Raw genomic sequence first — 55,285 nt, 5'->3', positions numbered from 1 at the left:
CCACCTCGGCGAGGGCACGGCTCCCGGCGGCCGCGACATGGGACCGGTCGGCGGCACGGCCCCGGCGCCCGGCGGCGGCCGGCGCTTGGAGCGCCGCGCGCTGGAGGCCGTCTGCGACTGGGCGGCGCGGGCCGTGACCGAGCCGCTGCTCGCCCACCTGCGCGCCCAGGGCGCCACCCTGCCGCCCAAGGTGGTGCTGGTCCCCATGGGCAACCTCGCCGCCGTACCCTGGCACGCCGCCCGCACCCGCGCGCCGGGCGGCACGTACCGGTACGCCGTCCAGGACGCCGTCCTCTCCTACGCCGCCTCGGCGCGGCTGTTCTGCGAGGTCATGGGCCGCGAGCCGGTTCCCCTCGACGGACCGGGACTGGTCGTCGGGAACCCGACCGGGGACCTGCCCCACGCGGGCCGGGAGGCCGCCGCCCTGCACACCGCGTTCTACCGCACCGCCCCCTACCTCGGGCGCCACACCACGGGCGCGGCCACCGGCAGCGGCACTCCCGCGGAACTCCTCGGCTGGCTGCGGCTGCGCTCCCTGTCCCCGGGCGGCGTACTGCACCTGGCCTGCCACGCCGAGGTGCTCCCGAGCTCCGCCGCCCGCACCTCACAGCTCCACCTCGCGGACGGCACGCTCGCCGCCGAGCAGCTCACCGAGCACGCCCAGCACCGCGACCGGCCCGCCCGGCTGGGCCTGGTGTCGCTGGCCGCCTGCACCACCCATGTCTCCGGACGCGGCTACGACGAGGCGTTCTCGCTGTCCACGGCGTTCCTCGTGGACGGGGCCAGGTCCGTGCTGGGCTCGCTGTGGCCGGTGCCGGACGAGGCCACCTCGTACCTGATGTTCATGGTTCACCACTATCTGCACGCCGAGGGCGCCCGGCCCGCCGAGGCGCTGCGCCTGGCCCAGTTGTGGATGCTCGACCCCGACCGGCGCCCCCCGCGGACCATGCCGCCCGAACTCGCCGCCCAGGTCCGCTCCGTGGACCCCGACGACCTGCGGGGGTGGGCGGGCTTCACCCACCTCGGCCAGTGACGCCCGCGCCCCGAACTCGCCCCGGAGAAGGCCGGGTTGTGCCCGGAAGCGGGCGCCGCCACCTGCGAGACTTCCGGCATGGGGACTGTGTACGCGCTGTTCGTGGGGATCGATGACTATCCGCTGCCGCACCGGAGTCTGCGGGGTGCCGTCAACGACGTCGAGGCGGCCGCGCGCCTGCTGGGCATGCTGGGCGAGGGAGCCTTCGAGACCCGCTTCCTGAGGAACGCGGAGGCCACGACGGACGCCGTCGTCGCCGCCGTCCGTGACCATCTGGGCGCCGCCGGGCCTGGCGACACGGCACTGTTCTGGTTCTCCGGGCACGGCACCGACTACGCGGCCGTCCTGCCCCTGCATCTGCGCACCGAGGCCACCGGCCGCTACCAGGCGCTGGTCTGCGCCGACAGCCCGCGGCAGGGCGGCCGCCCGCTCGTCGACAAGGAACTGGGCGCGCTGCTGGACGCGGTCGCCGCGCGGGGCGCGCACGTCGCGGCCGTCCTCGACTGCTGCTTCTCGGGCGGGGCCACCCGCAGGCTCGCCCAGGCGGGCCTCACCGCCCGCTACGCGCCTCCCGCCCCCTGGTGGGGCGAGCCGCTCGACGGGCGCGGGCCGACCGCGGGATCCGGAACGACGTCCGCCGCCCGTCATGTGCTGCTCGCCGCCGGCCGGCTCAACGAGCTGTCGTACGAGAGGGACTTCGACGGAGTGCCGCACGGCGTGTTCACCCACGCGCTGCTGGACGCGCTGCGGGCGGCGGGGCCGGGCGCGACCTACCGCGATCTGCTGGCCGCCGCCCACTGCCAGGTCCGGACCGAGCGCGCCGACCAGCACCCGGTCCTGTTCCCGCCCGAGCCCGGGGGCGTCGCCGACCAGCCCTTCCTCGGGGGCGCGGTGACCCGGGCCCGCGGCCCGCACCTGCTGCGCAACGGCCCGCACGGCTGGGAGGTCGACTGCGGCCGTGTCCACGGTCTGCGCTCCGACGACCCCGACGGCACCGAGTTCACCGTCACCGAGCCCGGCGCCGCACCCCGCCTCGTGCGCGCCCGGTCCGTCCACACCGACCGCACCGAGGTCGACCCGGCCGGCTGGGAGCCGGACCGCCGCCGGGTCTATCCGGTGGCCCTGTCGGCGCTCGCGCTGCCACCGACCCGCGTGGCCGTCGAGACGCCGGACGGTTCCGCCGCCGCCCGCGGCGCCGCCCGGTCGATCCGGGAGGCCGTCGGCTCGGCGGGTCCCGGCGGCGGACCGACGCCGCTGCTGCGGCTGGTGGACGGGGCGGGCTCCGCCCCCGGCCATCTGCTGCGGGTCGTCGTGTCCGCGGAGTCCGGCACCGGCCTCGCGGCGCACCTCCTGCGGCGCGACGGTTCGGCCGCCGTGCCGCCGCTGCCGCTCGGTGGGCCGCAGGACGCCCGACGGGTCGCCGGATGTCTGGCCCATCTCACCCGCTGGCACCAGCTGCTCACCCTGGACAACCCGTCCTCACCCCTCGCGGACCTGGTCCGCGTCGAGATCCGCCCCTGGACCTACGACGGACCCTGGAGCTCCGACGGCCCGAGCCCTCTCCTGCCCGACGGCGGCGGCGAGATCGTCTGCCGCTACGGACGCTCACCGTCCGGCGGCCCGCAGGAGCCCTGGCTGTCCGTCCGCCTCCACAACCGCTCCGCCACGCGGACGCTGTGGTGCGTGCTGCTGAACCTCACCGACGGCTACGCCGGTCACACCGGCCTGTACCCGGGCCACTTCATCGGGCCCGGCCGCACGGGCTTCGCGCTCGACGACCGGCCGGTGGTGCTGACCGTCCCCGCGCACCGCGCCCGCCCCGGAGCGCAGGTGCGGGACTGGCTCAAACTCATCGTGGCCGAGCGCGAGTTGAACACCGTGCCGTTCCATCTGCCGCCCTGGGACCCCGAGAACGACGGCTTCCGCCTCTCCCGGCTCGCCGGCGCGGACGGCATGCTGCGTCTCACCTCGCCCGCTGGCAGCGACCGCGACATGGGACCGGCCCACGCGTGGGGGCCGGGCCAGTGGACGACCCGGACGATCCCGCTGCGCACGGTCATCCCGTCCACCGGCTGACCGGCGTCGGGGGCGCAGGCGGCCCTGGTCGGCCTCGTACGGCGCTCAGGGTGGACGCGCGGGGTCGGCCCCGTACGTCGCTCAGGGCGCGCAGCGCGGGGTCGGCCTCGTACGTCGCTCAGGGCGCGACGCGCGCGTGATACGGCGCGAGCACGGAGTTCAGCCAGTCCTCGCCGTCCGGGGTGGCGAAGTCGACGGCGGACGTCTCGGACTCGGCCACCGCGTCCCTCGCACAGCGGTCGCCGAAAAGGATCACCGCCCGGTCGGCGGGTTCCCGCTTGGACGGCCACACGAAGCCCTGCGCCCACGGCTCGGTCCTGTCGCGGATCCAGTGCCCCCAGTTCCGCGTCCACGGGTACTCGGCGGCCTCGGCCTGCACCAGCCAGGCGTCCTGCCCCACCGACGCGAGATCGGCACCGGACATCAGCGACACCACCGTGACGTCGGCCGCGAGCCTCAGGAACGAGAAGCTCCTGCGGACGACGCCCGCACGCGGCAGCAGCCGGGGACCCCCGTCCGCGGCGAACGGCACCGACCGCAGCAGCACCTCGCACACCGCCCCCGCGGGTTCGAGTCCGGCGTACAGACAGGAGTAGGGCCGGCCATCCGTGCCGTCGAAGCGCCCGCCGCCGTAGAGCCGGTCGGCCGGGGCCGGGTTGAACGCGGTCGCGGACCGGGCGGAGCTGTGCACCCGGAACAGGGGAGTGCCCTCGGGGAGGGTGACCTTCGTGGGCGTGCCGGGCAGCGCGGCCGGCGGAGGCACGTTGGGCACCTCAGTCCCCCTCCAGCAACGACCGTGCGGCGCCGACCAGTTCCTCGTCCCGGGCCGCGCCCAGCAGTGCCGCGGGCACGGAGCGCAGCCAGGCGTTGTCCGACAGCCACCAGTCGGCCGCCCCCCACGGGTCCCGGCCCGCGTCGAGGAGCGTGTTCACCTCCAGCACGACCTGCCACGGCAACGCGTCCGCACGGAACTGGAAGCTCGGCAGCAGCGCGCGTCCCCCGGGCCCGGACAGCCGGATCAGACCCGACGACGTCGGATCGCCGCCCCGGACGCGCAGCTCCGCGTCCTCCAGCGCCGGCTCCGCGAGCAGGCGCGTGCGCACGGGTCCGAGCACGGGGCCCACCATGGGGCTGCCGTCGAGCAGCAGCACGGCGAGGTCGGCGGCCACGAAACCGTCGACGGAGACGTTCCCGGTGCCGTCGGCGTACCGGACGCCGTCCCCGGCTTCCAGCCGGCTGCTCTCCTGGGGCGGCAGACTGTCGAGGACCAGCCGCGCGGCGGTCTCCGCGGGGCCACGCGGCGCGTCGGGACCGTCCGCCGCGCGCACCTCCTCCAGGGCCGAGGCCAACCGCTCCCCGGCCTCTGCCGACAGGTCCGTCAGATACGGCCCCAGCCGTTCCCACGAGGCCGCCACCGCGGCCAGCACCCGCAACGGATCCACCTGCTGCCCCTCCCGGCTCCACCTGCATCTCGCATGCCCAGGCCGACCGTACCGCCTACGTCCCATTCAACACCCGTTCTCCTCAGGGGTGTTGGAGGCGATCAGTCGACGGGCCAGGTGTGGACGGGCGCGTTGAGGTGCATGTAGTCGATGTAGAGGCCGGTCATGCGGCGCAGGGCCTCGTGACGGCTGACGTGGTCGTGGTCCTCGATGCGGTGGACCATCTCCTTCTGCCAGACGGCGCCGTTGCGCGCGGTCACACACCGCTGCTCGATGATGCCGAGCAGCGGCTCCCGCCAGGACGCGTCCATGCCGGAGTGCTCCAGGCCCCGGTGCGCGAGGGGCAGCAGGCGCCGCAGGACGAGTTCCGGCACGGGGACCTCGCCCGCCCCGGGCCAGTACAGGCTCGCCTCGATGCCGTCGCGCGCCGCCGCGTGCAGGTTGTCCTCGGCGGCGGCGAAGGACATGCGCGACCACACCGGCCGGTCCTCCTCCACGAGCGCCCGGGTCAGGCCGTAGTAGAACGCCCCGTTGGCGAGTGTGTCGGCCACCGTGGGGCCGGCGGGCAGGACCCGGTTCTCCACGCGCACATGCGGCCGGCCCTGCGCGACGGCGTAGACGGGCCGGTTCCATCGGTAGATCGTGCCGTTGTGGAGGGTGAGTTCGGGCAGCTCCGGGGTGTCACCGCGGCTCAGGGTCTCCTGGGGGTCCTCCTCGTCGCTCAGCGGCAGCAGCGCCGGGAAGTAGCGCATGTTCTCCTCGAAGAGGTCGAAGACGCTGTTGATCCACCGCTCGCCGAACCATACCCGGGGCCGTACGCCCTGCACCTTGATCTCCTGCGGGCGGGTGTCGGTGGCCTGCTCGAACAGCGGGATACGGGTCTCGTGCCACAGCTCCCGGCCGAAGAGGAACGGACCGTTCGCGGCCAGCGCGATCTGCACCCCGGCGATGGCCTGCGCCGCGTTCCAGTAGGCGGCGAACTGGCCGGGGGAGACCTGGAGATGGAACTGCGTGCTGGTGCACGCCGCCTCCGGAGTGATCGTGTCCGCGTACGTCCGCAGCCGGTCGACGCCGCTCACCTCGATCAGCAGGTCCTCGCCGCGGGCCGCGAAGATCTGGTCGTTGAGCAGGCGGTAGCGCGCGTTGTCGGACAGTGCCCCCTCGCCCACGTCCTCCTGCCGCAGCGTGGGCAGAAGGCCGATCATGACCAGCTGGACTCCGATCTCCCGGGCCCGTTCGTCCGCGTGGTTGAGCGCGTCGCGGATCTCCGACTCCCAGGCGTCGGGACCGCCGGCGGTCAGACCGCGGGGCGGGATGTTGATCTCCAGGTTGAACCTGCCCAGCTCGGTGGACCAGGCGGGATCGGCGATGGACTCCAGGACGTCGCTGTTGCGCATGGCCGGCTCCGCCGCGTCGTCGACCAGGTTCAGCTCGATCTCCAGCCCCACCTGGGGCCGCTCGGTCTCGAACCGTTCCTCGCGCAGCATCTGCGCGAACGCGTCCAGGCACGCCTGCATCTTGATCCGGTACCGGCGGCGGTCCTCACGTGTGAAGACCATCGCCGGGACGTCTCGGCCCATCGGTCCTCCAGGGTCGTCCTGCCTCGGACCCCCTCACTTCTTAGAGTCGCACCACCGCGAGGCTCCGACCAGACAGCGGGCCGGCGCTCCCCGGGGGGCGGGTTCGTGCCCGGTACGGTGTCGGCCCGTGCAGAGTGTCGAACTGGCGGAAGCCGTCGAGGAGTTCGGGCGTCCGGTCGCCCTGGTGGAGGCGACCGGCGAGCGGGTGACCCTCGTCGAGGAGGGCGAGGCGGCGGCGGTGCTCCTCCCGGCGGCGGAGCCGGCCGGACGGGAGCACTTCGCGCAGCGCCACCGCAGGGCGTCGACGCCGTTGCCGGAAGCCGCCGAGGAGCGGCTGCCCGGCCCGGAGCGGCACGGTCCGTACACGCGGTACGTGCACGCGGACGGGCAGTGCGCGACGTTCACCCGCGAACGGGTGATCGTGGCCGAGCTGCGGCCTGCCGCGTGGCTGGACCAGCTGGAGCAATGGGCGCTCCACGGCAGGCAGCGGTACATGGATCCCAGGCGTGCGGCGGCTTTCGAGGAGTTCCTCGCACGCCAGGAGCGGGTCGGCGAGGGGTGACGGGCGGGTGCGGGGCCGTTCCGGCCGGGAGGGCCGTGGGATCTGCCCGGCACGACCACCGAGAAGGCCCGCACCCTCCTCGGCCGGCAGCCGAGGCCCGCCCGCCGGACGGTGCTCGACCGCGCCGAGAACCTGATCGCGCAGGTCGCGGGAACGTCCGGGCCGCTTTCGCCGCGAGGGCTGCGGGAAGGCCCAGGCCGAGGGCACGCAGGCGTCGCCGGCCAGGGCGCATGCCGAGCCGCGGCATACACGCCGGAGGCCGGGGTACGCCGACTCGCGGCCTCCGATGTGCCGCAGAGGTGCGGTGGGGCGGGATGTGCCAGAGTTGAAGTGGAGGCCCGGGTCCGCCTCACTGGCGGAGATCGCCCGGCAGGGCCGACGTGGGCATCGGCACGCTCCGCGGCCATTGCCCGACGGTGACGACGAGCACCGCGAGCCGTTCGTCCGGGCCGTCTCGCTCCTGCCCCAGGCCGGTGGCGCGGACCGCACTCTCAGACCCGGCCCGGACCCGGAGGACGTCCTGCCCCGGCTCAGCGTCCGCCGGCGGATCGACCCGTCCGGCGACGGAGAACCCCGCGACGGAGAACGACGGAGAACCCCGCGACGGAGAACCCCGCGACGGAGAAGATCGGGCGGCCCGCGCCCTCCCCCTGACCGTGGACAGCCTGCGGCGCAAGTCCCCGAGAGGCCGTGGACCGGGTGCGCCTCAAGGAGCTCACCCCGCCTGATCCGCTCCTGCGAGGAAAGTCGGAAAGAAGACCGGGCGGTGATGTCGAGAACCCGTGACCGGCTCCGTCCCAGGGGTGAGCGCGACCAGAACGGGTCGCACAGCACCGAGGAGAGAGACGATGGCGAAGTACCTGCTGCTGAAGCACTACCGAGGCGCTCCGGCCGCGGTCAACGACGTGCCCATGGACCAGTGGACGCCGGAGGAGATCTCGGCCCACATGCGGTACATGAACGACTTCGCGGCCCGGCTGGAGAAGACCGGCGAGTTCGTCGACGGTCAGGCGCTCGCCCCCGAGGGGAAGTGGGTCCGGTACGACGGCGAGGGCCGCCCGCCGGTCACCGACGGCCCGTTCGCCGAGACCAAGGACCTCATCGCCGGCTGGATGGTGATCGACGTCGACAGCTACGAGCGGGCTGTGGAACTGGCCGGTGAACTGTCGGCCGCCCCCGGCGCGGGCGGCAAGCCGATCCACGAGTGGCTGGAGGTGCGCCCGTTCCTGACCGCGCCGCCCACCATCACGGAGTGACCCAACCCATGGACGAGGCACTGCTGCGCGGCCTCACCCCGGGCGTCCTCGCCGTCCTCGTCCGCCGCGGAGCCGACTTCGCGGCGGCCGAGGACGCCGTGCAGGACGCCCTGACCGAGGCGGTCCGCACCTGGCCGGCCGACCGGCCGCGCGATCCGAAGGGCTGGCTGATCACCGTCGCCTGGCGCAGGTTCCTCGACGCGCGGCGGGCGGACACCGCCCGCCGCCGGCGCGAGGACCTGGTCGACGAGGAGCCGGAGCCCGGCCCCGTGCCCGCGGTCGACGACACGCTCCAGCTCTACTTCCTGTGCGCGCACCCGTCGTTGACACCGTCGTCGGCGGTCGCGCTCACGCTGCGCGCCGTCGGCGGGCTGACCACCCGCCAGATCGCCCAGGCATACCTGGTGCCCGAGGCGACCATGGCGCAGCGCATCAGCCGGGCCAAACGCACCGTCTCCGGCGTACGGTTCGACCGGCCCGGCGATGTCGCCACGGTGCTGCGGGTTCTCTACCTGGTCTTCAACGAGGGCTACTCCGGCGACGTCGACCTCGCCGCCGAGGCCATCCGGCTCACCCGGCAGCTCGCGGCCCACATCGACCACCCCGAGGTGGCGGGGCTGCTCGCCCTCATGCTGCTGCACCACGCCCGGCGCGCCGCCCGGACCGCGCGCGACGGCAGTCTGGTGCCGCTCGCCGAGCAGGACCGCACCCGCTGGGACACGGCCTCGATCGCCGAAGGCGTGCGGATCCTGCAGACGGCCCTCGCCCGCGACCGGCTCGGCGAGTACCAGGCCCAGGCCGCGATCGCCGCCCTGCACGCCGACGCGCCCACCGCCGAGGAGACCGACTGGGTGCAGATCGTCGAGTGGTACGACGAGCTCGCCCGTCTCACCGACAGCCCGGTCGTCCGGCTCAACCGCGCGGTCGCCGTCGGCGAGGCCGACGGACCACGGGCCGGGCTGGCGGCGCTCGCCGAACTGGACGACTCCCTGCCCCGGCACACGGCGGTGGCGGCCCATCTCCATGAGCGCGACGGCGACTTGGCGACGGCGTCCCGGCTGTACGCCGAAGCGGCCCGTCAGGCTCCCAACCTCGCCGAACGCGAACACCTGACGCGTCAGGCGGCGCGGCTCAACGCCCTCCGGCGAGGCTGAGAGCGGCCCGCGCCCCGGTGCCGCGGGACGCACTGGTCGACACCCCCGCACGCCGCGGCGCTCAACGCCTACGACGGGCACGTCATGCCGGGCGACACCCCGGCGGCAGTTCGCCCGCGTGATGCTCCCGTCCGTGTCCGGGCCCACCCGCCCCAGGAGGGAGATGGTCCGGTCCGTCGGCGCGCACGTCATCGACCACTCCCTGATCACCGTGGGAGGCCACCCGAGGGCGGTTGCTCGTGGCGTAGCACGCCTTGCCTCCTCGGTCCGGATCGAGATGCCTGATAAAAGGGGCATTGTGTCGCCGAATCGGACCAAAAGGACAGTTCAGCCTGGGAGTGGCTGCTGCCCTGCTCGGAGTGCGAGGAAGCCGGACGTGGTGAAGCGGGCCGGCGCCGAGCGGCGACAACGCGGTCGCCCACGGCAAGACCTGCCCGATCGCCCGGGACGCCGTCGACTTCCGACGTCCGCACCGCACACCACGTCCTGACCCGGCGTCACCAGCAGTCCCACCCGCCCCGGCCTGGGAGCAACAGCACATGCACACAGAACCCACCGACTCCGCGCCCTCCGCCGAGCCCGTCCTCAGCGTCGGCGCGACCCCGTCCGACCCACGGCGCTGGTGGATCCTCGCCACCATCGGCGTGGCCCAGCTGATGGTGGTACTGGACGCCACCATCGTGAACATCGCGCTGCCCTCGGCGCAGACGGACCTCGGGTTCTCCGACAGCGGGCGGCAGTGGGTGGTGACCGCCTACGCGATGGCGTTCGGCAGCCTGTTGCTGCTCGGTGGCCGGCTGGGGGACATGTTCGGGCGCCGGCGCACCTTCCTCACCGGGCTCGTCGGCTTCGCCCTCTCCTCCGCGCTCGGCGGTGCAGCGGTCACCTTCGGCGTGCTCGTCACCGGCCGCGTGCTCCAGGGCCTGTTCGCCGCCCTGCTCGCACCCTCCGCGCTGGCCCTGCTCAGCACGACGTTCACCGATCCCGCTGAGCGGGGCAAGGCGTTCGGCGTCTTCGGCGCCATCGCCGGCTCCGGTGGCGGCGTGGGGCTGCTCCTCGGCGGGATCCTGACGGACGGGCTGAACTGGCGCTGGACGATGTACGTCAACCTGGTCTTCGCCACGGTCGCCGGCCTGGGCGCCGTCGCGCTGATCAAACCGCGCCCCTCCGGACGCAGACCCGAGCTGGACCTGCCGGGTGCGGCCCTCGCCTCGTCGGGCCTGTTCTGTGTCGTCTACGGCCTGTCCGGCGCCGGTTCCGCCAGCTGGGGCTCGCCCCGCACCTGGGGCTTCCTCGCCGTCGGGGCCGCGCTCATCGCGGCCTTCGTCTGGTGGCAGACCCGGACGCCCCACCCGCTGCTGCCGCTGCGCATCGTCCTCGACCGGGTGCGCGGTACGGCCTTCCTCGCTCTGCTCATCGGGGGCGCGGGCATCTTCGGGGTCCTGCTGTTCCTCACGTACTACTTCCAGCACACACTCGGCTATCGCCCCGTCATGACCGGCCTGGCCTTTCTGCCGATGGCCCTGTCCATCACGACCACCTCGATGGTCAGCAACATCGTCCTGCTGCCCAAGGCGGGTTTCCGGGTACTGGTGTCCACCGGCATGGTGCTGGCCGCCTGCGGCATGACCGGACTGACCCGGCTGTCCGAGACCAGTTCCTACGCCACATACGTGCTGCCCGCGCTGATCGTCTTCGGGGTCGGGATGGGTCTCATCATGTCCCCTTCCATCAACCTGGGGACGGCCGGGATCGATCCGGCCGACATCGGCGTCGGCTCGTCACTGATCAAAACCATGCAACAGGTCGGCGGCTCACTGGGAACCGCCCTCCTCAGCACGATCGCGGCCGGCACGGTCGCGGACCGACTCGCCGGAAAGACACCCACACCCCAGCTCATGGCCGAGGCGACGCTGAAGAGTTACCACGCGGCCTTCGCGACCTCGGCCGGTATCTATGCCCTCGGCGCGGTGGTGACGCTGACGATCCTGCCACGCAAGCTGCCGGAACCGGTCGCGCGAGGCGCGGCCCCCTCGGGCCGCCGCTGACGGCTGCCCGCCGCCGACCCCCCTTCACCGTGCGGCGGATGCCTGCCGCCCGCCGCAGGCCCCCCGTCTGAGCCCGGCGAACGCCGGCCGTCTCCGCCATGCCGCCGACACAGCGAATCCGGCGAGTTGAGCGGGTGAAGCGGCCGCCGCCGCCGGTCGGGCGGGGGATGAATGAGGTCCGGCCGGACCCGGCCGGCAACCGCGACTCGACCCGCCGGAGGCGAGAGATGACCGCGCAAGACGACCCAACCGCCCCTACAACAGACCGTGTCCCCGTCCTGATCGTGGGCGGCTCCCTGGTCGGCCTGTCGACCTCGTTGTTCCTGGGCCGACTCGGAGTGCCCCACATGCTGGTGGAGCGTCACGCCGCCACCTCGATCCACCCCCGAGGCCGCGGCAACAACGTCCGCACGATGGAACTGTTCCGCGTTGCGGGCACCGAGACGGCCATCCGCGACGCCGCCGCCACCCTCGCCGACAACCACGGCATCCTGCAGACCCCCAGCCTGGTGGGCGACGAGGGCGACTGGCTGTTCCGGGAGATCGACCCCGGCGGCGGACTGGCCCGCTTCAGCCCGAGCTCCTGGTGCCTGTGCAGCCAGAACGACCTGGAGCCGGTCCTGCTCGACCACGCCCGCGAGCTCGGCGGCGACCTGCGCTACAACACCGAACTGATGTCCTTCGACACCGACGCCGACGGTGTCACCGCCGTGGTCAAGAGCCGGGAGACCGGCGAGCACACCACCATCCGCGCGGACTACCTGGTCGCGGCCGACGGTCCGCGCAGCCCCGTGCGCGAACAGCTCGGCATCGGGCAGAGCGGCCCCGGCGACCTGTTCCACAACATCAGCATCACCTTCCGCTCCCGCGCGCTCGCCGACGTCGTCGGAGACCGCCGCTTCATCGTCTGCTACCTCACCGGCGAGGACGGCGACGGCGCCCTGCTGCCGGTGGACAACCGTGAGAACTGGGTGTTCCACGCCCCCTGGCACCCCGAACGCGGCGAGACCATGGAGGAGTTCACCGACGAGCGGTGCGTCGAGCACATCCGTCGCGCGGTCGGTGACCCGGACCTGGACGTGGAGATCACCGGCAAGGCGTCCTGGCACGCCGCGCAGCGTGTCGCCCGCAGCTACCGGTCAGGGCGTGTCCTGCTGGCCGGCGACTCGGCCCACGAGATGTCGCCCACCGGGGCCTTCGGCTCCAACACGGGTATCCAGGACGCGCACAACCTCGCGTGGAAACTGGCGGCCGTGCTCGGCGGCTGGGCCGGGGAGGGGCTGCTGGACACCTACGACGCCGAGCGCCGCCCGGTGGCGGAGGCGACCAGCGCCCGCGCCGCCGTGCGGTCGGTCGAGCACAGCCACCCCGGTTTCGCGCCTCCACCCGTGGCGGGCGGAGGCGGTGCCCCGCAGCGCGGCATCCTCAACGTCGCACTGGGCTACCGCTATCGCGAGGGAGCCGTGGTCGGCGGCGCCCCCGACGCACCCGTCGTCCCCGAGGGTCTGGACCTGACCGGTGAACCCGGAAGCAGGGCACCGCACATGTGGCTGCGGCGCCGAGGCGAGCGCGTCTCCACGCTCGACCTCTACGAGAAGTCGCTCGTGCTGCTCAGCGACGCCGGCGACCCGGGCGGCTGGCACGCGAGCGCCGTACGCCTCGCCGGCGAGCTGGCGGTTCCGCTGACGTCCTGCCAGGTCGGCCCCGGTGCCGAGCTGACCTGCGAGGACGACGCGGACTGGGCGGACCGGCACGGAGTCGCAGCCGGGGGAGCCGTGCTCGTGCGGCCCGACGGGTTCGTCGCCTGGCGGTCGCCGGGCCCGGTCCCGGACCCCGAATCGACACTCCGTCAAGTCCTGCACTCGGTCCTCGCCATGGGCTGAGGGACCCGTACGGAGGACGGCCGTCACTCGCCTGATCGTCCCGAGTGGCGGCCGACCCGATCCGGGCTGACGGTGGATCACGTCAGGGCGGAATTCATCCCGGCTGATACAGCGTCAGCCACCCCCGCCCTCGACGGAAAGGAAGTCAGATGCGTTCCGCATGCACGCTGCTGGCCACTGCGGCGGCCTCCGCCGTCCTCGTGCTCGGTGCCCCCGGCGCCTACGCGGCCGACACCGACGAGGGCTCCTCCTACAGCAAGGAGGAGAGCAAGGAGAGCGGCAAGGAGTGGAGCAAGGAGAGCGGCAAGGAGAGCGGCAAGGACTGGAGCAAGGGCGACTGGAGCAAGGGCGACTCGCCCCGCGGTGGCGTGCACACCGGTGGCGGCGCGCTCTCCGCGGTGACCGCGGACGACGGCCGTGAGAAGCCGGAGTCCTGGACCGAGGAGAAGAAGGCGGAGCGCCCCTGGGTCAAGGGCGACTCGCCCCGCGGTGGCATGCACACCGGTGGCGGCGCGCTGACCGCGGTGACCGCGGACGACGGCCGTGAGAAGCCGGAGTCCTGGACCGAGGAGAAGAAGGCGGAGCGCCCGTGGGTCAAGGGCGAGGAGAGCACCGAGAGCACCGAGAGCACCGAGAGCACGTGGGGCGGTGACCACGAGAAGCCTCGCGGTGGCATGCACACCGGCGGCGGCGCGCTCGCCGCGCCTTCGGTGACCGCGGGCGGGCTGGCCGTCCTGGCAGTCGCCGGAACCGGACTGTACGCGGTCCGCCGTCGCAAGACGGCCGGAAGCATCGCCTGACCATGCCGGACGCGATAGCCGCGGCGGCCGCCACGCGTCAGCCGCGTGGCGGCCCTGCCGCACTTTCAGACAGACCGGTCAGCTGCGCTGCCGTGTCCAGATGAGGTGGTGACCTAATGGCAGCTCGTCCCCCTTCCCGCACCGATGGCGACAGGGACCCGCAGAAGCCGGGATCCCGAGCCACAGCGCTGGTCATGTCGGCCGTGGCCTGTGTCGTCCTGGCCATGAGCGTGTTCGGCGGCGAGGACGAGCCCCCCGCCGACGCCGCGCCACCGGCCCCCCTGCTGGTGACCGCGCCCGCCCTCCCCGCGCCCGCCCTCCCCGCGCCGACCGCCCCACCGGCGACCAGCACACCGCCGACCGCGCCGGCCCGGCACACGGGACAGCCGACGGCGAAGGGCCTGCCCCGGTCGAAGCCCGTGCGCCTGCGCATCCCGAAGATCGCGGTGAACGCCCCCTTCACGGACCTGTCCATCGGCGCCACGGGACAGCTCGAACCCCCGCCCGCCGCCGACATCAACCTCGTCGGCTGGTACGCCCAGGGCCCCTCGCCCGGGGAGCCCGGTACCTCGGTGATCGCCGGACACGTCGACACGGCGACCTCGCCGGCCGTGTTCGTGCGCCTCGGGGAGCTGAAGAAGGGCGACACCTTCCAGGTGGAACGGGCCGACGGGCGCCGCGCGAGCTTCGTCGTCGACAGCGCGGAGACGTTCGCCAAGAACGACTTTCCCGACGAGCGCGTGTACGGCGACACCGCCCAGCCGCAGGTACGGCTGATCACCTGTGCGGGTGATTACGACCGCAAGGTCCGGGACTACACGGAGAACCTGGTGGTCTTCGCGCATCTCGCCTGAGCGGACTTTCCCGGCGGCGCGCCCCCCTCCACTGACGGAGTACACACAAGTCGCACTCTTCGGGGGGCGGGCACAGGATCAAGGCACGGTGCCGTCGATCTCGCGGCGGCGTCGGTCTCTGTCCCGCGAAGGAGATGTGCCCGGATGACCACAACCTCCGAACGTCGTGCGGAATCACGGACGCGACAGGTGTCGCAGTCGATCTCGCAGTCCGTGTTCGACGGCTCCCCGCTCCGTGTCGTGCTGCTGGTCGATGTCCACGACGGCGCCCAGCAGCAGTTCCTGGAGGCCTACGAGCAGATGTGCAACCAGATCGCCTCGGTTCCCGGACACGTGAGCGACCAGCTGTGCCAGTCCATCGAGAACCCCTCGCAGTGGCTCATCACCAGCGAGTGGGAGAGCGCCCCGCCGTTCCTCACCTGGGTCAACAGCGAGGAACACGTACAGATGGTGCGGCCGCTGCACAACTGCGTGCGGGACACCAGGTCGCTGCGCTTCCACATCGTCCGCGAGACCGGCGCCGCGACGGCGAAGACCGACCCCGCCGGCCGCCGCCTGCAGGCCGCGCCCCGCATCGGTGACGGCGTGATCCGCCACGCCCTGACCTTCACCGTCAAGCCGGGCAGCGAGGAGACCGTGGCGAAGATCCTCGCCGACTACGCCTCCCCGCAGCCGCGCGTCGACGACACCACCCGGCTGTGCCGCACCTCGCTGTTCATGCACGGCAACCGGGTGGTGCGCGCCGTCGAGGTTCGGGGTGACCTGCTCGCCGCGCTGCGGCACGTGGCCCGGCAGCCCGAGGTGCGGGCCGTCGAGGAGGCCATCAACCCCTACCTGGAGCAGGACCGGGACCTTGAGGACCCGGAGTCCGCCCGGGTCTTCTTCACCCGGGCGGCCCTGCCCGCCGTCCACCATGTGACGAACGGCCAGGACACCCCGGACACCGAGCGGCACGCCCTGTACTACCCGGCCCGCGAGGGTCGCGGCATGCGGCTGGCCGAACTGCTGGCGGAGCTGGACGCGGCCGCCGCAGACGATCCGGACAGCCCGGTGGTGCGCAGCACGATCTTCCAGCGCGACGACGTGGTGGTCCGGCTGATCGACCTGCGCGGGGGGCTCGACGCCGACCCCGCCCCGGTGTTCGGACTGCACGACCGCACTCGCGCGGCCGAGCTGCCGGAGCTCCTCGACGCCGACGCGCTCGGTGCCGACGTCTCCGCGCTGAAGAAGGGCGCCGCGGCGCGTCTGCTCATGCTCGCCCGTATGGACCTCATCACCGACCGCAGCGCGTCCGACGCCTGACACGTCGACGCCTGACCCACCGGCGGCTGACGCACCGGCGGCAGACCGCGGCGACGGGTCGTCGCCGAACCTGATCGGAGAATTGTCGTGACCAAACCCTCTCCCCGGCTCGTCGACCTCAGCGAGATCGAGCCCAACACCCGGCGCGGCGGTGACCTGCGCGCCATGCTCACCCCCACCACCGTGGGCGCCACCAGCGGCTTCATGGGCGTGGCGACCATCCAGCCCGGCGACCGCATCGCGGAGCACTACCACCCGTACTCCGAGGAGTTCATCTACGCGGTGTGCGGGCAGCTGGAGGTGGACCTGGACGGCGAACCCCACCCGCTGCGGGCCGAGCAGGGTCTGATGATCCCGGCCCATGTGCGGCACCGTTTCCGCAACGTCGGGAACGTGGAGGCGCGCATCGTCTTCCACCTCGGCCCGCTGGCGCCCAGCCCGCCGCTCGGCCATGTCGACACCGAGGAGACCGACGCCGCCGGGGTGGACCCGGTGCCCGAACGCAATCGCGTCCGTTCATGACCAGGCGCGTCGCGGTCACCGGCATAGGTGTCGTCGCCCCCGGTGGTATCGGAGCCCCGGCGTTCTGGCAGCTCTTGGCCGACGGACGCACGGCGACGCGGGGCATCACGTTCTTCGACCCGGCGGGCCTGCGGTCGCGGATCGCCGCCGAGTGCGACTTCGATCCGGCGGCCCACGGGCTCACGGCGGAGGAGATCGCGCGCAGCGACCGGTACATCCAGTTCGCGCTGGTGGCCGGCGCCGAGGCGGTCGCGGACTCCGGGCTCGACCTCGCCCGGGAGGACCCCTGGCGGGTCGGCGTCAGTCTGGGCACCGCGGTCGGCGGCACCACCCGGCTGGAGCACGACTACGTCCTGGTGAGCCGTCACGGGAAGCACTGGGACGTCGACCACCAGGAGGCGGGCCAGCATCTGCACCGCGCGTTCACGCCGAGCACGCTGGCCGCCGCGGTGGCCGAGCGGTTCGAGGCGCGCGGGCCGGTGCAGACGGTCTCCACCGGCTGCACGTCCGGGCTCGACGCCGTCGGATACGCCTTCCACACGATCGAGGAGGGCAGGGCCGACGTCTGCATAGCCGGCGCGTCGGATTCCCCGATCTCACCGATCACCATGGCCTGTTTCGACGCCATCAAGGCCACGTCGCCGAACAACGACGACCCCGCGCACGCCTCGCGTCCCTTCGACGCGGACCGCAACGGGTTCGTGATGGGCGAGGGCGGCGCGGTGCTGGTCCTGGAGGAACTGGAGCACGCGCGGGCCCGCGGGGCACGCGTGTACTGCGAGCTCTCCGGATACGCCACGTTCGGCAACGCCTACCACATGACGGGCCTGACCAAGGAGGGCCTTGAGATGGCCCGTGCCATCGAGCACGCCCTCGACCACGCCCGGCTCGATCCCAAGGCCATCGGCTACGTCAACGCGCACGGGTCGGGCACTCAGCAGAACGACCGGCACGAGACGGCCGCCGTGAAGCGGGCGCTGGGCGAGCACGCCTACGACACGCCGATGAGCTCCATCAAGTCCATGGTGGGTCACTCGCTCGGCGCCATCGGCTCGATCGAGCTCGTCGCCTGTGTGCTGGCGCTGGCCCACCAGGTGGTGCCGCCCACGGCGAACTACGAGACGCCGGACCCCGAGTGCGATCTGGACTACGTCCCGCGGGAGGCCCGCGAGCGGAAGCTGGACAGCGTGCTCTCCGTGGGCAGCGGGTTCGGCGGTTTCCAGTCCGCTGTCGTACTGAACCGTCCGAGGGAGGGCAGACGATGAGTCCAGCACGTCCCCGACGCGCGGCCGTCACCGGCATCGGCGTGGTCGCGCCCAACGGAACCTCCACCGAGACCTTCTGGAAGGCCACCAAGGAGGGCATCAGCGCCCTCGGCCCGGTGACCCGGCAGGGGTGCGAGCATCTGCCGCTGCGGGTGGCCGGGGAGATCCGTGCCTTCGATCCGGAAGCGGCGATCGAGGAGCGCTACCTCGTCCAGACCGACCGGTTCACCCACTACGCGCTGGCCGCGGCGGACCTCGCCCTGGAGGACGCCCGGCTCGGCCGTGTCGACACCGACGCGGCGCCGTACTCGGTCGGCGTGGTCACCGCGGCCGGTTCGGGTGGCGGCGAGTTCGGCCAGCGCGAGCTCCAGCAGCTGTGGAGCAAGGGCAGCCGGTTCGTCGGGCCGTACCAGTCCATCGCCTGGTTCTACGCGGCCAGCACCGGCCAGATCTCCATCCGGCGCGGGTTCAAGGGCCCGTGCGGGGTCGTCGCCTCCGACGAGGCCGGCGGTCTGGACGCGCTGGCGCACGCGGCGAGGGCCGTCCGGCGCGGCACCGATGTGCTGGTGGCCGGCGCGACCGAGGCGCCGCTCGCGCCGTACTCGGTGGTCTGCCAGCTCGGTTACGAGGAGCTGAGCACCGTCGAGGACCCCGACCGGGCCTACCGGCCGTTCACCTCGGCGGCCTGCGGTTTCGTGCCCGCCGAGGGTGGCGCGATGCTCGTCGTGGAGGACGAGGCCACGGCCCTTGAGCGGGGGGCGCGGGTCAGGGCCCATGTCGCCGGACACGCGGCCACGTTCACCGGCGCCTCCCGCTGGGCCGACTCCCGTGAGGGCCTGGCCCGGGCGATCAGGGGTGCCCTGGAGGAGGCCGAGTGCGCTCCGGAGGAGGTCGACGTGGTCTTCGCCGACGCGCTCGGTGTCCCCGAGGCGGACCGCGCCGAGGCACTGGCGATCGCCGACGCGCTCGGCGCGCACGGCACGCGGGTGCCCGTCACGGCACCGAAGACCGGTTTCGGCCGGGGCTGGGGTGCCGCGCCCGTGCTGGACACCGCCGCGGCCGTCCTCGCGATGGAGGACGGTCTGATCCCGCCCACGCCTCATGTCTTCGACATCTGCCACGACCTGGACCTCGTGACCGGCCGAGCGCGCTCCGCCGAGCTGGGCACGGCACTGGTCCTCAGCCGCGGCCTCATGGGGTCGAACTCGGCGCTGCTGCTGCGGCGCCGGACACACAGCGAAGGAGCAACCGTATGAGTGAGCGCATCACCGTGGAGGAACTCTCCACGCTCATGAAGAAGTCCGCGGGAGTCACCGTGCCACCGGCGGAACTGGAGCGGAGCTACGACTCCGGCTTCGACACGCTGGGCATCGACTCGCTGGGTCTGCTCGGCATCGTCGGCGAGCTGGAGAACCGCTACGGGGCGCCGATGCCACCCGACGCGGAGCGGTCCAAGACCCCCAGGGAGTTCCTGGACCTGGTCAACGGCGCGCTTCCGGCGGGGGCGTGACATGGCCGCCCACACCGAGAACGAGATCACCATCGCCGCGCCGGTCGACCTGGTCTGGGACATGACCAACGACCTGGACAACTGGCCGCAGCTGTTCAGCGAGTACGCCTCCGTCGAGATCGTGTCGCGGGAGGGGAACCGGACCACGTTCCGGCTGACCATGCACCCCGACGAGAACGGCACCGTGTGGAGCTGGGTCTCGCAGCGGGAGACGGACCGCGACGCCCTCACCGTCAAGGCCCACCGCGTCGAAACCGGCCCCTTCGCGTACATGAACATCCGGTGGCAGTACGAGAAGACGCCGGAAGGCACCCGGATGGTGTGGACGCAGGACTTCGAGATGAAGCCCGACGCACCGGTCGACGACGCCTGGATGACCGACAACATCAACCGGAACTCGAAGGTCCAGCTGGCCCTGATCCGGGACCGCATCGAGAAGGCGGCGGCCGGTGCCCGGCCCGTGCCGTCCCTGGCCGACTGAGCCGGACGGAGGACAGGACAGGATGCACCAGGCCCTGATCGTCGCCCGGATGGCCCCGGGGTCGGCCCCGGACATCGCCAAGGTGTTCGCGGAGTCCGACCGCGGGGAACTGCCCCACCTCGTGGGGGTGTCCCGGCGCAGCCTCTTCCAGTTCGGTGATGTGTATCTGCACCTCATCGAGTCCGAACGGGACCCGGGCCCCGCCATCGCCAAGGTGACCGGGCACCCCGAGTTCCGCACCGTCAGCGACCAGTTGTCGGCGTACGTCAGCGCGTACGACCCGGAGACCTGGCGATCCCCCAAGGACGCCATGGCCCAGCGCTTCTACCTGTGGGAGCGCGACCCGGCCGGCTGACGGGGACGCACGAACGGTGGCCGGGCCCGCAGCACCGCGGGCCCGGCCACCGTCCTGTGCCCCGGTCAGCCGGGGACGTGGCAGTCGAAGGCGTGCAGATAGGGGTTGACCGGGCTGACGCCGTCGACGACGAGACCGGCGCCGGTCAGCCGGCTCAGCATGCTCTCGGTGGTGTGCTTGGCCCCGCCGACGTTGAGGAGCAGCAGCAGGTCCATGGCCGTGCTGAAGCGCATCGAGGGCGAGTCGTCGACGAGGTTCTCGATGACGACGACCCGGGCGCCGGGCCCGCCGGCGGCGATGACGTTGGCCAGCAGCCTGGCCGTGCTGTCGTCGTCCCATTCCAGGATGTTCTTGATGACGTAGACGTCGGCCTGGACGGGCACGGCCGCGCGGACGTCACCGGGGACGATCCGGGTCCGGTCGGCGAGGTCGCCGCCCGCCCGCAGGCGGGGGACGGCGTTCTCCACGACACGCGGCAGGTCGAGCAGGGAGCCGTGCATCGTGGGGTACTTGTCCAGCAGGCTCGCCACCACGTGTCCCTGGCCGCCGCCGATGTCCGCGACCGAGGTGGCGCCCGAGAGGTCGAGCAGGGCCGCCACGTCCCGCGCCGACTGCTCGCTGGAGGTGGTCATGGCCCGGTTGAAGACCTCGGCCGACTCGGGGGCGTCCTCGTTGAGGTAGGTGAAGAACTCCTTGCCGTAGAGGTCCTCCACCACGTTGCGGCCGGTGCGTACCGCCTCGTCCAGCTTGGGCCAGGCGTCCCAGGTCCAGGGTTCGGTGCACCACAGGGCGATGTTGCGCAGGCTGTGCGGATCGTCCTCGCGCAGCAGCCGGGACATCTCGGTGTGGGCGATCCTGCCGTCGGGCCGTTCGGCGAAGACGCCGTAGCAGGACAGGGCGCGCACCAGCCGGAGCAGCGGACGGGGTTCGGTCTTCACCGCGGCGGCGAGGTCCTCAAGCGCCATGGGCTCCTCGCCGAGGGCGTCGGCGACGCCGAGCCGGGCGGACGCGCGCAACGCGGCGGCGCACGCGGCGCCGAACACGAGTTCCCGCAGCCGCATGGGCGGCGGGGGAGCGGCCTGAGCGGTCGTCATGTGCCGCTCTCCTTCCTGTTGCTTCCGGGTGGACGGGGTCAGCACAGGCCGGCCGGCTTCGACGCCCGGCACTGGTTGCCCTCGAAGGTGTTGCTGGTGGCGGTGGTGTCCGTGTTGACCAGGTCGGCGGGGGAGTTGCCGGCCAGCACGTTGCCGGTGATCCGGTTCCGCTCGTTGGCGCTGCCCACGAAGCTCTTGAACAGCACGATGCCGCCGGACAGGGAGGAGTTGCCGACGTTGTCGCGGACCAGGTTCCGCGTCACCAGCGTGTCCTCGGCGCCGGTCACCACGATGCCGGAGCCCTGGAGGGCCTCCAGCCGGGAGTTCGCAGGGCAGGACTTGTTGTTGCTCACGACATGGTTGTCGCGGATCGTCAGGGCGCCGGCCTTCGGCTTGTTCTCGTCGCCGACGACGAACACGCCCGCGCAGTTGCCACTGATGTGGTTGCCGGCGACGGTGAGGTTGCGCAGCCGCCGGACGGTGACACCGATCCGGTTGCCCTCCAGGCGGTTGCGGGCGACGACGGCGCCCTGGGCGTCCGCGGCACCCTGCTCGGCCTTCACGGCGTTGGCGAGGAAGATGCCCGCGTCACCGTTGTCGCGCGCGATGTTCTCCTTGAACACGCCGCGTACCGAGTGCTCCTGGGCGATGCCCCACACGCCGTTCTGCACCGCGGTGACCTTGCGTACGGTCAGCCGGTCGGTGCCCATGGAGAACACGCCGGTCTTGGCGAACCCGGTCACGGTGAGGGAGGCGACCGTGACGTTCTCGACGTTGCGGTCCTTCGTGCCGATCACACAGATGCCGTTGCCGTTCTCGGCGCAGGCGTTGGCGGCCTGCGTGGTCGCGGGACGGATCACGGTGTGGCGCCCCAGGCCCCGCAGGGTCAGTCCGGGGGTGGTCACCTTGACGCTCTCGTAGAAGGTTCCGGCCGTCAGCAGAACGGTGTCGCCGGGTGAGGCGGCGTCCACCGCCTTCTGGATCGACTGGCCGGGTCGGACGACATGGACTCCGCGGGCGGCGGCCGACGGAGCGGCCCCGAGGGCCGACCCGGCGAGCACTGCCGTGCACGCCAGGTATGCGATATTACGTTTGTTCATATTTGTCACGTTATGGCCGCCACGGGGCATGGCCATGCCGGATAGGCCGTCCGGCGGCGTGTCTTACGTCCGGAAGGTGGCAGTCGCGACGCTCAGCGGGCCGCCGGGGAAACGCCGTCGGTGCGGGACTCCAGGGCGCGCAGTACGGCCACCATGTCCTGGCCGCCGTGGCCCTGCGCGACGGTCTCGCCGTACAGGGCGTGACAGACGTCGAGCAGCGGGGAGGACACCCCGGCGCCGCGGGCGGCCTCGGCGATCAGGCGGTTGTTCTTCAGCACGTCCGCGGCCGCCGCCTGCACCGCGAAGTCACGGGCCAGCAGCTTCGGCGCCTTCGTCCGGGACACGGCGCTGGCCATCGGCCCCGCGTCGAGTACGTCCCGCAGCAGGCGTTGGTCGAGCCCGTGCCGGTCGGCGAAGTGGAACGCCTCGCTCAGCCCGGTGACCAGGGTGATCAGGAAGAGGTTCACCGAGAACTTCATCAGCAGCGCGCCCGGTACCGCGCCGCAGGCGAACAGCTCGCGGCACAGGGGGGCGAGCAGGGTGCGTACGGTCGCCACGGCCCGCTCGTCGCCCGCCAGCATGGCCACCAGCTCCCCCTGCTCGGCGGGGATGCGGGACCCGGAGACGGGAGCTTCGACGTACCGGGCGCCGGCCGCGCGGAGGTCCTGCTCCAGGCCGGCCGAGTAGTCGGCCGAGGTCGTGCCCATGTGGACGAGGGTGTGTCCGGCGACGCGGGCGGCGAAGCCGGGCGTGCCGCGTTCCAGCACCGCGTCCATGGCCTCCTCGTCGGCGAGCATGAGGATCACCGTGCCGGCCCGGTCGAACACCTCGCCGGGACCGGCCGCGACCTCGGCTCCGGCGGTGCGCAGCGGCTCGCACCTGGCGCGGGTGCGGTTCCAGACGATCAGGGGTGTCCCGGCGCGTGCCAGGTTGAGGGCCATGGGCTGCCCCATGACACCGAGGCCGATGAAACCGACGTACACGACGCACCGCCTTCCCGGCTCGCGCGGCAGGCTCGTCGCCACGCGTCGTCTGGGCTATGACAGCCGTCATAGTAGCGCGCTCTATGACAGCGGTCATAGGGTGGGCCGGAGCACGGACGGCAGCGACGAGGGAGGCCGGGCCATGGCGGTGTCCGAACGGGGACCGCGCGAACGGATGGTCTTCAGCGCGGCCCAGCTCATCCGGCGCGGCGGAGTCGCCTCGGCCGGGATGCGGGAGGTCGCCGCGCACGCCGACGCGCCCCGCGGGTCCCTCCAGCACTACTTCCCCGACGGCAAGGACCAGCTGGTCAACGAGGCCGTGGCCTGGGCGGGCCGCTACGCGGGAGGCCGCGTCGCCCGCTTCATGGACGCCCTGGACGAACCGACGCCCAGCGGTCTGTTCGCCCGGATGGTGGGCCAGTGGACCGACGAGTACCGGACCGAGGGCTTCGCGGGCGGTTGTCCCGTCGCCGCCGCCACCGTGGACCGGGCGCAGTCCGCCGAGTCCACACGCGAGGCCGCCGCCGCCGCGTTCGCCGCCTGGACCGCGCCGGTGGCCCGGGCCCTCGCCGGGATGGGCGTGCCCGGGCCCCGCACCGAGGCGCTCGCCACGCTCATGATCAGCGCGCTGGAAGGGGCCGTCCTCATCGCGCGGGCCGAGCGGGACGTCCGCGCCCTGACGGCCGTGGCCCGCGAGCTGGGGCCGCTGCTCGACGCGGCGGTGGGTGACGACGGCTGAGCGGACGTCGTGGCTCCCGCGGCCCTGGCTGACGGGGTATCCCGGCGCGCCCCTGAGGGTTCCGGGCCGGCAGTGCGCCGGAGTGCGGGCACGCCCGCCGCGGATCACCGTCCGCGACGGGCGCGGGGTTCCGACGGAACCCGCAGGGGCTGCGTTCCCAACCCCTCACTGCCCGTGTAGCCACGCCGGTCCGGCTCACACGGCCGTCGCAGGGCCGGCTCAGGCCCGCGCGTCCTCGCGGGTGACGGCCACGACGGTCCCGCCGGGGTGCGGAGCGGGGCGTGGATCGGGGGCGCCGTCCCCGGCGGAGGCGGCGATCACCGCCGACAGCAGGCCGGGGAACCGCGCCTCCATCTCGTCCGCGCGCAGCGTGTTCATCTTCGCGGTGCCCTTGTAGTGCTGCCGGATCAGACCTGCCTCGCGCAGCACGCTGAAGTGGTGGGTGAGGGTCGACGCCGACACCGAAGCGTCGAAGGTGCCGCAGCTCTTGTCCTCGCCCTCCCGGGCCAGCTGGGCGACCACCCCGCGGCGCACCGGATCCACCAGCGCCTCCAGGACCTGCTGGAGCGAGACCTCCGACAGGTCGGGGTGCTCCACGGTCCGGGCCGCGGTACGGGGGCGGGTCACGACGACTCCTCGGGGTGACGGCGGGGCGACCGGGCCATCGTACGACCGCTGTCGAAGTCGGGGCGGCCCGTGATGAGGCCGGCGGCGCGTTCCAGATAGTCGCGCTGAACTCGACGAGCTGGAGGCCTTCCTGCCGGCCGACGGGGCCACGGCCGAGGCCCTCGCGGCGGCGTCCCCGCGGACGGCGCGCTGACGCGGCGGCTTCACTGGACCGTCTCCGGGCCGCGGAACCCGGTCCCGCCGACCCCGCCCGCGCGCCGGCCGGCGCGGCCGGGCGCACCCTCCGGGCCCCGGGCGCCGTCGCGACGCGGAGTGCCTGCGCGGTCCGTTCGTTCCACCCGTCGGACACCCGCGACCCCGACCTGCGGTGGGCGTCGTACCTTGCCGTACCGAACGGCAGCACAGTGGGCGGCGGTGACAGGCCGCAGGGGAGGGGCGGACGGGGCGACCGAACTCGTCCGACGAGCCTCGGCAGCCGACTCCCGGCGGGATCGCGTACGAATTGCCGGGACCGGTGCGGGCGGTGCGGGACGGCGAGGCTCTGCCGGTCCGGGCGGCCGGGCAACTCACGCTGCCGGCCGTGCTGTTGCCGCACCGCGGGGAACTGGCCTGCCGGGCCGAACTGGTCGACGCGCCCTGGGGTGAGGCCCCGCCCCGGGGAGCGGACGGACCGGTGGCCACCCACGCGGCCCGGCTGCGGCGGGTGCCGGAGCCCGAGCGGATCCGGCGTACCGCCCCGCGCGTGCTGGTCAGCGGCCGGGACCTCGTACGGCCCTGCGGATCGGACGGGACGACCTGGACCTGTGGCGGTTCGGGGGACGCGCTGGTCCTGGCCGACTTCAGAACGATCGACGCGATGAGCGCGCTCGTCGACCGTGTCGCGGCTCAGGCGGCTCAGGCGGCACGGGTCCGAACGAGCCGGTGCGACGGGGACGGCAGTGCGAGGGGGTTGCGGCGCACCGCCGTCCCCGTCCCGTGACCGGACCTCTACCGGCCGGGGGAGGCGAACACCACCCCGGTCAGCGTCTGGTTGACGTGGCTCAGCCAGCTCTCCGCGTAGGTGTGGAAGTGAGAGGTTCTTCGCGTCCATCTCCAGGCGTCGGAAGCCGCAGTTGAACAGCACCGCCCCGGCGGCTCCGCCCAGGTTCAGGCGCGCCCGGCGCAGCACGGCGTGGGTGTCCGGCAGGAGCGCGCCCGAGCGCATCACCTCCACCTCCATGCCGGGCAGGATCTGCGCCCAGAAGCGCAGGGCGCCGCCGGGAGCGACGACCCGCTGCGCTGGTGTGCCGCCACCCTCGCCGACGACCTGGCCTACGGCGCGGGCGTCTGGCGCGGCACCCTGCGCGAACGCACGGCGCTTCCCCTGCTGCCGGCCTTCACCGACCCGACGCGGGGACGCGGACCGGGCGGTGACCGGGGCGGCCGGGTCGCGGGCGGGAGACCGGGCGGTCCCCCGTAGGACGCCCCGCCCTCCGTGAGCGCGGCCGCCCCGCGGGGTACTCGAACGGCGTGGCCGGGACGGTGCCCGGGACCCGGGTGTCCCAGGTCCCGGCCGGCTTATCGCCTGTCGCCGTCCGTGACCGGGCGAGGAGAGGCACCAGCGCTCTGGTGCCTTTGGAGGACGAGGACGAATGACTTTCGCGCATCCCGCCGACCGGGGCGGCGACCGCCGCAGGAGGTTCGAGCGGTTCTCGGAGGCCGCGTCGAAGTTCACCAGCTCCACCCTGTTCTTCCTGCTGTGTCTGGCCCTGGTCGCGTGGGTGGTGATCGTCCATGTGGCCGGGCTGGGCACCCACTGGCAGGTGCTGGCCGGTGACTGCATGACGGCCGTCACCCTGATCCTGCTCGCCCTGCTGAAGAACTCGGAGCTCAGGGCCGAGCGCGCCGTCCAGCGCAAGCTGGACGCCATCGCCGCCGCGCTGCTCGAAGCGCAGGAAGGCGCGTCCGGCCGGGCGCACGAGGATCTGCGGGCCGCCATCCGCATGGAGGAGGAGATCTGACGGAGGCGGGCCGTCGCGGGAGTGCGGCTCAGGCGCTCCGGGGGACCCACCCCCTCACGAGGCGTCGGAGGTGCCCTGTGCCGCGGGGTGCCGGGCGGCGTCCGCGGACAGCACCCGGCCGACCCAGTCCGTGCGGGTGCGCCGGGCCGAGACCGAGATCCGGGCCTGCGGGTACAGCGTGTCGAAGCCGTGGAAGCCGCCCGCCCAGACATGGAGTTCGGCCTGGCCGCCCGCGGCCCATATACGGCGGGCGTAGTCGGTGTCCTCGTCGCGGAAGACCTCGGCGGAGCCGGTGTCGATGTAGGCGGTGGGCAGGGCCGAGAGGTCCTCGGCCAGAGCGGGGGAGACGTACGCGGGCACCTGGTCGTCTGTGAGGTCGCCGAGGACGGCGCGCCAGCCGAACGCGTTCATCTCGGCGGTCCAGACGCCGTGCCCGCCGGAGTACTGACGGCTGGAGACGCTGGCGTTGCGATGGTCGAGCATGGGGCAGATGAGCATCTGCGCGGCGACGGCCGGGGTGCCGAGGTCGCGGGCCAGCAGGGTGACACCGGCGGCCAGCCCGCCGCCCGCGCTGGCACCCGCCACGACGATCCGGGCGGGATCGACGCCCAGTTCGGCGGCGTGCCCGGCCACCCAGAGCAGTCCCTGGTAGCAGTCGTCGACCAGGGTGGTGCCGGTGGCCTCGGGGGCGAGCCGGTAGTCGACGGAGACCACGACCGCGCCGAACCGGTCGAGCCACTCCAGCGGGATGTCGAGCTGCGCGAAGCGGTCGCCCACGATCATGCCGCCGCCGTGGATCCAGTAGACGCAGGGGGCCGAGGCGGTGCGGCCGGTGCGCGCGGGACCGAAGACCGACAGGGGGATCCGCGCACCGTCCTCGGCGGACACGGTGACCTCGCGCCGCTCGACCCGGCGATGCTCCAGGAGGGACTCGACGGGCGCCGAGGGCAGCCTGCGCAGTTCGGCGAGCACCTCCGCGTCCAGTCCGCGCACGAGGGGCATGCCGGCGAGCAGTTCACGCAGCTCGGGGTCCAGGGACGGGCGCGGCGGGGTCATGGTCGTCGCCTTCCGTGACGTGCGGGTGAGGGGATGCGCGCGTGAGCGGGGTGGCCGCCGTACGAGTTCCCAGTTCCCGGGTTCGCGCAGAGTTGTCATGAGCAACGATGCTCGCCTCGCACGATCCTCTTGGGTCGAGGAGTCTCGTGCCCCTTGATGGTGCGATGAACCCCCTGCCTCTCGACGGGTCGGGCTCCGCACCCTGCCGGACCGGCGCCGCGACCGGACCACCGCGATCGACGGCGTACGCGTCTCGAAGGTCGACCGGCCGGATCAGGCCGGACGGGGAGACGCGCCCCGGGCGGGCGCGGGCATGTTGTCGGCAGTCGCGTCGGCGGCGCCTCGGCCCGTGCACGACACGCTGTTGTCGGCGGTCGCCGTCGGCGGCGCCTCGGCCGTGCACGACACGACGGGGCAGCTCCGGTTCCCGGCCGGGGACGACGCGGTCCGGCCCGCCAGGCCGAGTGACCCGTCCCGCCGACGCGCCGAGCCGGCCCCACGCACACGGCGGAGGCCGGCTCGCCGTCCGCCGGGATCACCCCACCGGAGCGGTGATCTCCCGCTTGAGGATCTTGCCACTGGGGCCGGTCGGCAGCTGGTCCACCAGCCACACCTCGCGCGGGTACTTGTACGCCGCCACCCGGTCCTTCACGAACTCCCGCAGCTCGTCGGGGGTGGCCTCGGCGCCGGGACGCAGCACGACCGCGGCGGCGATCTCCTCGCCCAGGCTCGGGTGGGCCGTGCCCACCACGGCGGCCAGGGCGACGGCCGGGTGCTCGTGCAGCACCTCCTCGATCTCGCGCGGATAGACGTTGTACCCACCGCGGATGATCATGTCCTTCTTGCGGTCCACGATGTAGAAGTAGCCGTCCTCGTCCTGCCGTGCGAGGTCGCCGGAACGCAGCCAGCCGTCCTGGACGGTCTCCGCCGTCTCCTGCGGACGGTTCCAGTAGCCCTTCATCACGTTCGGCCCGCGCACCGACAGCTCGCCGATCTCGCCGGGCGCCACGTCCTGGCCCTTGTCGTCCAGCAGCCGCACCTCGACGTCCTTGATCGGCGTGCCGATGGAGCCCGCCTTGCGCGGCCGGTCGGGGTGGTTGAAGGTGACGACCGGGCTGGTCTCGGACATGCCGAAGCCCTCCAGGACCGCACATCCGAAGCGCCGCTCGAAGCCGTGCAGGATCTCCACCGGCAGGGACGCCCCGCCGGAGACGCACATCCGCAGCGTCGACACGTCCGCCTCGGACGGGTGCTGGAGCAGCGCCGCGTACATGGTCGGCACGCCCTCGAACACGGTTGCCCCGTCCCGCGCGATGGCGTCCAGCACCGCCTGCGCCTCGAAGCGGGGGATCAGGGTGAGGGAGGCACCGCTGCTGAGGGCCACGCTCATCGTGCAGATCTGGCCGAAGATGTGGAACAGCGGCAGACAGCCCACCACCACGTCGTCCGGCGTCATGTGCTGCACCTCGGTCATGTTGACCTCGGTGTTGTGCCGCAGCCCCGCGTGGGTGAGCGCGGCGCCCTTGGGCCGGCCCGTCGTGCCGGAGGTGTACAGCAGCACGGCCACGTCGTCGCCGTCCGTCGGCGCCGTCTCGGCGAGCGGCTCGTGCCCGCTCAGCAGCTCGGCGAAGGCCGCGGGCTCGACGGCGAAGTGCCGGACCCCGGCGTCCGCCGCGCCCTGCGCGCCCTCACCCGGCGCCTGATGCCACTCCCACAGGACCTCCGCCCCGGAGTCGGCGAGGTGGTAGGCCGTCTCCCGGGCCTTCAGCAGCGGGTTCATCGGTACGACGACGGCACCGGCGCGCAGTACGCCGTAGTAGAGGACCACGAACTGGGGGACGTTCGGCAGCATCAGGGCCACCCGGTGTCCCGGCCGCACCCCCTCGGCCCGCAGCAGGGTCGCGGCACGAGCACTTGCCTCCTCCAGTTCCGCGTAGGTGATGACCTGGCCGCCGAAGCGAAGGGCGGGCCGCTCGGGCTGCCGCCTCGCCGTCTCCACGAGAAACTCCGCCAGATTGGCCATGGTCCGCCCTCCACGAATGGTGCTGTTGAAATCCGCAGTTAACGTCGACGACATGGTGCTGTCGTCCCGGGCGGTCGCCTATGGGTGGCCGGACAGTGTCTCCCGTCACGGATTGTTCCTGGGAACAGGAAGCCCCCACTACGCTCGGGCGATGGTTCTTTCGGGAGTGGCCTCGGCGCTGCACGCACGGCTGCCGGAACTCGGCGAGCGGATCGCGGAGCGCATCCGTGCGGACGTCGAGGCGTACCAGGACGAGTCGCTGATCCCGTTCGAGTCCCTGCGCCGCTCGTGCACCGCCAACGCCGATCTCGTCCTCGGTCACTTCCACCGACAGGACGCCGCGGACCCGAGCCCGGCCCGCGAGACCGGCCGTGTCCGCGCCGAACAGGGCATGCCGCTGGCCGACACCCTGCACGCCTACCGGATCGGCTTCGAACTGCTGTGGTCGGAGATCGTCGAGGAGGCACGCACCCATCCCGAGGTCTCCGACGCCCAGTTGGTGTCCCAGTCGGCGGACATCTGGGCGCTGTTCGGCCTCTACGCCGAGGCCGTGGCGGCGGCCCACCGGGAAACCTCCGCTGAACTGACCCTCCAGCGCGAGGCCCGGCGTTCGGCGCTGGTGGAGGCGCTGTTCACCGGTGTCATCGCCGACCGCACCACTCTGTGGGAGGCCGCCCGCGAACTGGGCCTGCCCGAGCACGGACCGTACGCCGTCGCCGTGGCCGCGGCGACCGCGCCCGGCGCGGAACCTCTGACCGGCATCGAGACCGCGCTGCGTCAGTCCCAACTGGCCTCCGCCTGGCGGCTGTTGCCCGACCAGCAGATCGGCGTGGTCGCCCTGACCGCACCGAACGCCGAGCAGACCTGTGTGCGCGTGCTGCGCCGCGCCCGCGCCCGCGTCGGCCTCAGCCCCGGCGTCGCCTCCCTGCGCGACGTCCCGCAGGCCCTGCGCTTCGCCCGGCTGGCACTCGCCGGACTGCCGGGCACCGGGCCCGGCGTCGCACGGTTCGACGACAACCCCCTGGCCATGCTGGTCGCCGCCGCTCCCGCCGAGGCGGCCCATCTGGTCGAGACCGTCCTCAGGCCCGTCCTCGACCTGCCCGCCGCCGAGCGCGCCCGGCTCCTTCAGACCCTGGAGCACTGGTTCGCCGCGGCCGGATCCGCCGCCGACGCCGCGGGGTCCCTCTTCGTGCACCCCAACACCGTCCGCTACCGCCTGCGCCGCGTCGAGGAACTGACCGGGCGGTCCCTGACGGACCCGCGCGCCGTGGCCGACCTCGGGGCCGCGCTGGCCGCGGTGCGCAGTCCGGCCATGGGCTGAGCCGGGCCGGACAGACCCACACCCCCGGCCACTGATCAGCGACCGGCCGTGGCGGCGCGCGGCCGGTCGTCACCCGCCCGCCGCAGGCACCGGGCGCATCCGCCCGGGACTCCCGCAAGGTAGTGATCAGAGAGGGAGACACGACCGGACTCCCGCGACGACGGCAGGCTGAGGCGGCGGTATGGGCGACGAACGGATCACCGGGACGAACGCACCACCGTCGGCGGCGACAGCCGCCCGCACCTGCCTGGTGACCGGCGCCAGCGGCTACATCGGCGGGCGGCTGGTGCCCGAGCTGCTGGCCGCCGGTCACCGGGTGCGCTGCCTGGCCCGCACCCCGGGCAAACTGCGCGACCACCCGTGGGCCGGCGACGTGGAGATCGTCCAGGGAGACGTCACGGACGCCGCGTCGGTGGGGCGGGCGATGGACGGCGTGGACGTGGCCTACTACCTCGTGCACGCGCTCGGCACCGGCGGCGACTTCGAGCGGACCGACCGCGAGGCCGCCCGCATCTTCGGCGAGCAGGCCCGCCGCGCCGACGTCCGCCGACTCGTCTACCTCGGCGGACTCACCCCCGCGGGCGTCCCCGAGGCACAGCTGTCCCCGCACCTGCGCTCGCGCGCGGAGGTCGGCCGCATCCTGATGGACTCCGGCGTACCGACCGCCGTCCTGCGCGCCGCCGTCATCATCGGCTCCGGGTCCGCCAGCTTCGAGATGCTCCGCTACCTCACCGAACGGCTCCCCGTCATGGTCACCCCGCGCTGGGTGCGCACCCGTATCCAGCCGATCGCCGTACGGGACGTGCTGCGCATCCTCGTCGGCTGCGCCGGCCTGCCCCCGGACGTCAACCGCGCCTTCGACATCGGCGGCCCGGAGGTGCTCACGTACCTGGACATGATGCGCCGCTACGCGGCCGTCGCCGAGCTGCCCCGACGGCTCATCCTGCCCGTGCCCGTGCTCACCCCCGGCCTGTCCAGCCACTGGGTCGGCCTGGTCACGCCGGTGCCGGCTTCCATCGCCCGTCCGCTGACGGAGTCCCTGCGCCACGAGGTGGTGTGCCAGGAGCGGGACATCGAACGGTACGTGCCGAACCCGCCCGGGCATCCCCTCGGCGTCGACCGCGCGGTCGCCCTGGCGCTGCAACGGATCAGGGAGGCGCAGGTCGTCACCCGCTGGTCCTCCGCCTCCGTGCCCGGCGCGCCCAGCGACCCGCTGCCCACCGACCCGGACTGGGCGGGAGGCAGCCTCTACACGGACCTGCGCGAGCGCGAGGCGGACGTGGCTCCCGAGGCGCTGTGGCAGGTCATCGAGGCGATCGGCGGGGAGAACGGCTGGTACTCCTTCCCGCTGGCCTGGGCCGTACGCGGTCGGCTCGACCGCCTGGTCGGAGGCGTCGGACTGCGCCGGGGCCGACGGGACGCGCGGCGGCTGCGGGCGGGTGACTCGCTCGACTTCTGGCGGGTGGAGGAGATCGAACGCGGGCGGCTGCTGCGGCTGCGCGCCGAGATGCGGCTGCCCGGACTGGCCTGGCTGGAGATGCGGGTGGACGGCGGCGTGGGCGGCGAGCCCGTCCGGTACCGGCAGCGGGCCCTGTTCCATCCCCGCGGCCTGCTCGGGCACCTGTACTGGTGGAGCGTCGCGCCCTTCCACGCGGTCGTCTTCGGCGGCATGGCGCGCAACATCGTCAAGACCGCCGCCCGCGCCCGCGACGAAGCGCAGGGGCAGGAGGAACAGCACGAACAGGTGGCGTCCGGCACCGCATCCGGACACCCCGCGACATCGGAAGACAGTGCCGTCCGCACCGGCCGACGCCGTCCACCGGGGAGAAGCTGAAGCTCATGCACGTCTCAGTCGTCCTGTTCACCTCCGACCTGCGCCTGCACGACCATCCGCCGCTGCGCGCGGCCCTGGACTGCGCCGACGCCGTCGTCCCGCTGTTCGTCCGCGACCGTGCCGTGGCCGCCGCGGGATTCGACGCCCCCAACCGCGCGGCCTTCCTCGCCGACTGCCTGGCCGACCTCGACGCCTCGCTGCGCGAGCGCGGCGGACGGCTCGTGGTGCGCTCCGGCGACCTGGTGACGGAGGTCTGCCGTGCGGTGGCGGAGGCGGACGCCGACGAGGTGCACATGTCGGCGGCGCACAGTCACTTCGCCGTCCGCCGCGAGGACCGGCTGCGCCGCGCGCTGGAGACCGACGGCCGCCGTCTGTTCGTCCACGACGCCGCCACCGTGGCGGTTCCTCCCGGTGAAGTGACGCCCTCCTCCTCGGACCACTTCGCCGTCTTCACGCCGTACTACCGGCAGTGGTCGCAGGTCCGGCTGCGGGCCGTCGCGACCGCCCCCCGCCAGGTGCGGGTCCCCGACGGGGTGAAGGGCGAGCCGCTGCCCTCGCGCGACGAGGTCCGCGGCGTCTCGGCCGGACTGGCGGCCGGCGGCGAGAGCGAGGGCCGCAAGCGGGTGACCGCCTACTGGCGCCGGGGCCTGGACGCCTACGACGACACCCGCGACGACCTGGCCGCCGACGCGACCTCCCAGCTCTCCGCGCATCTGCACTTCGGCACACTGTCCCCGGTGGAGCTCGTCCAGCGGGCCCGGCGGCACGGCGGACGGGGCGCGGAGGCGTTCGTACGGCAGCTCGCCTGGCGGGACTTCCACCGGCAGGTGCTCGCGGCCCGGCCGCAGGCCTCCCATGCGGACTACCGCACCAAGCACGACCACTGGCGCACCGAACGGGGCGCCCGAGCCGACATCGAGGCCTGGCGCGAGGGCCGCACCGGCTATCCGGTGATCGACGCGGCGATGCGCCAGCTGCTCCACGAGGGCTGGATGCACAACCGAGCCCGGCTGCTGACCGCGAGCTTCCTGTGCAAGACCCTCTACGTCGACTGGCGGATCGGCGCCGCGCACTTCCTGCACTGGCTGGTCGACGGCGACGTCGCCAACAACCAGCTGAACTGGCAGTGGGTGGCGGGCACCGGCACCGACACCCGTCCCAACCGCGTCCTCAACCCCGTCACCCAGGCCAAACGGCACGACCCCGACGGCACCTACGTGCACCGCTGGGTGCCCGAGCTCAGGGACGTCGACGGCCGGGCGGTGCACGAGCCGTGGAAGCTGGCCGGGCTGGACCGCGCCGCACTCGACTATCCCGATCCGGTCGTGGAACTGTCCGACGGGCTGAACCGGTTCCGGCGGGCCCGCGCCCGGGAGGACTGAGCGTCGCCCGAGCCCTCGCGGGGCTCCGGGTGTGCGGGCGGGTCGGCGGTCAGCGCGCCCGCACATGCCCCCCGTCGTTCTCGTAGAGCCCGGCCAGCGTCTCCACCGCCTCGCGCAGCCCGGCGCACCGGGGGAAGCCCGTGGACGCCCGCCGGTCCCAGCCCGGTCCGGCGGGCAGCACCAGCGGCCGACCGCGCGCTCCCGCCGCGCCCCACTCCAGACCGGCGACATGCCGGGCCAGCGGCACCGACGCCGTGGAGCGGGCCTGCGCCCACAGCACGACCGCGGCCGGTCCGGTGCGCCGTACGCAGGCCAGCAGCGCCTCGGCCGGCACCGCCGCGCCCAGCATCCGGGTCGGCACGCCCCGCTCGACCAGCGCGGCGGTGAGTGCCTCCAGAGGCAACGAGTGCTGCTCACCGGGAGTACAGGCCAGGACCACCGGATCGGCCCCGGTGAGCGGCTCCGCGCGCGGCAGCAGCAGCGGCGTGACGCGCAGGGTGCTGGAGACGTGCCAGGACAGCAGATGTTCGACCTCCACATAGCGGTCGCCCGACGACTCCCACTTGCGGCCCACGGCATGCAGCGTCGGCACCATCACCTCCTCCCAGGCGACCGTCAGTCCGTGCCGTTCCACCGTCGCCATGAGCTGCCGCTCCAGCTCCGGGGCGTCCAGCCGGACCGCCGCACGGGCGAGGCCCCGGCACTCCTGGCGCACCTCGCCGAGCGGAAGCCCGCTGCCCACGCCACCGGAGCGGACGGCGGTCGCGGGCGGGGCGAGGGAGGCCGGGTGCCGTTCGGGACCGCCGGGCAGGTCCGAGGTGCCGTACCGCAGGGCCACTCGTGCCGCCTCGGCGGGGGGCACTCCCGTCGCCGTCAGCCGGCACATCTCCTCCACCATCGCGATGTCGGAGGGGGCCCACCGGCGGTGCCGGCCCTCCGCGCGCAGCGCCGGGCCGATGCCGTAGCGGCGGTCCCAGGAACGCAGGGTGGTCGGGGAGACTCCCAGCCGCCGGGCCAGCGCCCCGGTCGTCATGCCGGCGTCGGCGGACGTGCCTTCCGCGGACCTGCTCTCGGCGGACATAGCGAGCCGCTTCCTCTTTCGACGCGATATCGACGCGATATCGATGCGAGCTCTGTCATGATCCTTCGGCATGCGGTCCGGGGCAAGCATGGAGCCGATCCGTGCGTAGGCGTTCCTCCTTGGGGAACCAGGGGCGGAGGGAGTAACCAGAGGCCACACAGTTCGCAGTGAAGCGGCCGGGAAGGTGCGATGTCGACCGAACCGCGATGGAGCGACCAGCCGTCGTCCGGACACACGCTGGAGTGCGTAGCCGCGTTCGCCGGGCGTCTGGAGGACGTCACGGACGCCAGGGTGACAGCGGAGCTGTTTCTCGCCGTCCTGGGCCGATCGCACCCCCCGTCGGCCCCGGAGCACTGGGACGACATCCTGCTGGTGGTCACGGAACTGGCGGCCAACGCCGTCCAGTACGCGCCGGGCCCCTTCCGGCTGAGCCTGCGCAGGACCTTCGACGGCGTGCACGTGACCCTGGGGGACACCAGCACGACGCCTCCCGAGCCGCGCGCCTTCCGCCCCGGCAAGGGGGGCGGGGGTATCGGCTGGTACCTGATCCAGACACTGTGCGACCAGGTCAGCGTGGTCGTCCGCGAGGAAGGCGCCGACCCGAGCGGCAAGGACGGCAAGGACGGCGGCGGGGTCGGCAAGGACGTCCACGTGTTCCTGCCCTGGTGACGCGCCCGGCTTCCTGCGCTGGTGACTCCCGGCACGGCCCGGCCACCGGGGTCAGGCCAGCGGCACCAGGACGCTGATCGCCTTGCCGCCCTCCGGACGGCGCTCCACATGGATCTCCCGGGCCAGGCGGATGATCAGCGGCCAGCCGAAGCCGCCGGCCGCGTCCGGGAGCGGAAACGTGCCGTGGCCGAACGCGGCCGGGGGGACCGTGCCGCTGTGGTCGTGCACGCCCAGCCGTACGCCCTCCGCCACGAGGGTCACCTCGAAGCGGGCGAGGCCGCCGCCGTGGCGGACGGCGTTGCTGACGAGTTCCGAGACGACCAGGAGCACGTCGACGACGGCCTGCTCGTCCGCCGGGCCGGACGGTCCGCGCCATCGTTCCCGCACCAGGTTCCGGACGTACTGCCGCGCCGCGGCAGCGCTGCGGGGCGTGGCCGGCCGCACGGCGGCCCGCTCGCCGCATCCGGCCGCGGACGGCTCGGACGGCTCGGACGGCTCGGTGGGCTCGGTGGGCGTCATCGTTGGGCCGGCCGCGGCCGGCGGGCGGTGCGGTCGAGCGGGGGCACCGCCGGTGCCGGGGAGCGGATGCGTGGTGTGGGGGAACAACGGCTCTCGCACCTCCGTCACGCGCCACTCGTGGACCGTCCCGAGTGCGGCCCACCCGCCCGGGCGCGTGTCACGGGGCGCGCCCGCGGGGCGGTCACCGGCGACGCCCGCCGCCGTCGGGGCCGGGCTTCAGCCCCAGTGCCTCCTGCCGCACCTGTGCGCAGCAGCGGTTGATGAGACGGGAGACATGCATCTGGGAGATGCCCAACTGGTCGGCGATGCGACGTTGCGTCATGTCCTCGAAGAAGCGCATGTACAGGATGGCGCGCTCGCGTTCGGGCAGCCGCCGCAGCCCCGCCTTGGCGGCCTCGCGGTCGACGACGACGTCGTAGGCCGGTTCGCGCGCGCCGAGGGTGTCGGCGAGGCTGAAGCCGTCGTCGTCCCCGGGCGCCTCGGCGTCGAGCGAGAGCGTGCGGTAGCTCTCCAACGCCTCCGCGCCCGCCTTGACTTCGTCCTCGGTCAGCCCCGCCTGGGCGGCGATCTCGGCGACGGAGGGCTCGGTGCCGCCGGCCGACTGGAGGAGCTCGCGGCGGGCGAGCCGCACCTTGTTGCGCAGGTCCTGCACGCGACGGGGGACACGCAGGGCCCACATGCGGTCGCGGAAGTGCCGTTTGATCTCTCCGGTGATCGTGGGCACGGCGTAGCTCTCGAAGGCGCCGCGGCCCGGCTCGTAGCGGTCGATGGCCTTGACCAGGCCGAGCGCCGCGACCTGGCGCAGGTCCTCCAGTGACTCGCCGCGGTTGCGGAAGCGGCCGGCGATGCGATGGGCCATGGGCAGCCAGGCCTCGGTCAGTTCCTCGCGTACGGCGTCCCGTTCGGGCCCGGCGGGCAGCTCCGCAAGCCGGGCGAAGGCCGCTCCGGTGGCGGGCGCGTCGTCGTGCGGATGCCTGCGGGAGGCGGCGGGACGGGGGGACGGGGTGAAGCCGTTTGCGGACGTCTCAACCAGCATGCGAAAACGCTCCTGAACGAAGGTGTCAGGGATTTGCCGTGGGAAACGCGGCGGGGCTCTGGACAGCCCGGAACGGGTGCGGTGCCTCCGCCGGCGTGCCTCTGTTCCGAAGCACGATCTGGCGCCTGCCCCGCCCTCGGCCGGGCAAACGGCGTGAGTTTCACGGGTGTCGGACATCGTGGCGGGTGAGGGGAGGATTCAGGCCAGAAGCAGGCGCGGTGGCGGGGTTCGTCAACTGGAGGGAGTTAATCCCGCGATGCCGGGCAGTCGGGGGGATGACATCTGGTTCCGGCACTGGGGAGGGCGGCATGGCAGCCGTGACGGCGGCACAGGCGACGGCCACGGCGGGGGAGACGATCGCGACGGACGGGGCGGCACTGCCGCTCATCGAGGATCCGGCCGCGGTGACGCCCAAGGACGCGCGCGAACTGTCGCGCCGGTTCCTCGGCCGTCTGGCCGTCCTGGAAGAGGGCACCCACGAGCACCAGTACGTGCGCAACACGCTGATCGAGATGAACCTTTCACTGGTGCGGTACGCCTCCTCGCGCTTCCGCACCCGCGGGGACTCGGTGGAGGACGTCGTCCAGGTCGGCACCATCGGACTGATCAAGGCCATCGACCGTTTCGAGGTGTCGCGGGAGGTGGAGTTCACCACCTTCGCGGTGCCGTACATCGTGGGGGAGATCAAGCGCTTCTTCCGCGACACGAGTTGGGCCGTCCATGTGCCGCGCAGGCTCCAGGAGGCGCGGGTGGAGCTCGCCAAGGCCACGGACGAACTGCGCTCCCGGCTGGGCCGCACCCCGACCACCCGGGAACTGTCCGAGCTGATGTCCCTGTCGGAGGAGGAGGTCATCGAGGCGCGCAAGGCGGCCAACTGCTACCAGTCGGCCTCCCTGGACGCGGCGCTGACCTCCGAGTCGGACAGCGGTGACACCGTGCTGGCCGACCGCCTGGGCGAGGAGGATCCGTCACTGGAACTCGTCGACGACTTCAACTCGCTGGCCCCGCTCATCGCGAGCCTCGACGAGCGTGACCGGCGGATCATCCACATGCGCTTCGTCGAGGAACTCACCCAGGCGCAGATCGCGGCCCGTCTCGACGTCTCCCAGATGCATGTCTCACGGCTCATCAGCCGCATCATCAAGCGGCTGCGCAAGGGGCTGCTGGAACCGGGCGTGGCCTGAGCGGCACCGGCCACCGCCGACCGTCCGAGCCGGATGCGCCGACCTCGGTGCGTCCGGCCGCACACAGGGTGCCTGTGTGCACCGACGCATGGAATCCGCCCGACCGCAACCCCGTCCCGATCGCCAGCGCCTGTGGGAGGCCTCGTGTCCGAAGCTGAGAACGCTCAGAACGCTCTGTCCGTCAAGGTGGAAGTCCTCCGCGAGGACGCCGTGCTGCTCACGGTCGCGGGAGACCTGGACGCGGCCACCGCGACCGAGTTGCAGCACCACCTCGCCAACCAACTCCACCACGGACGACGGCACTTCCTGCTCGACATCCGCGATGTGCCCTTCATGGACTCGTCCGGCATGAACATCATCCTGCGGGTGTACCAGGAGGTCCGTGACGACTTGGGCGGCGTCTATGTGATCTCCCCGACGCCGGCGGTCCGGCGCGTCCTGGATCTGACGGGAGTGAGCCTCACCGTTCCCCTGCTCGCCGATGTCGACGAGGCGTTGGCGGCGGCGGGCTGAGTTCTCGTAACCGGCCCGGCGGACGAGGAACGAGGCACGTGCCGGAGGAACGGACGCCGGCACACCTGGTGCCGCCGGCGCGGGACGGCCGCCGGGCGCGGAGCCGACCGCCCAGTACGCTGGCCCCGTGGCCAGGGGACGACAGAACGAGACCGGCGCCGTCGCCGGGAGCACACCGACCGACCCGCGGGGATTCGCCGTGGCGCTACGGCGGACCATCGGCGAGGTCAACCGGCTGGTCCACGGCTTCGCCACGGCGCAGGGGCTGCACCCCACCGACGTCCAGGCGCTGTCCTTCGTGCTCGACAGCCCACAGCCGCCGACACCGGGCATGCTGCGCGAGCACCTCGGGCTGACCTCCGGCGCGGTGACCGCCTGCCTCGACCGGCTGGAGAAGGCCGGGCACATCCGGCGCCTGCGCGAGAGCCCCGACCGCCGGGTCGTCCACATCCACTACGAGGAGGGCGGGCGGGCCGCCGCGCGCACCTACTTCATGCCGCTCGCCCAGGCGGCCGAGCAGGCCCGGCTCCAGTTCAGCGAGGACGAACTGGCCGTGGTGCTGCGCTACCTGGACGCCCTGAACACCGAACTCGGAGAGGTGCGCGTGCCGCGACGTTGAGCCGTCGAGCCGTCGAGCCGCCGAGTTGCCGAGTTGCCGCGACGTTGAGCTGCCGAGCTGCCGAGCCCTCTTCGAGACGCGTTCCGGGTGTCGTGCCGCGACCACCGCGCGTCCCGGTCACTTCGTCGGACCGCCGCCCTCGCCGCTGCCGCCGATGCTCCTCGTGGCCACCGTCGCGCTGAGCCTCCTGGCCTGTCCCGGGTGCGCGAGGAGTCGCTCGTACACGGCACCCGAACGGGCGTACGCCACAGACCGGTCCGAGGGGCGGGGTCATCACCTCCGCGGGCGTGGTCCCCGAGGACCGGGAGGGCTTGGCCTGCGGCCCCAGCAGCGCGTACCCGACCATCCTCGCGGCCACCTTCGCGGTACCCGGCGTCATCCCGTCGGCGTTCCCCGCGCGAATCGTCCTCATCGTGGGCTTCGGCGTCCTGCTCGACACACTCGTCGTCCGCTCCCCGCCGGTGCCCGCGCTGGTCCGCGACATCGGCCGCACCGCCCGGTGGCCCGGAGCCCCGGCCTCGGGTGACCTCTCGCCCGAGGCGCCCCGGCCGCTGTCTCGCGGTGCGAGGTGGCGGCCCCGAGTTCCCCGGGCGCATCCGCCGGTGCCCGTCGAGGGGAACCAGGATCAGGCAGCACTCGACAGGAAGGGAGCCGTCGTGGTGAAAGCGGACGTGAGCGTCCTGGGAGCGGGAATCGCAGCTCCGCCGTCCGCCCCGGGGCCCAGGGGAGGCGCGCCCCGCCCGTCCACCGGCCACACCTTCGCCGGAATGCAACGCCGAAAACGGGGCGGCCGGCGCCGCCTCGCGGCCGGGCCGCGGACCCGCACCGCCCGCCGCCCACTCCGCGCGACCCCGCGCGATGGAGGCCGTACTGCCGCGCGCCCTGGACAGCTGGACGGCGGCCGCATCGCTGGGTCCGCGCTGTTCTGCCGGCGGTTCTCCTGCGTCGCCATGCGCCGGCTGCCGCGCTTCCTCGACGGACGCACGGCCCCGACGAGGACCTCGCCATCGGTCTGTGCCTCCCTCGGCCCGAGGCGCACCCCCTGGCCCGATGCGCATCCCCCTCGGCCCGATGCCGCGCGCCACGGCCGAGCTGCCCGGCCTGCCCCGCCCAGCCTCCGCCGCCGGCCAGGGGTCCGGTTCCGTCAGCGGGGAAGCCGTGCGCAACAGCCGAAAGACGAGTGACCGACAGGGAAGAGGTGGTCATGTGTCCGCGGTCCAGGAGACGACGGACGTGCTGGTGATCGGCGCCGGTGTCGCGGGGCTCGCCTGCGCCCGAGACGTGGCGGACGCGGGCCTGCGGGTGCGGGTGGTCGAGGCCTCCGACGGGGTCGGCGGCCGCATGCGCTCCGACCGGGTCGAGGGCTTCGTGGTGGACCGCGGGTTCCAGGTGGTCAACACGTCCTATCCGCAGCTTCGCCGCCGGCTGGCCCTGAAGGACCTGAAACCGCGGCCCTTCACCCCGGGAGTCCTCGTCCACACCCCGTCGGGCCGACTGCGCTTCAGCGATCCCACCCGGCGCCCGCGCACCCTGCCCGACCTGCTGCCGGGGCGTCTGGCGGGCCCCCGCGACCTGGCCGCCCTCGGCGCGCTCACCGCCCGCGACATGCTCGCCCCGCCCATACGGCTCAAGCGGCTCCCGGAGACCACGACCCGTACCGCGCTGGCGGACGCGGGCATCTCCGACGCGCTCGTGGAACGGTTCCTCAGGCCCTTCCTCGCGGGAGTCTTACTGGAGGACGAGCTGGCCACGTCGAGCCGCTTCTTCCACCTGGTGTGGCGAAGCATGCTGCGCGGCACCCTGTGCCTGCCCGCCGAAGGAGTCGGAGCCGTCCCGCGCGCCCTGGCCGCCGCCCTGCCCCCGGGCACGGTCCAGCTGGACACCCCCGTGGCACGGCTGACGCCCGGCGGTGCGCTGACCGTACCCGGCCGGGAGCTCCCCGCCCGCGCCGTCGTGGTGGCCGCCGGGCCCCGGTCCGTGGCCTCCCTCCTCCCCGAGGTCGACCTGCCCGCCTACCGGGTCGTGACCACCTACTACCACGCCGCCCCACGCTCCCCGCTGGGCGAGCCCACGCTGCTGGTGGACACCCGCCGCCGGTTCCTCAACACCTGCGTGCTCAGCGAGGTCGTACCCGGCTACGCCCCGCCCGGCCAGGCGCTGATCGCCACCTCGGTACTCGGCCCGGACAGCGACGGCCGCGAGGGCGAGCTGCGCGCGGCGCTCGGAGAGGCGTACGGCACGGGCACCGAGGGCTGGCACCTGCTGACCGTGCGCACGGTCCAGGAGGCACTGCCCGTCATGACACCGCCCCAGCCGCTCAGCCGCACCACGCGGGTGTCCCCCGGCCGGTACGTGTGCGGCGACCACCGGGCGACCGGCTCCGTCCAGGGCGCCATGGCCTCGGGAGCGCGGGCCGCGCGCGAGGTGCTGCGGGATCTGCGGCCATAGCCGGTCGTGGAGGACCCTCGTCGGCCGTCGTCAGAAGGTCGGAAGAAGGGGGGGCGGAGCGGGGCCCCGACGTCGAATCCAACCCCCGGAGGCCGTCTCCCGGCCGTCGGGCCGAGGCGGGAGCTGAACCATGGACATCGAAGGAGCACGCGTCCTGGTGCCCGGAGCCAGCGGCGCCATCGGGGGCGCCCTGGCCGTACGACTGCACGGCCTGGGCGCCCGGCTCGCCCTGGCCGGCCGCGACCCGGCGTCCCTGGCGCGGGTCGCCGGGGCCTGCGGGGGAGCGCCCGTCCGCCGGTTCGACGCCTACGACCTGGAGGGATGCGCCCGGACCGTTCCCTGGGCGGTGGCGGAAACGGGCGGGCTGGACGCGGTCGTCGTCTGCGTCGGAGTCGCCGGGTTCGGCCCGGCCGACGCGGTGGAGGACACCGTTGCCGAACACCTCCTCACGGTCAACGCGCTCGCCCCCGTGGCCTTTCTGCGCGCCGCGCTCACCGTCGTACCCCCGGGCGGGGCCCTCGCGGCGGTAACGGGCGTCGTGGTCGACGCCGCCCCGGCGGGCATGGCGGACTACGCGGCCTCGAAAGCGGCGCTCGCGGCGTGGCTGGCAGCGGTCCGCCGCGAGCGCCGGCGCACCGGCGTGGCCGTCCTGGACATCCGGCTGCCGCACGTGGAGTCGGGATTCGCCGCCCGAGCCGTCGTCGGCACCCCGCCCACCCTGCCCCGGGGCCGGACGGTCACCGAGGCGGTGGACACGATCGTCGAGGCCCTGGTCCAGCCCGCTCCGGCCTCGGTCACGCACGGCTCGCACGGGCCACGGTGAGACGGCCCGCACGCGGCCCCGCACGCGCTCCAGGCAAAGCGATGCAAAGGCGCTGCGAGTTGTAGGAGGAGCTCCGCCGCAGCACGGTGGAGATGCCGCGGTCGCTCCGGGCGACGACTGTCCGGCGGGCACCCCGACGGGCGCCCGGCGGACGGTCGAAGCAGTGTCGGCGCGTGCCGACCACCTCCGGTGCGAGGCGGCCCGGCCACCGCCGCACGAGGAGTGGACACCATGAGCGCAGCGCAGGCCCCCGAGCGCGTCACCGACGCCGCCCCCGCGCGGACCAGGGGAGGGGACCACCCGGACGACGAACTGGCCGCCGGTTTCGTCGCGGGCGACGAGACCTGCCTGGAAGCCGTCTACCACCGGTGGAGCGCGCTGGTGTACACCCTGGCGTGCCGCTCCCTGGGCGACGCCCGGGAGGCGGAGGACGTCACCCAGACGGTGTTCCTGGCCGCGTGGCGGGGACGTGCGGGGTTCGCTCCGCAGCGCGGCGCCCTCGGCGCGTGGCTGGTCGGGATCACCCGGCGCAAGATCGCCGACGCGCTGTCGGCCCGGACGCGCCGCGCCGAGCTGGTGGCGGCCGCGGGGACGCGGCTGTCCCTGGAACCCGTCGACCGGCACGCGCCGGACGCCGTACTGGACCGCATCGTGCTGACCCGGGAGCTGTGCAAGCTTCCGCGGGCCCAGCGGCGGGTGCTGACCATGGCCTTCTACGACGACCTCACCCAGACCCAGATCGCCGAGCTCACCGGCTGGCCCCTGGGTACCGTCAAGAGCCACGCGCGGCGCGGCCTGCTGCGGCTGGCGCGCTGCCTGGAGGCCGACGCCGTCCGCGGGTGAGGGGACTGCCCTCGTGGTGGTCCAGATCGTGCCGTGCGGACTCACCCGTACGGGCCGTGCGGGCTGGTGGGCGGGGATGGCCGGTGGTGCGCTGGGGGCATCGTCCGTGATCCCCCGGAGGCTTTCGTCATGATCCGTCGTCCCTCCCGTCCCGCTCGTGTTGGCGTCGCCGCCCTGGCAGCGGGAGTCCTGCTGGCCACCGGGGCCTGTTCGGACGACGGCGGCGAGGAGACGACGGCCGGGCAGTCCACCGGATCACCCACCGCGACCCCCTCGGGTGCCACCGCGCGCGCCACGCCGTCCGGCGCCCTGACCGAGGCCCAGGCGAAGACGGCGCTGATCACGGAGGCGGACATCGAGGACGACTGGACGCAGGTCGACGACGCGGAGAAGTGGCGGGACACGCTGCTCGCCGGCACCGTCGACGTCGACGACTTCCTCACCGGCAAGGCGGACGCCGCCGACTGCCAGCGGCTGCTGGACGGCCTGTACAGCGAGGATCTGCTCGGCAAGCCGTCCGGGGCGTCGGCGCTCACCGGTTTCGAGCAGGACGACTCCCGGCTGCTGTACCAGGTCGCCGCGTACACCGGGTCCAGCCTCGACGACTCGATGGACTGGCTGAAGTCCCTGCCCCAGAAGTGCGACGAGTTCACCGCGACCGGTTCCGGGGACTCGAACAGCACCGTCCAGGTCATCGGGGCCTCGCTGCCCGACCAGGGGGACGCCCGGCAGGGGCTGGAGGTCACCGTCCAGGGCACGGCCGACGGCGCTCCGACGACGCTGACCCTGAACGTCGGTGTGGTGCGCGTCGGTGACGACGCGATCACCGTGACGGCGGGCGGGCCGGACGGCGGGCAGCCGGACTCCGTCGACGCCGCCGTGGAGCAGGGCACCGGCCGGCTGGAGACCGTGCTCAAGGGCGGTACGCCCGCCCCGTCTCCCACGCAGGGCTACTGACCGGCCCGGCGGCCGTCGCACATGTGCGCAGGAGAGCCGGGAGCCGGTCACGTTTCGGCCGGGCCGAGGTGGATGATGTCTGCACATCGACAACCACCTCGGGGGGACGATGAATTCCCGCACCGCCATGCCCGCACTCGGCCTGCTGCTCATGGCCGTGACCGCCTGCGGGTCCGGGAGCGGCGAAGGCGCCGCGGCGGTCGGCGACGAGGCCGCCTGCAGAGCCGCCTTGAGCCGGCAGGCCAAGGAGTTCGCCCAGGCGGGCGGGCCCCCCGCCGATGCCGAGGACCCGGCCGCCTGCGCCGGTCTGGACGACCGGACGCTCAAGCGCGTCCACAACGAGATCATCGGCGAGGTCGTGGGCAGCGACGAGTTCCGCGAGCAGGTCGAGGACTCCCTCGGGGACCCCGTCGAAGGGGGCCTCCCCGAGCCCACGGACGTGATCGGGACCCCCGGCCTCGATGGTCGCGAAGACGAACTCGGTGAGCTCCAGGACGAGATGGACGCGATGGAGAGCGCACTCGCCACCGCGTCCCCGTGACCCCGTCCGGGCCGACGGCGTGGCCCGTACCGGTTCACGGCGAGGGATGACCCGGCCGTGTGCGGGTACCCGCGTCCGTACACCGGCCGAGTGCCCGTGCGGCCGGTGTTCGTGTCGTCCACCGTCTCAGGAGGTCCGCCGTGCCAGGCATGCTGGAGAAGCTCAAGCGGTTCAGCCGGAGCCCGCAGGGGCGTCGCGCCGCGGAACAGGTGCGTCGCGCGTCCGCCGACCCTCGGCGCCGGGCCCAGGCACAGCGGCTCCTCGGCAGGCTGCGGGGACGCCACTGAGGGCGCGGTCCGGCCGTGATGACCAGGACCGGGCGTCCCCCGTGGCGTCGTGCCCCGCATCCGTCCGACCGTCGAGAAGCGAATCGCCGGACCACACAGGTCCGGACGGCGTGACCGACGCGGGTCGACGGGTCTCGGCCCCGAGGAGGCGAGCATGCAGGGTGTGACGGCGTACGGAACACAGGAAGCTGACTCCTCGGGGAACGACCGCACCGCTGGGCACGACGCGCAGTCGGTGCCGGAGAACGCCACGGACACCTTCCGGGCCTGGCGCGGCATCGGGCTGCGGACCATGTCGGCGATGCTCGTCCTGTCGCTGCGGCGGGTGGGAACCCGCGCCTTCGAGGCCCACTGCCAGTGGCCCCGCCTGCATCCCCTCAACGAACGCCGCATTCCCGTCGCCCATCACCCGCTGATCATGGTGGAGTCGCTGCGCCAGCTCGCCGCGCTGCTGGACCGCGGAGACACACAGCAGGACGCCGCCCTGGAGCCCGTCTCGGTGCGGCTGGGGCTGCGGGCCGGCGCCCAGCCGCTGGAGTCCGGCGACGCCACCGACGTACAGGTGCGGCTGACCGTGACCGATATCGCCCGCGAGGGCGCGAGGGTCGTCGCCTGCCGGGTCTCGGGCGACTGTCTGCACGACGGCACCGCGTTCGGCTCGTGCACCATGCGTCTGGTCCGCCGTGCGCGGGGCACCGGCGTCCAGCCGTCGGCCGACGCGGTGCCGCCCGTCGGTCTGCTGTATCCCACCGCGGAGGCGGTGGGAGCCGCGGCCGAGACCGATGTCCTGCTGGCCCGCACCCCCCAGGGCCGGCTCGCGCTCGCGCCGCGTGACCCCGGGCACCCGGTGTACCTGCCCGGACGGCCGCCCTTCCTTCCGGCGGCGGCGCTACTGGAAGCCGGACGCCAGGCGATGCTGCTGGCCTCGGGGAGGACGGCCGCCGCCGTGACCGGCCTGAGCGTGGACGTGCACAGTCCCGTGCCGAGCGGCGGCGGCGCCTTCATGGAGCTGACCGGGCAGTCCCTCAGCGCCCGATTCGCCGTCCTCGCCGACGGACGGGCGGCGGCGACGGGGACGGTCGGTCTGCTGGGGGCCTGAGCGGCGACGGCGGACGGACGGCTCCACCGGCCGGGGCGAGGCCACCACGCGAACCGATCGCACGGCCCGCCGGTTCACCCACTCACCCAGGAGTACGGCGCCGCGCCCGTCCGGCTCCCGTCCCCCTGCCCGTCCGGCTCCCGTCCCCGCATGCTGCCTCCCGCCCCCGCATCCCTGCGCAGCCCTTCCTCGGGTGAGCGCGGTCGTCGCGCAACTCTTCCTCAGGTGAACTGAGTCGTCCCCGGCGCGCGCGGCCTGCCGGGCTGCAGAAGCGGGCGAGTGGTGCGGCGACGTGCCGCACCACTCGGGGAATGTGCCCCGGACGGCGGGTGTTCCCGCCGTCCGCTCACCGCTTGCCGCTCCTGGGCCGGCACACCAGCCACACGAGCACGGCGCCGCCCGCGACCGCCGTCAGCACCACGGTGCGACGGCCCCGCAGCGCCGGCGCCCCCCGGGCCGCCGTCCGGCGCACCGGCTCGGGCATCTTGTCGCCGATGAGATGGCCGGCCTGGGCGGTCTTCGCCCGAGCCTGCCGCGAGACCTCGCCCGCCTTGTCCTTCACGGGGTGGGCCACCTTGTCCTCCACGACATGGGTGACATCGGCCGCCTTGGTCCTCAACTGTCCCGCCTTCGCGGCCGCCTGCTGCCTGACCTCGGCCGCCTTCTGCCGTGCCCTGGCCTGGACGTCGGTCTTGGCGGCCAGTGCCTGGACCGTCCGGCCGAGTTCGCCACGGACCTCCTCGACCTGCTCGCGCAGTTCGTCGGAGGAGGCGGACTGCCCGTCCTGGGATGGCTGGTTCATCGTCGTGCACTCTCCTTGATCTCGTTCATGTCGGCCTTGACGCCGTCGATCGCCAGCTGGGGCGTGGGCGGCGAGCCCTGTTTGACCTGCTTCTTTCCGGCGAGGGCCAGAACCGCGGTGACCAGAGCCAGGACAGCGGTGACGATCAGCGCCGCCGCCCAGACCGGCAGCGGCACGGCCAGGGCGGCGACGGCGGTGGCCACCAGGGCCTGCAACGTGAGGAAGCCGACCACGCCGGCGCCGCCGAACAGCCCGCCGCCCCTGCCGTACCGCCTGCCCTTGACCTTCATCTCCTCCTGGGCCAGCCGCAGTTCGCCGCGCATCAGCTCCGTCAACTGCTTCGTGGCGCGCTCCACCAGCTCACTCGCCGACTCTTCGCCGGAGGGCCGCGCAGTGGGCCCGGCCGCGGCGTCGAGGGGTCGTGCACTCGACACGGCGATCACCTCCGTCTCCTGGGTCTGCTTCGATTCCGGTTCGTCGGACTCCGTACGGTCGCGTGAGGCCGCTCGCGTACGTCGTGAGGTCGCGAGTACCCCGAACCGGTGGGATCACGGCATCCGATCCGAGGCGGCGCCGGATGCCCGGACTCCGGGGGACCGCGGCCTGCCCGGCCGACGGACCTCGCGGGCCGCCGCATAGGATCAGCCGGTCCCCGTCACGCCAAGGAGTGTCCGCCCGGTGAGCGCCGTCGTCCCGCCCCGTACCGCCGCCGGTCCGCTGGAGGTACGGGAGCTGACCCGTGTCGAGGACGGCGAGACGCTGCACGCACTGCTGTGGCGGGCGGGCGGGCGGGCGGGCAGCGGCTGGCGGATGGCCAGCAGCGCGGTCCTGGGCGGCGGACTGGGGGAGCGGTCCCGGGTGCTCAACGCACAGGTCTCCCACGGCTACCGCCGCACCGACCCGGACCGGCACCTCGCCGAACTGGCGGCGGAGGCCGGCGTGTACGGATCCGGGGTCGGGCTCATGACGGCCGCCGACGTCCGGGCGTACGGCCGCGCGCACGACGGCGGTGTCCACGCCGTCGCCACCGCCGGACTCGGCGTGCGCGGCTGGGCCGCCGCGCCGGCCGAGGGCGCGGCCGGGCAGACCCCGCCGGGCACGATCAACATCGTGGTCGCCCTCCCGGTGGCCCTCACCGACGCGGCCCTGGTCAACGCGGTCGCCACCGCCACCGAGGCCAAGGTCCAGGCCCTGCTCGAAGCCGGGTACGACTGCTCGGGGACACCGACCGACGCGGTGTGCGTGGCCGTACGCCGGCCCGGTGCCGGAGCGGAGGCCGTACCGTTCGCCGGTCCCCGCTCCGTGTGGGGCGCCCGGCTGGCCCGCGCGGTGCACGGAGCCGTACGCGCCGCCGCGCCCAACCCGTGACGACCGCGCTCCCGGCCGCCCGTCGCCGGGGGCGGCGCATCCGTTCACGGCCCTGACAGGGAACTCGACGCAGCGAGACCATCACGCGAGGAGGGAAGCCATGACCGCCCACGCGCCCGGCGACGACACGGCCGGCCCGTCGACCACCCCGCCCCGCACTCACTGGCAGGTCGCGCCGGACGCCGGCCGCCGCACACCCCCGCACTGCGCCCATCTGGACGCGGCGGCCGTGCCCCGCGATCTGACAGGGCCGGCCTGCGCACAGTGCCTGGCGCGAGGCTGGACCTGGCGGAGGCTGCGCTGGTGCGCGACCTGCGGGCACGTCGGCTGCTGCGACAGCTCCCGAGGCGCCCACGCCCATGCCCACCACGCGCGGACGGGTCATCCCGTCGCCGTGTCCCTCGCCGCGGACGAGGACTGGGCCTGGTGCTTCGTCGACGAGGTCTTCCTGATCCCGGCCGCCTACTGAGCGCGAGCAGGGAGCGTTCTTTGATTCTTTGCCCGAAGAGGTCCGGAAGTGTCTGGTCTCGGGCCATCGCCGTGGGGGCATGGCGTGGCAGGGACGAGGCGGCGGGTTCGTGCCCATCATCGCCGAGTGCCGCACGCCGCTGCGCGAGCCGTCCGGCAGGCCCAGGCGGCCGGATTCCGTAAGCGGCTGACCAACTCGCCACTGATCTAAGGCAGGCGCCCACTGGGGGCGGGGCTCGTCGAGAGGTCACTGCTCCGCTTGCACGCCGACGTGCGCGGTCCCATAGTGCGAGGTATGGAAGCGCGTGATGCGGCGCTCTCCCAGGCCTACCGCCACGCCGAGCGCTGGCTGGCCGGACTGTCGGACCGTCCGGTTCCCCCGCGTGCGCGGGTCGAGGACATCGTGCGGGCGCTCGGGACGGATCTGCCCGCCGGGCCCACGCCGGCCGCCGAGGTGATCGATCTGCTCGCCACGGCCGGTGAACCGGGCCTCGCGGGCTTCCCCGGCGGCCGCTTCTACGGCTTCGTGATCGGCGGCACCCATCCCGCCGCCCTCGCCGCCGACTGGCTGGTCAGCGCCTGGGACCAGAACTGCGTGATGCGTGCCGTGTCCCCCGCCTGCGCGGCGGCGGAGGACATCGCCGGCACCTGGCTGCTCGATCTGCTGGGCCTGCCCTCGGACAGCGGGGTCGGCTTCACGACCGGTGCCACCATGGCCAACTTCACCTGCCTCGCCGCAGCACGGGACACCGTGCTGCGCCGGGTCGGCTGGAGCGTCGTCCGTGACGGGCTCGTCGGCGGGCCGCCCGTGCGGGTCGTCGTCGGCGAGGACCGCCACATCTCCGTCGACCTCGCCCTGCGCTACCTCGGCCTGGGCACCCCCGAATCCGTACCCGCCGACGGTCAAGGGCGTATCCGCCCCGACGCCCTGCGGCAGGCGCTGGCCGCCGGTCCGCCACGGCCCACGATCGTGGTCCTGCAGGCCGGAGACATCCACACCGGCGCCTTCGATCCTTTCGAACCCGCGATCCACCACGCCCGGGAGGCGGACGCCTGGGTGCACATCGACGGCGCCTTCGGGCTCTGGGCCGCCGCCAGCCCGAAGTACGCCACCCTGACCTCGGGCTGCCCGGCCGCCGACTCCTGGGCCACCGACGCCCACAAGACCCTCAACGTCCCCTACGACTGCGGTCTGGCGATGGTGCGCGACGCGGCGGCACTGCGGGAGGCGATGGGCCACCAGGGCGCCTATCTGATCCACGACACCCGCGGCGACCCCGTCGACACCGTCCCCGAACTCTCCCGCCGCGGACGTGCCTTCCCCGTGTGGGCGGCCCTGCGCTCCCTCGGCCGTTCGGGGGTCTGCGACCTCGTCGACGGACTGTGCCGGCACGCGGCCGCGTTCGCCCGCGGCATCGCCGCCATCGAGGGCGCGATCGTGCTCAACGACGTGGTCTTCACCCAGGTCTGCGCCGCCTTCGACAGCGACGCCCGCACCGACCGGGTCATCCAGCGGCTCCTCGACGAGGGCACCACCTGGATCAGCGGATCCACCTGGCGCGGCCGCCGGGTTCTGCGCATCTCCGTCAGCAACTGGTCCACCACCGACGACGACGTCGTACGGACGCTGGACGCCCTGCGGCGTGCGGCGGCCGACGCGTAGGCCAGGACACGGCGCCGCGACGCGGAGGCGGTACGTGATCAGCGCACGGGACGGCGGCCCGTGCGGCGCAGTCGCGCGAGGGCCAGCACCAGGGCCGCCCCGAAGACGACCGCCCCGATGGCCAGCAGATACGTCAGTCCCTGGACCACGGCGCCGACGAGGCCGAGGACGACGGCCAGCAGGATCAGGAACAGGAACCAGGCCACTGCGCCCACCGCCTCGGCGTCAGCGGCGGGCGAGGCGGCGTTCGCCGCTCGCGCCGGGCGCGTATTCGAGCTTGTAGTGGGCGAACACCGGGGGCTCCTCCTCGGCCGCCAGGACTCCGTCGGTGCCGATGGAGGGGGCGCCTTTCACGAGGGACCTGTCGTAGGCGACCTTCACATAGCCAGGGCCGACGGTGGCGTCGGTGAGCGGGACGAAGACCAGCCGGTGCCGGGTGGGCAGTCCCACGGTGACGGTGGCGAACGAAGGCTGGTCCGTGGCGGTGTCGACGTAGACGGATTCGAGCGTGCCGATCTTCTTGCCTCGCTGGTCGACGACGTCGTGGTTGCGCCACTCCCGGATGTCGGCATTCTGGATCATCCTCGGGCCTCCGTATCCCGTGCACCCGCCGTGCGCGGTCCCTGTCGGCCGGGTGACCGCGATGCGGTGGCTCATGCATCCAGGGTGCGGGGAAAGGCCGCACCCCGCTCGACGGAATGATCTGGGGGAGTGCAGGGCCGCCCGGCGTGCGCGGCCACGGTGCCGTCCGAAGTCTCCCCGCCGCGCGCTCCGCGTCGGCGTTCCCCCATGTGTCCGGCGTGCCCGGCGCGGGAGAGGCGGTCGAGGGATGAGTCCGTTCGCCCCAGCCACTCCACATAGGCGGGCGCCGCACGGGCCACCTCCCAGTACGCCGCCTCCAAGGCCGGGTAGGCCTCGTCCAGTTCGGCCTCCGAGCGGGCCGCCAGCAGCAGGCGTACGCCGATCGGGTCGCCCTCCAGGGGGCGGATCGCCAGGTCGGGGCGGGGATGGGCGGTGGGCTGGCTGACGGTGACCACCTCGCCGATGGCGGCCAGGGAGTACGCGCTGAGGTAGTCGCCGTGCAGCAGTTCGGGCTCCAGCCCGGCGGCCCGCAGCACCCGTGACAGGCCGTCCCATTCGCCGTCGACCGTGGAGTCGACCATCCACCGGTCCCCGGCCAGGTCGGCGAGTCGCACCTGCCGCCGTGACGCCGCCGGATGGTCCGCCGAGAGCGTCACGAACTGGGGCTCGCGCTCGACGAGGACGCGCAGGCTGAGCCCCGGCGGGACACGCAGCGGGCTGCCCTCGACCTCGTGCACGAAAGCCATGTCCAGCCGGCCCGTGGCGACCATGGCCAAGAGGGAGTTGGCGGACACGTTCATCTGCAAGGTCGGTTCGAGCCGGGGTGCCCGCGTCCGCAGTCTGCGCAGCCAGCCCGGGACCGCCCGGCTCGCCGTGGCGCCGATGCGCAGGCGGAACCCGCCGGCGGACCGGGCGGCGGCGGCCCTGGCCTCGGTGACGATCGCCGCGAACTCCGCCACCAGCGGTCTGGCCCGGCTCAGGACGACCAGTCCCAGCGGGGTGGGCCGGCAGCCGGTGCGGGCGCGGACGAAGAGCTGGGCGCCGAGCGTGCTCTCGATACGCCGCAGCTGGGTGCTCAACGAGGGCTGGGCCACGCCGAGTTCGCGGGCCGCTTTGTGCAGACTGCCGGTGTCGGCGATGGCGCAGAGAACGCGCAAGTGCCTCACCTCGAGCTCCATGCAGGGAGCGTAGGGCGAGGCGAGGTGCGACACCAGATGTTCAAGTTCCAACGAAAGTGGACGAGTCGGCCACCGATAACTCCGCCCTGTTCCCAAGTGCCATCATCCGCGGCCGGGTTGCCTGCCAGAGAATCTCTGGCAACCGATCGTTCAACCCCGAGCTTCCGCAACCAGATATCGAGCGCCGCCTCCATATGGAACAGCTCGGTGTCGAACGTCAAGCTCCAGGCGACCTCGGGAACCGGCGACTTCGCCTTCTACGAGGGCAACGACCCGCGCGGCTCGTACGCCTCCACCAACGGCCACGGCCGCGGCTACATCTTCCTCGACTACAGCCAGAACCAGCAGTACGACTCCATCCGCGTCACGGCCCACGAGACCGGCCACGTCCTCGGTCTGCCCGACCACTACGGCGGCCCGTGCAGCGAACTGATGTCCGGCGGCGGCCCCGGCCCGTCCTGCACCAACCGCTACCCGAACTCCACCGAGCGCACCCGCGTCAACCAGCTCTGGGCCAACGGCCTCGCCAAGGCCCTCGCCCTGACGGCCCGCTGACCCCTCGCACCTCCCCGGCTGACCCCACACCAGCCGGACCCGGCCGGCTCCCGCATCCCGGCCACCCCGGTACGGACCGCGGCGCCGACCCGCGGTCCGTACCGGTTCGTTCCAGCACCGGTACCAGGCCGGCTCTCGGCCTGAGGGCTCTACGCCGGGATGAGCCGGTCGTCCATGCCGGTCTGAGGACTGGGCTCCGCCGGTGTCCGTGTGCAGGCCGCCCTCGCTCCCGCGGCCGCCAGGCGGAGTTCGATGATGCCTCGGACGGCAGGCCACTCCTCGTCCAGGATCGAGTAGAAGGCGGTGTTGCGGACGACGCCGTCGAGGCCGCGGGAGTGGGCGCGGCGGACGCCCTCGCAGGTCGCGCCGAGGCGTTCGATCGCGGTGCGGGAGCGGAGGTTGCGGGCATCGGCGCGGAAGGAGACGCGGCGGACGCGCCAGGAGTCGAAGGCGTGGCGCAGCATGAGCAGCTTGGCCTCGGTGTTGATGCCGGTGCCCTGGGCCTGGGAGGAGAGCCAGGTGTTGCCGATCTCGGCGGCGTCGGGGACGGCGGAGACCGGGTTGCCCGCAGGGGCGTCGGGCACGGCGGACCACACCAGGGGGCCCTGCCAGTAGTGCAGCCGCAGGAAGCGGGTCGAGCCGACGACGCGTCCGTCGTCCGCCCGGACCACGGCGTACGGCACCGCCCGGCCTGCCGCTTGATCGGCCAGCGCCTCATCCACGTAACCGAGAGTCGCGTCCAGGCCGTGCGGCACGGGTGTGAACGCATACGAGGTCCGGTCCTCGGCCGCGGCCTGGACCAGGCCTTCCACGTGATGCGGAGCGAGGGGCTCCAGCCGCGCCAGGCGGCCGCTGAGTACGAAGGATACGGGCACGGGCCTTCGGTCTTTCTGGGGGGAGGGGCGTGCTGCAACTCACCGGCGCCCCGGTGAGAGGGAAAAGGAAAGGGATGTTCTCGACAGTCCCGCCGCATGAGGAGCGAGGACGTGAAGGACAGTAGAAGGCCACAGGGCGCCCCTCCACAAGCCCCACGCTCCGTTGTCGACCACAGAATTCACCCGGGCTTCCCAGGATGGTCGTGTCCCCCGCTCACCTGCGCCTCCGGGCCGTCCCGCGGACTCATGGGCGTGCCGTGTGATCCGGGTGACCGCGGGTCCGGCGGGCCTCCTTCATCTCCGCCTCGTACAGGTGATCGCGCCCTCCCGCGAGTTCCCGCACCGCGCTCTTCTCCAGCCGCCGGAACGGCCCGTAGTACGTCTCGTCGTAGGCCTCGACGATCTGGAACGTCCAGTGGCCGGGGATGACGTTGCGCCCGAGGATCTCGTCCTCGACCTTGTCGGCCCACTCCGGATGCCCGGCCTCCCGCAGCAGGCGCACCGCGCGGTCCAGCTCGGCATCCGCGCCACCGGTGAGCTGGTGGAAGTCGTAGAGGCGGCCGCGGGCGCGTTCGATGGTCTCCAGCGCCTTGGACAGCGAGCCGAGGGCTTCGACGGTCCTGTCGTCGACGCCGTCAGGCCGTCGGTGCGCGCCGTCGGGGCCGTCCTCGCCCCCCGCCCCGGCCCGACTCGTCCTGATCGGCTCCTGTCGCATCGCCACACGCGCCTCCTGGATGTCTCAGGCCACCGGGTCACCGTCGCCGAGTGCCCGGGGGGCGCAGATTCCACGCACGAGGAAGCGCCGCGGGGCCACCGGCCAGGTGGCCCCGCGGCGCGAACACGGGGCCACCCGCCCCGGGGCGCCCCCGCCGAACCGCCACGGCGCCCGCGCC

55 protein-coding genes and 2 pseudogenes (1 of these 57 cut by a window edge) are annotated in these 55,285 nt (G+C 73.4%); 38 read left to right on the top strand and 19 right to left on the bottom strand.

All coding sequences use genetic code 11. The annotated features are described in order from the left end of the window. Nucleotides 1-1,033 carry the end of a CHAT domain-containing protein gene (locus ABZZ79_RS35450; RefSeq protein ID WP_356696031.1) on the top strand. The gene continues 3,029 nt to the left of window position 1, outside the view, so only the last 1,033 of its 4,062 coding nucleotides appear in the window; its start codon lies beyond the left edge, outside the window; the stop codon is at nt 1,031-1,033. Nucleotides 1,034-1,111: 78 nt separating this feature from the next. Then, nucleotides 1,112-3,109 (top strand): caspase family protein, encoded by a 1,998-nt coding sequence (locus ABZZ79_RS35445; protein WP_356696029.1) that lies wholly within the window; start codon nt 1,112-1,114, stop codon nt 3,107-3,109. Between the two features lie 118 nt (nt 3,110-3,227). On the opposite strand, the gene ABZZ79_RS35440 is transcribed toward ABZZ79_RS35445, so the two are convergent. The 3 genes from ABZZ79_RS35440 to ABZZ79_RS35430 all read right to left on the bottom strand — a co-directional run bounded on the left by ABZZ79_RS35440 (nt 3,228) and on the right by ABZZ79_RS35430 (nt 6,131). After that, nucleotides 3,228-3,881 (bottom strand): RES family NAD+ phosphorylase, encoded by a 654-nt coding sequence (locus ABZZ79_RS35440; RefSeq protein WP_356696027.1) that lies wholly within the window; start codon nt 3,879-3,881, stop codon nt 3,228-3,230. Between the two features lies 1 nt (nt 3,882). Further along, the gene (locus ABZZ79_RS35435; protein WP_356696025.1) at nt 3,883-4,551 is read right to left on the bottom strand and encodes a hypothetical protein; all 669 of its coding nucleotides are present in this window, start codon (nt 4,549-4,551) and stop codon (nt 3,883-3,885) included. A gap of 101 nt (nt 4,552-4,652) precedes the next feature. Continuing rightward, the gene (locus tag ABZZ79_RS35430; protein ID WP_356696023.1) at nt 4,653-6,131 is read right to left on the bottom strand and encodes a glutamate--cysteine ligase; all 1,479 of its coding nucleotides are present in this window, start codon (nt 6,129-6,131) and stop codon (nt 4,653-4,655) included. Between the two features lie 127 nt (nt 6,132-6,258). On the opposite strand from ABZZ79_RS35430, the gene ABZZ79_RS35425 reads away from it, so the two are divergent. The 14 genes from ABZZ79_RS35425 to ABZZ79_RS35360 all read left to right on the top strand — a co-directional run bounded on the left by ABZZ79_RS35425 (nt 6,259) and on the right by ABZZ79_RS35360 (nt 20,123). Then, on the top strand, nt 6,259-6,693 hold the full coding sequence (locus ABZZ79_RS35425) for a type II toxin-antitoxin system Phd/YefM family antitoxin (protein WP_356696021.1): 435 nt from the start codon (nt 6,259-6,261) through the stop codon (nt 6,691-6,693). Nucleotides 6,694-7,541: 848 nt separating this feature from the next. Then, nucleotides 7,542-7,949 carry a YciI family protein gene (locus ABZZ79_RS35420; RefSeq protein WP_356696019.1) on the top strand — a complete coding sequence of 136 codons (408 nt, stop codon included), beginning with the start codon at nt 7,542-7,544 and terminating at the stop codon, nt 7,947-7,949. Between the two features lie 8 nt (nt 7,950-7,957). Further along, nucleotides 7,958-9,103: a DUF6596 domain-containing protein gene (locus tag ABZZ79_RS35415; protein WP_356696047.1), complete on the top strand. Its 1,146-nt coding sequence runs from the start codon at nt 7,958-7,960 to the stop codon at nt 9,101-9,103. 539 nt (nt 9,104-9,642) lie between these two features. Then, complete coding sequence (locus tag ABZZ79_RS35410) at nt 9,643-11,151, top strand: MFS transporter (protein ID WP_356696017.1); 1,509 nt, start codon at nt 9,643-9,645, stop codon at nt 11,149-11,151. A 227-nt stretch (nt 11,152-11,378) separates the two neighbouring features. Further along, the gene (locus ABZZ79_RS35405; RefSeq protein WP_356696015.1) at nt 11,379-13,034 is read left to right on the top strand and encodes an FAD-dependent monooxygenase; all 1,656 of its coding nucleotides are present in this window, start codon (nt 11,379-11,381) and stop codon (nt 13,032-13,034) included. Nucleotides 13,035-13,183: 149 nt separating this feature from the next. Further along, nucleotides 13,184-13,834: a hypothetical protein gene (locus ABZZ79_RS35400; RefSeq protein ID WP_356696013.1), complete on the top strand. Its 651-nt coding sequence runs from the start codon at nt 13,184-13,186 to the stop codon at nt 13,832-13,834. 194 nt (nt 13,835-14,028) lie between these two features. Then, nucleotides 14,029-14,688 carry a class F sortase gene (locus tag ABZZ79_RS35395; protein ID WP_356696011.1) on the top strand — a complete coding sequence of 220 codons (660 nt, stop codon included), beginning with the start codon at nt 14,029-14,031 and terminating at the stop codon, nt 14,686-14,688. Between the two features lie 144 nt (nt 14,689-14,832). Beyond that, nucleotides 14,833-15,990 carry a SchA/CurD-like domain-containing protein gene (locus tag ABZZ79_RS35390; protein ID WP_356696009.1) on the top strand — a complete coding sequence of 386 codons (1,158 nt, stop codon included), beginning with the start codon at nt 14,833-14,835 and terminating at the stop codon, nt 15,988-15,990. 87 nt (nt 15,991-16,077) lie between these two features. After that, entirely contained in the window at nt 16,078-16,512 is a 435-nt protein-coding gene (locus ABZZ79_RS35385) for a cupin domain-containing protein (protein ID WP_356696007.1), read from the top strand. Beyond that, nucleotides 16,509-17,777 (top strand): beta-ketoacyl-[acyl-carrier-protein] synthase family protein, encoded by a 1,269-nt coding sequence (locus ABZZ79_RS35380; protein ID WP_356696005.1) that lies wholly within the window; start codon nt 16,509-16,511, stop codon nt 17,775-17,777. The genes ABZZ79_RS35385 and ABZZ79_RS35380 overlap by 4 nt, the downstream gene beginning before the upstream one ends. Continuing rightward, complete coding sequence (locus ABZZ79_RS35375) at nt 17,774-19,033, top strand: ketosynthase chain-length factor (protein ID WP_356696003.1); 1,260 nt, start codon at nt 17,774-17,776, stop codon at nt 19,031-19,033. Before ABZZ79_RS35380 ends, ABZZ79_RS35375 begins: the two co-directional genes overlap by 4 nt. Then, nucleotides 19,030-19,287 (top strand): acyl carrier protein, encoded by a 258-nt coding sequence (locus ABZZ79_RS35370; protein ID WP_356696001.1) that lies wholly within the window; start codon nt 19,030-19,032, stop codon nt 19,285-19,287. Before ABZZ79_RS35375 ends, ABZZ79_RS35370 begins: the two co-directional genes overlap by 4 nt. Before the next feature lies 1 nt (nt 19,288). Then, the gene (locus ABZZ79_RS35365; protein WP_356695999.1) at nt 19,289-19,768 is read left to right on the top strand and encodes an SRPBCC family protein; all 480 of its coding nucleotides are present in this window, start codon (nt 19,289-19,291) and stop codon (nt 19,766-19,768) included. A gap of 22 nt (nt 19,769-19,790) precedes the next feature. Continuing rightward, nucleotides 19,791-20,123 (top strand): TcmI family type II polyketide cyclase, encoded by a 333-nt coding sequence (locus ABZZ79_RS35360; RefSeq protein ID WP_356695997.1) that lies wholly within the window; start codon nt 19,791-19,793, stop codon nt 20,121-20,123. 65 nt (nt 20,124-20,188) lie between these two features. Here the strand turns inward: ABZZ79_RS35360 and ABZZ79_RS35355 are convergent, their stop codons facing one another. The 3 genes from ABZZ79_RS35355 to ABZZ79_RS35345 all read right to left on the bottom strand — a co-directional run bounded on the left by ABZZ79_RS35355 (nt 20,189) and on the right by ABZZ79_RS35345 (nt 23,300). Beyond that, a complete protein-coding gene (locus tag ABZZ79_RS35355; protein ID WP_356695995.1) occupies nt 20,189-21,217 on the bottom strand; it encodes a methyltransferase in 1,029 nt (342 codons plus the stop codon). A 38-nt stretch (nt 21,218-21,255) separates the two neighbouring features. Further along, the gene (locus tag ABZZ79_RS35350) at nt 21,256-22,317 is read right to left on the bottom strand and encodes a right-handed parallel beta-helix repeat-containing protein (RefSeq protein WP_356695993.1); all 1,062 of its coding nucleotides are present in this window, start codon (nt 22,315-22,317) and stop codon (nt 21,256-21,258) included. Between the two features lie 92 nt (nt 22,318-22,409). Then, nucleotides 22,410-23,300 carry an NAD(P)-dependent oxidoreductase gene (locus tag ABZZ79_RS35345; protein ID WP_356695991.1) on the bottom strand — a complete coding sequence of 297 codons (891 nt, stop codon included), beginning with the start codon at nt 23,298-23,300 and terminating at the stop codon, nt 22,410-22,412. Nucleotides 23,301-23,442: 142 nt separating this feature from the next. On the opposite strand from ABZZ79_RS35345, the gene ABZZ79_RS35340 reads away from it, so the two are divergent. After that, nucleotides 23,443-24,039, top strand: coding sequence for a TetR/AcrR family transcriptional regulator (locus tag ABZZ79_RS35340; protein WP_356695989.1), 597 nt, complete (start codon nt 23,443-23,445; stop codon nt 24,037-24,039). Nucleotides 24,040-24,258: 219 nt separating this feature from the next. Here the strand turns inward: ABZZ79_RS35340 and ABZZ79_RS35335 are convergent, their stop codons facing one another. Beyond that, the gene (locus tag ABZZ79_RS35335; RefSeq protein ID WP_356695987.1) at nt 24,259-24,666 is read right to left on the bottom strand and encodes a helix-turn-helix domain-containing protein; all 408 of its coding nucleotides are present in this window, start codon (nt 24,664-24,666) and stop codon (nt 24,259-24,261) included. A 523-nt stretch (nt 24,667-25,189) separates the two neighbouring features. Here ABZZ79_RS35335 and ABZZ79_RS35330 point away from each other — a divergent pair. The 3 genes from ABZZ79_RS35330 to ABZZ79_RS35320 all read left to right on the top strand — a co-directional run bounded on the left by ABZZ79_RS35330 (nt 25,190) and on the right by ABZZ79_RS35320 (nt 26,666). Next, the gene (locus ABZZ79_RS35330; protein ID WP_356695985.1) at nt 25,190-25,645 is read left to right on the top strand and encodes a hypothetical protein; all 456 of its coding nucleotides are present in this window, start codon (nt 25,190-25,192) and stop codon (nt 25,643-25,645) included. 192 nt (nt 25,646-25,837) lie between these two features. Beyond that, nucleotides 25,838-26,125 carry a hypothetical protein gene (locus tag ABZZ79_RS35325; protein ID WP_356695983.1) on the top strand — a complete coding sequence of 96 codons (288 nt, stop codon included), beginning with the start codon at nt 25,838-25,840 and terminating at the stop codon, nt 26,123-26,125. 172 nt (nt 26,126-26,297) lie between these two features. Next, nucleotides 26,298-26,666: a low affinity iron permease family protein gene (locus tag ABZZ79_RS35320; protein WP_356695981.1), complete on the top strand. Its 369-nt coding sequence runs from the start codon at nt 26,298-26,300 to the stop codon at nt 26,664-26,666. A 54-nt stretch (nt 26,667-26,720) separates the two neighbouring features. Here ABZZ79_RS35320 and ABZZ79_RS35315 read toward each other — a convergent pair whose 3' ends face one another. Together ABZZ79_RS35315 and ABZZ79_RS35310 are read right to left on the bottom strand one after the other, a co-directional pair. Continuing rightward, entirely contained in the window at nt 26,721-27,722 is a 1,002-nt protein-coding gene (locus tag ABZZ79_RS35315) for an alpha/beta hydrolase fold domain-containing protein (RefSeq protein WP_356695979.1), read from the bottom strand. A gap of 535 nt (nt 27,723-28,257) precedes the next feature. Beyond that, nucleotides 28,258-29,745: a long-chain fatty acid--CoA ligase gene (locus ABZZ79_RS35310; RefSeq protein ID WP_356695977.1), complete on the bottom strand. Its 1,488-nt coding sequence runs from the start codon at nt 29,743-29,745 to the stop codon at nt 28,258-28,260. A 151-nt stretch (nt 29,746-29,896) separates the two neighbouring features. On the opposite strand from ABZZ79_RS35310, the gene ABZZ79_RS35305 reads away from it, so the two are divergent. The 3 genes from ABZZ79_RS35305 (at nt 29,897) to ABZZ79_RS35295 (ending at nt 34,282) form a co-directional block, all read left to right on the top strand. Continuing rightward, on the top strand, nt 29,897-31,066 hold the full coding sequence (locus ABZZ79_RS35305) for a helix-turn-helix domain-containing protein (protein ID WP_356695975.1): 1,170 nt from the start codon (nt 29,897-29,899) through the stop codon (nt 31,064-31,066). Nucleotides 31,067-31,247: 181 nt separating this feature from the next. Next, nucleotides 31,248-32,900, top strand: a complete 1,653-nt coding sequence (locus ABZZ79_RS35300) for an SDR family oxidoreductase (RefSeq protein WP_356695973.1) — start codon at nt 31,248-31,250, stop codon at nt 32,898-32,900. A gap of 5 nt (nt 32,901-32,905) precedes the next feature. Next, nucleotides 32,906-34,282, top strand: coding sequence for a deoxyribodipyrimidine photo-lyase (locus tag ABZZ79_RS35295; RefSeq protein ID WP_356695971.1), 1,377 nt, complete (start codon nt 32,906-32,908; stop codon nt 34,280-34,282). Nucleotides 34,283-34,331: 49 nt separating this feature from the next. Here the strand turns inward: ABZZ79_RS35295 and ABZZ79_RS35290 are convergent, their stop codons facing one another. Beyond that, nucleotides 34,332-35,363, bottom strand: a complete 1,032-nt coding sequence (locus ABZZ79_RS35290; protein WP_356695969.1) for a MerR family transcriptional regulator — start codon at nt 35,361-35,363, stop codon at nt 34,332-34,334. Between the two features lie 189 nt (nt 35,364-35,552). Here ABZZ79_RS35290 and ABZZ79_RS35285 point away from each other — a divergent pair, with 189 nt between their 5' ends. Beyond that, nucleotides 35,553-36,032, top strand: coding sequence for an ATP-binding protein (locus ABZZ79_RS35285; RefSeq protein WP_356695967.1), 480 nt, complete (start codon nt 35,553-35,555; stop codon nt 36,030-36,032). Nucleotides 36,033-36,083: 51 nt separating this feature from the next. Here the strand turns inward: ABZZ79_RS35285 and ABZZ79_RS35280 are convergent, their stop codons facing one another. Beyond that, a complete protein-coding gene (locus tag ABZZ79_RS35280) occupies nt 36,084-36,659 on the bottom strand; it encodes an ATP-binding protein (protein WP_356695965.1) in 576 nt (191 codons plus the stop codon). 73 nt (nt 36,660-36,732) lie between these two features. Next, complete coding sequence (locus ABZZ79_RS35275) at nt 36,733-37,587, bottom strand: SigB/SigF/SigG family RNA polymerase sigma factor (protein ID WP_356695963.1); 855 nt, start codon at nt 37,585-37,587, stop codon at nt 36,733-36,735. A 308-nt stretch (nt 37,588-37,895) separates the two neighbouring features. On the opposite strand from ABZZ79_RS35275, the gene ABZZ79_RS35270 reads away from it, so the two are divergent. From ABZZ79_RS35270 to ABZZ79_RS35225, 10 genes and pseudogenes are all read left to right on the top strand, one after another. Then, complete coding sequence (locus ABZZ79_RS35270; protein ID WP_356695961.1) at nt 37,896-38,771, top strand: RNA polymerase sigma factor SigF; 876 nt, start codon at nt 37,896-37,898, stop codon at nt 38,769-38,771. A gap of 144 nt (nt 38,772-38,915) precedes the next feature. Further along, on the top strand, nt 38,916-39,284 hold the full coding sequence (locus tag ABZZ79_RS35265; RefSeq protein WP_356695959.1) for an STAS domain-containing protein: 369 nt from the start codon (nt 38,916-38,918) through the stop codon (nt 39,282-39,284). 127 nt (nt 39,285-39,411) lie between these two features. Next, the gene (locus tag ABZZ79_RS35260) at nt 39,412-39,903 is read left to right on the top strand and encodes a MarR family winged helix-turn-helix transcriptional regulator (protein WP_356695957.1); all 492 of its coding nucleotides are present in this window, start codon (nt 39,412-39,414) and stop codon (nt 39,901-39,903) included. A 192-nt stretch (nt 39,904-40,095) separates the two neighbouring features. Further along, nucleotides 40,096-40,415: pseudogene (locus ABZZ79_RS35255) on the top strand (hypothetical protein); the annotation flags it as partial. A 694-nt stretch (nt 40,416-41,109) separates the two neighbouring features. Then, nucleotides 41,110-42,351: an NAD(P)/FAD-dependent oxidoreductase gene (locus ABZZ79_RS35250; protein WP_356695955.1), complete on the top strand. Its 1,242-nt coding sequence runs from the start codon at nt 41,110-41,112 to the stop codon at nt 42,349-42,351. A gap of 130 nt (nt 42,352-42,481) precedes the next feature. Further along, nucleotides 42,482-43,174, top strand: a complete 693-nt coding sequence (locus ABZZ79_RS35245) for an SDR family NAD(P)-dependent oxidoreductase (protein WP_356695953.1) — start codon at nt 42,482-42,484, stop codon at nt 43,172-43,174. A 231-nt stretch (nt 43,175-43,405) separates the two neighbouring features. Continuing rightward, on the top strand, nt 43,406-44,017 hold the full coding sequence (locus ABZZ79_RS35240; protein WP_356695951.1) for a sigma-70 family RNA polymerase sigma factor: 612 nt from the start codon (nt 43,406-43,408) through the stop codon (nt 44,015-44,017). A gap of 129 nt (nt 44,018-44,146) precedes the next feature. Then, on the top strand, nt 44,147-44,974 hold the full coding sequence (locus ABZZ79_RS35235) for a hypothetical protein (protein WP_356695949.1): 828 nt from the start codon (nt 44,147-44,149) through the stop codon (nt 44,972-44,974). A 109-nt stretch (nt 44,975-45,083) separates the two neighbouring features. Beyond that, nucleotides 45,084-45,515: a hypothetical protein gene (locus ABZZ79_RS35230; protein WP_356695947.1), complete on the top strand. Its 432-nt coding sequence runs from the start codon at nt 45,084-45,086 to the stop codon at nt 45,513-45,515. A 441-nt stretch (nt 45,516-45,956) separates the two neighbouring features. Then, on the top strand, nt 45,957-46,901 hold the full coding sequence (locus ABZZ79_RS35225; protein WP_356695945.1) for a hypothetical protein: 945 nt from the start codon (nt 45,957-45,959) through the stop codon (nt 46,899-46,901). A 346-nt stretch (nt 46,902-47,247) separates the two neighbouring features. Here ABZZ79_RS35225 and ABZZ79_RS35220 read toward each other — a convergent pair whose 3' ends face one another. Next, nucleotides 47,248-47,703, bottom strand: coding sequence for a DUF3618 domain-containing protein (locus ABZZ79_RS35220; protein ID WP_356695944.1), 456 nt, complete (start codon nt 47,701-47,703; stop codon nt 47,248-47,250). Beyond that, nucleotides 47,700-48,062 (bottom strand): phage holin family protein, encoded by a 363-nt coding sequence (locus tag ABZZ79_RS35215; protein WP_356696045.1) that lies wholly within the window; start codon nt 48,060-48,062, stop codon nt 47,700-47,702. Before ABZZ79_RS35215 ends, ABZZ79_RS35220 begins: the two co-directional genes overlap by 4 nt. A gap of 319 nt (nt 48,063-48,381) precedes the next feature. On the opposite strand from ABZZ79_RS35215, the gene ABZZ79_RS35210 reads away from it, so the two are divergent. The 3 genes from ABZZ79_RS35210 to ABZZ79_RS35200 all read left to right on the top strand — a co-directional run bounded on the left by ABZZ79_RS35210 (nt 48,382) and on the right by ABZZ79_RS35200 (nt 51,202). Beyond that, entirely contained in the window at nt 48,382-49,071 is a 690-nt protein-coding gene (locus ABZZ79_RS35210) for an adenosylcobinamide amidohydrolase (RefSeq protein ID WP_356695942.1), read from the top strand. 100 nt (nt 49,072-49,171) lie between these two features. Beyond that, on the top strand, nt 49,172-49,540 hold the full coding sequence (locus ABZZ79_RS35205; protein WP_356695940.1) for a UBP-type zinc finger domain-containing protein: 369 nt from the start codon (nt 49,172-49,174) through the stop codon (nt 49,538-49,540). A 294-nt stretch (nt 49,541-49,834) separates the two neighbouring features. Further along, nucleotides 49,835-51,202 carry a pyridoxal-dependent decarboxylase gene (locus ABZZ79_RS35200; protein WP_356695938.1) on the top strand — a complete coding sequence of 456 codons (1,368 nt, stop codon included), beginning with the start codon at nt 49,835-49,837 and terminating at the stop codon, nt 51,200-51,202. A 38-nt stretch (nt 51,203-51,240) separates the two neighbouring features. Here ABZZ79_RS35200 and ABZZ79_RS35195 read toward each other — a convergent pair whose 3' ends face one another. The 3 genes from ABZZ79_RS35195 to ABZZ79_RS35185 form a co-directional block, all read right to left on the bottom strand. Next, entirely contained in the window at nt 51,241-51,417 is a 177-nt protein-coding gene (locus ABZZ79_RS35195; RefSeq protein ID WP_356696049.1) for a hypothetical protein, read from the bottom strand. A 10-nt stretch (nt 51,418-51,427) separates the two neighbouring features. After that, the gene (locus ABZZ79_RS35190; protein WP_356695936.1) at nt 51,428-51,784 is read right to left on the bottom strand and encodes a PRC-barrel domain-containing protein; all 357 of its coding nucleotides are present in this window, start codon (nt 51,782-51,784) and stop codon (nt 51,428-51,430) included. Nucleotides 51,785-51,855: 71 nt separating this feature from the next. Next, nucleotides 51,856-52,962, bottom strand: a complete 1,107-nt coding sequence (locus ABZZ79_RS35185; protein WP_356695934.1) for a LysR family transcriptional regulator — start codon at nt 52,960-52,962, stop codon at nt 51,856-51,858. Nucleotides 52,963-53,061: 99 nt separating this feature from the next. Between ABZZ79_RS35185 and ABZZ79_RS35180 the strand changes: the two are divergent. After that, nucleotides 53,062-53,517: pseudogene (locus ABZZ79_RS35180) on the top strand (snapalysin family zinc-dependent metalloprotease); the annotation flags it as partial. Between the two features lie 149 nt (nt 53,518-53,666). Here the strand turns inward: ABZZ79_RS35180 and ABZZ79_RS35175 are convergent. Both ABZZ79_RS35175 and ABZZ79_RS35170 read right to left on the bottom strand, forming a co-directional pair. Further along, the gene (locus tag ABZZ79_RS35175; RefSeq protein ID WP_356695932.1) at nt 53,667-54,392 is read right to left on the bottom strand and encodes a GNAT family N-acetyltransferase; all 726 of its coding nucleotides are present in this window, start codon (nt 54,390-54,392) and stop codon (nt 53,667-53,669) included. Nucleotides 54,393-54,636: 244 nt separating this feature from the next. Next, nucleotides 54,637-55,107: a hypothetical protein gene (locus tag ABZZ79_RS35170; RefSeq protein ID WP_356696043.1), complete on the bottom strand. Its 471-nt coding sequence runs from the start codon at nt 55,105-55,107 to the stop codon at nt 54,637-54,639. Nucleotides 55,108-55,285: the final 178 nt, after the last annotated feature.

This window comes from Streptomyces sp. NPDC006458, from assembly GCF_040612135.1.
Lineage (GTDB): Bacteria > Actinomycetota > Actinomycetes > Streptomycetales > Streptomycetaceae > Streptomyces.
The sequence above is the reverse complement of the archived record's forward strand: the minus strand, read 5'-3'. Positions and strand labels throughout refer to the sequence as shown.

Excerpts from the sequence above, each read along its gene's own strand:
- ABZZ79_RS35245 (WP_356695953.1), top strand. The coding sequence starts at position 42,482 with ATGGACATCGAAGGAGCACGCGTCCTGGTGCCCGGAGCCAGCGGCGCC.
- ABZZ79_RS35320 (WP_356695981.1), top strand. The coding sequence starts at position 26,298 with ATGACTTTCGCGCATCCCGCCGACCGGGGCGGCGACCGCCGCAGGAGG.
- ABZZ79_RS35315 (WP_356695979.1), bottom strand. The coding sequence starts at position 27,722 with ATGACCCCGCCGCGCCCGTCCCTGGACCCCGAGCTGCGTGAACTGCTC.
- ABZZ79_RS35310 (WP_356695977.1), bottom strand. The coding sequence starts at position 29,745 with ATGGCCAATCTGGCGGAGTTTCTCGTGGAGACGGCGAGGCGGCAGCCC.
- ABZZ79_RS35290 (WP_356695969.1), bottom strand. The coding sequence starts at position 35,363 with ATGTCCGCCGAGAGCAGGTCCGCGGAAGGCACGTCCGCCGACGCCGGC.
- ABZZ79_RS35185 (WP_356695934.1), bottom strand. The coding sequence starts at position 52,962 with ATGGAGCTCGAGGTGAGGCACTTGCGCGTTCTCTGCGCCATCGCCGAC.
- ABZZ79_RS35430 (WP_356696023.1), bottom strand. The coding sequence starts at position 6,131 with ATGGGCCGAGACGTCCCGGCGATGGTCTTCACACGTGAGGACCGCCGC.
- ABZZ79_RS35225 (WP_356695945.1), top strand. The coding sequence starts at position 45,957 with ATGCAGGGTGTGACGGCGTACGGAACACAGGAAGCTGACTCCTCGGGG.
- ABZZ79_RS35355 (WP_356695995.1), bottom strand. The coding sequence starts at position 21,217 with ATGACGACCGCTCAGGCCGCTCCCCCGCCGCCCATGCGGCTGCGGGAA.
- ABZZ79_RS35235 (WP_356695949.1), top strand. The coding sequence starts at position 44,147 with ATGATCCGTCGTCCCTCCCGTCCCGCTCGTGTTGGCGTCGCCGCCCTG.
- ABZZ79_RS35415 (WP_356696047.1), top strand. The coding sequence starts at position 7,958 with ATGGACGAGGCACTGCTGCGCGGCCTCACCCCGGGCGTCCTCGCCGTC.
- ABZZ79_RS35285 (WP_356695967.1), top strand. The coding sequence starts at position 35,553 with ATGTCGACCGAACCGCGATGGAGCGACCAGCCGTCGTCCGGACACACG.
- ABZZ79_RS35220 (WP_356695944.1), bottom strand. The coding sequence starts at position 47,703 with ATGAACCAGCCATCCCAGGACGGGCAGTCCGCCTCCTCCGACGAACTG.
- ABZZ79_RS35200 (WP_356695938.1), top strand. The coding sequence starts at position 49,835 with ATGGAAGCGCGTGATGCGGCGCTCTCCCAGGCCTACCGCCACGCCGAG.
- ABZZ79_RS35300 (WP_356695973.1), top strand. The coding sequence starts at position 31,248 with ATGGGCGACGAACGGATCACCGGGACGAACGCACCACCGTCGGCGGCG.
- ABZZ79_RS35410 (WP_356696017.1), top strand. The coding sequence starts at position 9,643 with ATGCACACAGAACCCACCGACTCCGCGCCCTCCGCCGAGCCCGTCCTC.
- ABZZ79_RS35295 (WP_356695971.1), top strand. The coding sequence starts at position 32,906 with ATGCACGTCTCAGTCGTCCTGTTCACCTCCGACCTGCGCCTGCACGAC.
- ABZZ79_RS35360 (WP_356695997.1), top strand. The coding sequence starts at position 19,791 with ATGCACCAGGCCCTGATCGTCGCCCGGATGGCCCCGGGGTCGGCCCCG.
- ABZZ79_RS35170 (WP_356696043.1), bottom strand. The coding sequence starts at position 55,107 with ATGCGACAGGAGCCGATCAGGACGAGTCGGGCCGGGGCGGGGGGCGAG.
- ABZZ79_RS35305 (WP_356695975.1), top strand. The coding sequence starts at position 29,897 with ATGGTTCTTTCGGGAGTGGCCTCGGCGCTGCACGCACGGCTGCCGGAA.
- ABZZ79_RS35350 (WP_356695993.1), bottom strand. The coding sequence starts at position 22,317 with ATGAACAAACGTAATATCGCATACCTGGCGTGCACGGCAGTGCTCGCC.
- ABZZ79_RS35405 (WP_356696015.1), top strand. The coding sequence starts at position 11,379 with ATGACCGCGCAAGACGACCCAACCGCCCCTACAACAGACCGTGTCCCC.
- ABZZ79_RS35230 (WP_356695947.1), top strand. The coding sequence starts at position 45,084 with ATGAATTCCCGCACCGCCATGCCCGCACTCGGCCTGCTGCTCATGGCC.
- ABZZ79_RS35270 (WP_356695961.1), top strand. The coding sequence starts at position 37,896 with ATGGCAGCCGTGACGGCGGCACAGGCGACGGCCACGGCGGGGGAGACG.
- ABZZ79_RS35340 (WP_356695989.1), top strand. The coding sequence starts at position 23,443 with ATGGCGGTGTCCGAACGGGGACCGCGCGAACGGATGGTCTTCAGCGCG.
- ABZZ79_RS35240 (WP_356695951.1), top strand. The coding sequence starts at position 43,406 with ATGAGCGCAGCGCAGGCCCCCGAGCGCGTCACCGACGCCGCCCCCGCG.
- ABZZ79_RS35365 (WP_356695999.1), top strand. The coding sequence starts at position 19,289 with ATGGCCGCCCACACCGAGAACGAGATCACCATCGCCGCGCCGGTCGAC.
- ABZZ79_RS35395 (WP_356696011.1), top strand. The coding sequence starts at position 14,029 with ATGTCGGCCGTGGCCTGTGTCGTCCTGGCCATGAGCGTGTTCGGCGGC.
- ABZZ79_RS35190 (WP_356695936.1), bottom strand. The coding sequence starts at position 51,784 with ATGATCCAGAATGCCGACATCCGGGAGTGGCGCAACCACGACGTCGTC.
- ABZZ79_RS35275 (WP_356695963.1), bottom strand. The coding sequence starts at position 37,587 with ATGCTGGTTGAGACGTCCGCAAACGGCTTCACCCCGTCCCCCCGTCCC.
- ABZZ79_RS35370 (WP_356696001.1), top strand. The coding sequence starts at position 19,030 with ATGAGTGAGCGCATCACCGTGGAGGAACTCTCCACGCTCATGAAGAAG.
- ABZZ79_RS35420 (WP_356696019.1), top strand. The coding sequence starts at position 7,542 with ATGGCGAAGTACCTGCTGCTGAAGCACTACCGAGGCGCTCCGGCCGCG.
- ABZZ79_RS35375 (WP_356696003.1), top strand. The coding sequence starts at position 17,774 with ATGAGTCCAGCACGTCCCCGACGCGCGGCCGTCACCGGCATCGGCGTG.
- ABZZ79_RS35390 (WP_356696009.1), top strand. The coding sequence starts at position 14,833 with ATGACCACAACCTCCGAACGTCGTGCGGAATCACGGACGCGACAGGTG.
- ABZZ79_RS35205 (WP_356695940.1), top strand. The coding sequence starts at position 49,172 with ATGACCGCCCACGCGCCCGGCGACGACACGGCCGGCCCGTCGACCACC.
- ABZZ79_RS35400 (WP_356696013.1), top strand. The coding sequence starts at position 13,184 with ATGCGTTCCGCATGCACGCTGCTGGCCACTGCGGCGGCCTCCGCCGTC.
- ABZZ79_RS35445 (WP_356696029.1), top strand. The coding sequence starts at position 1,112 with ATGGGGACTGTGTACGCGCTGTTCGTGGGGATCGATGACTATCCGCTG.
- ABZZ79_RS35380 (WP_356696005.1), top strand. The coding sequence starts at position 16,509 with ATGACCAGGCGCGTCGCGGTCACCGGCATAGGTGTCGTCGCCCCCGGT.